This window comes from Streptomyces tateyamensis, from assembly GCF_003205575.1.
In the GTDB taxonomy this organism is placed as follows: Bacteria; Actinomycetota; Actinomycetes; order Streptomycetales; family Streptomycetaceae; genus Kitasatospora; species Kitasatospora tateyamensis.
Genome location: NZ_PYBW01000069.1, coordinates 1 through 49899, shown reverse-complemented (window position 1 = coordinate 49899; position 49899 = coordinate 1). Strand labels below are relative to the sequence as shown.

Here is a 49899-nt window from a genome sequence, read left to right as displayed (position 1 = left end):
CCTCCAGGTCCGGCTGCGAGTCCAGCACCAGGGTGAACGCCACCCGCAGCAGCGGCTGGTCGTCCACCAGCAGGACGCGGACGGTCATCGGAGCGCCTCCAGGCGGTCGGGGTCGAGGTCCAGGGTGGCCGCCACCCGCCAGCCACCGCCCGGCAGCGGTCCGGCGGACAGCTCACCACCGTACGCGGCGACCCGCTCGCGCATCCCGGCCAGCCCGTGGCCGCCGCCGGGGCCGGCCGCGGCGGCCGCCGCCCGCCCGTCGTCGCGCACCTCCACCCGCACCGTGCCGGGCCCGCAGGCCACCGCCACGGTGGCCCGGGCGCCGGGCGCGCTGTGCTTGAGGGTGTTGGTGAGCGACTCCTGGACCAGCCGGTAGACGGTCAGCTGGGCACCGGGCGAGATGCCGGCGGGGCTGCCGGTCAGGGTCAGCTCGCAGGGCAGGCCGGCCGCGCGCACCTGGGCGACCAGGCCGTCCAGCGCGCCCAGGCCCGGCTGAGGGTGGCGCAGCGCGTCCGGCTCGTCGGCCCGCAGCACGCCCAGGAAGCGGCGCATGTCCGTGAGTGCCTGCCGGCCGGTCTCGGCGGACTGGCGCATCGCGGCCGTGGCCTTGTCGGGGGCGTGCTCGCTGGCGTAGACCGCGCCGTCGGCCAGCGCCACCATCACCGACAGGTTGTGGGTGACGATGTCGTGCATCTCGCGGGCGATCCGGCTGCGCTCCTGGGCCACGGCGAGTGCGGCCTGCTGGTCGCGCTGGCCCTCCAGCTCCCGGGCCCGCTCGTGCAGCGCGGCCAGCTTGGCCTGCCGGGCTCGGGAGTTGAGCCCGAGCAGGGCGGCCGCCGTGGTGGCGCCGGAGAGGAAGAAGACGACCCGCAGGAAGACCGAGAGCGGGTCCGGTGACAGCAGCGGGGGCGCGTTGGGGGGCGGGGCGTTGACGATCGCGATCAGCAGCACGCCCAGTTCGGCGGCCAGGTAGGCGGCCAGCGTCCAGCGCATCGAGCAGCGGGCGGCCACCGTGTAGAGCGCGATCAGCACGGCGAAGTCGGCCGGGATCGCTTCGAGGTGGCCGAGGGCGATGGCCAGCCACTGGCCGAAGGCGGTCAGCGAGATCACCGCGAAGACGGCCAGCGGGGCCCGTCGGCGCCAGGCCAGCGGGAGCGTCAGGGCCGCCTGAAGCGGCAGCTCCCACCAGTCGGGGCGCACCCGGCTGTGCACCCAGGCGGTCACCGCGAGCAGCAGCACGGCGCCGACCGCGTCCACCGTGGTGGGGTGCCGCTCCCAGAGCCGGACCGCCCGCGGGACGGCCGGGCCGCGCGCCGGGCCGGGCTCCGCCGCGGCGGAGCCCGGCCCGGGCAGCGGGTGGGCGGCGGGCACGGAGGTCATTGCGCCATTGTGCAACGCCGCCTCGGCTGCCGCGCCCACCCGCCGGACCTCAGGCGTCCCGGCGGCGCAGCACCACGGCCGCGCCCGCCAGCGCCAGTGCCACGTAGCCGCAGAGCAGCCCGAAGCCGGCCCAGGGTGCCAGCTCGTGCGCGGCCCGGGTGGTGTGCATCAGTGCGGCGCCGGCGTTGCTGGGCAGGTACGGGATCACGTGGACCTGCCAGTCCGAGGGCAGCGCCTCGCTGAGCAGCGGCAGCACCAGCAGCAGCCCGAAGACCGAGGCGATGCCGCCGGCGGTGTTGCGGATCAGGGTGCCCAGCGCGACCGCCAGCAGCCCGATCGCGGTCAGGTAGAGGCCGGTGCCGAGCACCACCCGGGCCACTCCGGGCGCGCCGAAGGTGGTCTCGATGTGCCTTCCGGACAGGATCGCCTGGCCGAGCAGGAAGGCCACCACGGCCGACAGGGTGGTCACCACCCAGGCGATCGCCCCGAAGACCAGGGCCTTGGACCAGAGCACCGGCAGCCGCTTGGGCACGGCGCTCAGCGAGGCGCGGATCATGCCGGTGGAGTACTCCCCGGTGACCGAGAGCACACCGAGCACGCCGATCGCCATCTGGGCCAGGAAGTAGCCGCGCAGGCTGTGCTCGGCCGGAGTGAAGGCCGCCCGCTCGTCGGCGGGCAGCCGGTCCCAGTGGCTGACCATGGCCCAGCAGAACAGCGCGCCGAAACCGACGGCGAGCGCCGCGGCCACCGCCAGGGTGATCCAGCTGGAGCGCAGCGAGCGGAACTTGATCCACTCGGCGTGCACCACTCGGGGCAGCGTGAGCCGGCCGGTGCCGGACTCCTGGGAGACGAAGACCGCGCTCATGCCACCCGCTCCTTGACCTGCTCGGCCGGGGCCGCCACGGCCCCGTACTCCACCGCGTCCTTGGTCAGTTCCATGAACGCCTCCTCCAGCGAGGCCTGACGGGGTGTCAGCTCGTAGAGGACCACGCCGTGCTCGGCCGCCAGGCGGCCGATCGACGCGCTGTCGGTGCCGGTGACGGTGAGCACCTCGGGCTCCTCCTCGGCAGTCACCTCGCCCCGCCCGGCCACCAGTTCGGCCAGCAGTCCGGTCAGCAGCTCGGCCTGCGGAGTGCGCACCCGCACCCCGCCCTGCGAGGCGCCGGCGGTGAACTCGGCCACCGAGGTGTCCGCGATCAGCCGACCGCGCCCGATCACGATCAGGTGCTCGGCGGTCAGTGCCATCTCGCTCATCAGGTGCGAGGAGACGAGCACCGTGCGCCCCTCGGCAGCCAGGGACTTGAGCAGGTTGCGGATCCACAGGATGCCCTCGGGGTCCAGCCCGTTGACCGGTTCGTCGAGGATCAGCGTGGCCGGGTCGCCGAGCAGCGCGGAGGCGATGCCCAGTCGCTGGCCCATGCCGAGCGAGAACCCGCCGGCCCGCTTGCGGGCCACCTCGCGCAGGCCGACCAGGTCGATCACCCGGTCCACCCGGGAGGTCGGGATGGCGTGCGTGGCGGCCAGCGCCAGCAGGTGGTTGCGGGCGGAGCGGCCGGTGTGCACGGCCCGCGCCTCCAGCATCGCGCCGACCTCGTGCAGCGGGGCGGGGTGCTCGGCGTAGCGGCGGCCGTTCACGGTGGCGCGGCCGGCGCTGGGGGCGTCCAGGCCGAGCAGCATCCGCATGGTGGTGGACTTGCCGGCCCCGTTGGGGCCGAGGAAGCCGGTCACCACCCCGGGGCGGACGGTGAAGCTCAGGTCCGAGACGGCGGTTCTGGTGCCGTAGCGCTTGGTGAGGCCGACGGCTTCGATCATCTGGGGTCCTCGGGCGAGGGAGTGGGCGGGCGGGACGCCCGCCACGCTAGGGGATCGCGGGGGCCGGCTTCGAGCGGCTGAGGTCGCACGCTCGGTGCCCGGTGATGCGACGTGGGATGCAGCCGGGGTACGCCTCAAGGCTGACCCTGATTCGTGGACGGAGGTTTAGCCCCAGCTCAACGCGGGAGTCCCGGTAGTACCAACCTTAACGCTGACTCAAGTGTGGGGAACGGCACTTGACGCCCCCTCTGGTCTAGTCCATTTTAATCCGCAGGTGCAGGGAGCCCCTGAGCCGGCGCCGGCGGCCACAATCGCCGGCGCCGGTCCAGGGGAGCTCTGTCCGCACGCTGCACGACGCCTCCCTGTCATGCCCTGGTCCGTCCGGGTCCCACCCCGGACGGACCGCCGACCCCCGGGCATGCCGGCCCCCACGACCAGGAGTCACGCAACCATGCTCACTCGCTCGTTCGCCGCCGAGCCCAAGGAGACGGGTGGCAAGCGCCGCCGCTCCAAGGGTGCCGCGGTCATCGCCCTGGGCGCCGCCGCCTCGCTGCTGCTCGGTGCCTCGCTGGCACTGACCTCCGGCGGCACCGCCAGCGCGGCCGCCACCAACACCACCGGCGCCCCGGCCACCAGCGGCGGCCTCAAGGTCGCCTACTTCGACCAGTGGGGCGTGTACGCCAACGGGTACTACCCCAAGACCGTCCAGGACACCGGTGTCGCCGGGAAGCTGGACTACCTGATCTACGACTTCGCCAACATCAATCCGACCTCGCTGAAGTGCTTCGAGGCGACCAAGGCGGCCGACACCAACGACGCCAACCCCAACGCGGGTGACGGCGCGGGCGACGCCTTCGCCGACTACGAGAAGTCCTACGGCTCGGACATCAGCGTGGACGGCACCGCGGACGTCTGGAACCAGCCGATCGCCGGCAACTTCAACCAGCTGAAGAAGCTGAAGGCGAAGAACCCCAACCTCAAGGTCCTGCTGTCGATCGGTGGTTGGACGTACTCCAAGTACTTCTCCGACGCGGCCGCCGGTGACGCCTCGCGCAAGGCGCTGGTGTCCTCCTGCATCGACATGTTCATCAAGGGCAACCTCCCCTCGGACGCCGGCTTCGGCGGCCCGGGCTCGGGCGCCGGCGTCTTCGACGGCTTCGACCTGGACTGGGAGTACCCGGGCGGCGGCGGTCACGCCGGCAACCACTCCTCGCCGGCCGACAAGCAGAACTTCACCGCGCTGCTCTCCGAGTTCCGCACCGAGCTGGACGCCCAGGGCAAGGCGGACAACAAGACCTACGCGCTGAGCGCGGCGGTCGGCGCCGGCCAGGACAAGATCCAGAACTACGAGACCGACAAGATCGGCCAGTACCTCACGTTCATGGACGTGATGACGTACGACATGCACGGCGCCTGGGACGCGACCGGCCCGACCAACCACCAGGCCGCGCTGTACTCGGACCCGAACGACCCGATGACCCCGGTCGCGCCGGGCACCTCCAAGTACTCGATCGACGAGGCGGTCAAGGCCTGGACGGTCGGTGACCCGCAGTACGGCATCCCCGGCGGCTTCCCCGCCAAGAAGATCAACATGGGTGTGCCGTTCTACTACCGCGGTTGGACCGGCGTGCCGGCCGGCGGCAACCACGGCCTGTTCCAGAGCGCGACCGGTCCCGCCACCGGTGCGGCCATGTCGGGCAACGTGAACGGCATCCGGATGTTCAAGGAGCTCAACGGCTTCGTGGACAACCCGGCCGACACCTACTGGGACGACACCGCCAAGGCCGCCTGGTTCTACGACGGCACCACCTTCTGGAGCGGTGAGAACACCAAGTCCATCCAGGCCAAGGCCGACTACCTGCACTGCAACGGCCTGGGCGGCTCGTTCGCCTTCTCGCTCTACGACCTGGGCACCCAGACCAGCCTGTTCGACACCATGGTGAACGCCACCAACGGCTCGGCCGCCAGCTGCCCGGCCGCGCCGACCTCCAGCTCCCCGGTGACCACGCCGCCGGTGTCCACCCCGCCGGCCACCACGCCGCCGGTGACGACTCCGCCGGCCACCACCCCGCCGGTGACCACCCCGCCGGTCTCGACCCCGCCGGCCGGCAGCTGCACCGCGCCGAGCTGGAGCGCCTCGGCCGTGTACGCCACCGCCGGCACCAAGGTCTCCTGGAAGGGCCACAACTACACCAACAAGTGGTGGACCACCAACGAGGACCCGTCGCTGAGCGGCCAGTGGGGCGTCTGGACCGACAACGGTCCCTGCTGACGCACTGCCAGAAATGCCACCGTGCCCCCGGAGTGGCCACACTCCGGGGGCACGGCCCATGCCGGCGCAGCGTCAGGACTGCTCGGACATCTCCGGCTTGATCACCCAGAAGACACCGCCCTGCGGGTCGGCCAGCGCGGCCATCCGCCCCGCCGGGGTGTCCATGGCCGGCACCACCAGCGCGCCGCCGGCCCGCACCGCCGCGTCCACCGTGCTGTCCACGCCGTCGACGGCGAAGTAGACCGCCCAGTGCGGCGGGGTGCCCTCGGGGTGGTTCTCCAGGCTCTGCGCGCCGCCGACCGGCTTGCCCGCCACGTTCGCGGTCAGGTAGCCGTCCGCGCCCTCCATCGGGGTCAGCTCGATGTCCAGCGCCGCCCGGTAGAACTCGGTGGCGGTCTTGAGGTCGTTGGTGTTGAGCTCGTTCCAGATCAGCGCGCCCGCCTCGTTGACCACCTGGGCGCCGAAGAAGTCCAGTGGCTGCCAGACGCCGAAGACCGCGCCGGCCGGGTCCTTGGCCACCAGCATCCGGCCGGTGGTGCCCACGTCCATCACCGGGAAGAGCAGCTCGCCGCCGGCCTGGGTGATCCGTACCGCGGTCGCGTCCGCGTCGTTGGTGGCCAGGTAGCTGGTCCAGACGGTGGGCGGGGGCGGGTTGTCGCCCATCGCCATCGCCGGGCCGATGCCGGCCACCGGCTTGTCGTTCAGGGTGAGCACCGCGTAGCCGCCGAACTCCTCGGGGCCCTTCTCGCCCTGCCAGCCGAACAGGTCGCGGTAGAAGTCGATGGCGGCCTGCTGGTCGGGTGCCATCAGGTCGACCCAGCAGGGGGTGCCGGGGGTGTACGGGTTGCTGACCACGGGCATGGGTGTTGCCTCCAGGAGCGGGAGTGGTCCGGACCGACGCGTGTGTCGTGGTCCCTCAGCACTCACCCTGCCGCCGCCCGACCCCGGCCGCCACTCAACGACACGCCAACTCCGCGAGGCGGTCCGATGGCCGACGCACGGCGGCCCGGCACCCGCCCGGGCAGGTCAGGAGTGCTCCTCCTCGAGCCGGGTGAGCATCCGGCCCAGCAGCCCGGTGAGCACGGTGCGCTCGGCGGGGACGATGTCGTGCAGCAGCTCCTCCTCGAAGACCGCGGCCATCCGCATCGACTCCAGCCACTTGTCCCGGCCCACCTCGGTGAGCTCGATGATCACCCGGACCCGGTTGGCCTCGTCCCGGTCCCGGGTGACCAGGCCCTCGGCCACCATCCGGTCGATCCGGTGGGTCATCGCGGCCGGGGTGAGCCCCAGCCGCTTGGCAAGCTCGCCCGGGCCCAGCTGGTACGGGCTGCCGGCCACCACCAGCGCCTTGAGCACCTCCCACTCGGCGCTGGTGATCCCGAGCACAGTCAGCTGGCGCGAGTAGGCCACCCCCATCCGCCTGGCGACCCGCGAGAGCGAGGAGACGATGGTCTCCACCTGCGGGTCCACGGTGGGGAACTCCCGCTGGTAGATGGCCACTTGCTCGGCGATGGCCAGTTCGCCGGCGTCCTGCGCGGCCGGCTTGGGTGCACTCATGGGCCCAGTGTCCCACGATCTACCCCCTCACTTAAGGCTTTGACGGAATATTGTTTCGAGCCTTAGAGTTTAGGCCTTAAGTCTTACGGTCTGAACCTTGAAGGGGTGTCTCCCGATGAAGCAGCAGAAGTACGAAGCGGGCGGCGCCCTGCGCCGGGTCCAGCTCGGCAACGTGCTCAGCGCCTTCGGCAGCGGCTTCACGCTGCCGTACATGTTCGTGTACGTGGACCAGGTGCGCGGGCTCGGCTCGCTCGCCGCCGGGATGGTCTTCACCGTGTTCGCGCTGGCCGCGCTGGTGGTGCTGCCGTTCGCCGGGCGCGGGATCGACCGGTTCGGGCCGCGTCCGGTGCTGCTGGCCGGCTGTGCGCTGGCCGCCACCGGCGCCTTCGCCTTCGGTCAGGCGAGCGGGACGGCCGGGCTGCTGGTCGCCTCCTTCCTGTTCGGCGGCGGGGTGACCACCTGCCAGCCGGCGCTGGCCACCATGATCGTGCGCTGCTCCACCGCCAGGACCCGCTCGCACGCCTTCGCGCTCCAGTTCACCCTGATCAACCTGGGCATGGGCATCGGCGCCCTGGTCGGCGGCCAGATCGTCAACGTGGACGACCCGGCCAGCCTGACCCGGCTGTTCACCATCGAGGCGCTCACCTTCCTGGGGCTGGCGGCCGTCACCGGGACCGCGAGGATCCCCGCTCCGGCGCCGGTCCTGGTGGGCGACGGCCCGGCGCCCACCGCGCTGCGCGCGCTGCGGGCGGACAAGGCGATGCTGCGGTTGTGCCTGCTGGCCGGGCTGATCTTCTTCACCTGCTACGGCCAGTTCGAGTCCGGCGTCGCGGCCTTCGCCACCGACACGGTCAGGACCGCGCCGTCCACCCTGGGCCTGGCGATCGGCGCCAACGCGGTGACCATCGTGGTGCTCCAGATGATCATGGTGCGGGTCACCGCCAGGCGCCGCCGCAGCACCGCGATGGCGGCCACCGGCGTGCTCTGGCTGGGCGCCTGGGCGATGGCGCTGCTGGCCGGGCTGATCCGGGAGGAGACGGCCGCCGCCACGGTGGCGATCGTCGCGATCTACGTGCTGTTCGGCGCGGGCGAGTCGATGCTGGCCCCGACCCTGGGCCCGATCGTCGCCGACCTGGCGCCCAGCCGGCTGCTGGGCACCTACAACTCGGCCTTCGCGCTGGTCAAGCAGACCGCGATCGCGGTCGGCCCGGCGGTGGGCGTGCTGCTGGTCGGCTCCGGCACCTGGCCGCTGTACCTGGCCGTGATGACCGGCTGCACGCTGCTGATCATCGTGCTGGCGCTGCGGCTGCGCGGGCACCTCACCCCGGCCCAGGACAACGCGGCCGAGCGGGTGAGCCCGCGCCCCGCGCCGCTCCGCGAGCTGCAGACGGCGGCGTGAGAGGGTGACCGGGGAGATCGCCGGGACCACGGCTCGGCGGTGATCGACGAGTCGACGGTGGGGCGATGGCAGACACGGCAGTCATCGAGCGGCCGGTCGGCGGGGCACACGCGGCCCCACCGACCGGCCGCTCGCCGTTCGTTGCGCGGCTGGCCGACCGGGTGCCCTGGCTGCTCCGGTCGGCGGGCTGGGTCGGACCGATCGCGGTGGCGCTGTTCGCCGGAGTGCTGCGGTTGTGGAACCTCGGCCACCCCAACGCCTTCGTCTTCGACGAGACCTACTACCCCAAGGACGCCTGGTCGCTGCTCCAACAGGGCTACGAGGGCAGCTGGCCGAACAACGCCAACGAGCAGCTCCTGGCCGTCCCGCAGACGATCCCGCTGGGCAGCTCGCCGGCCTTCGTGGCGCACCCGCCGCTGGGCAAGTGGGTGATCGCGCTCGGCGAGGCGGTCTACGGGCTGCACCCGTTCGGCTGGCGGGTCGTGGTCGCGCTGCTCGGCACCCTCACGGTGCTGATGCTGGCCCGGATCGGGCGGCGGCTGTTCGGCTCCACCCTGCTCGGCTGCACCGCCGCGCTGCTGATGTCGGTGGACGGCCTGCAGCTGGTGATGAGCCGCACCGGGCTGCTGGACGGCGTGCTGATGTTCTTCGTGCTGGCCGCCTTCGGCTGCCTGCTGCTGGACCGCGACCGCACCCGGGCCCGGCTGCTCGCCGACGGCGTGGACGGCGGCTCGGTGCGGCTGGGGCTGCGCCCGTGGCGGCTGGCGGCCGGGCTGATGCTGGGCGCGGCCTGCTCGGTGAAGTGGAACGGTGCGCAGATCCTGGCCGCCTTCGGCCTGCTCACCGTGCTCTGGGACCAGGCCGGCCGCCGCCGGGCCGGCGCCCGGCACCCGTGGCGGGCGATGCTGCGCCACGACGCGGTGCCCGCCTTCGCCTCGATGGTGGTGGTCGGCGCCGCCACCTACGTGGCCTCCTGGTCCGGCTGGTTCGCCACCTCGGGCGGCTACGACCGGCAGTGGGGCGAGGGGCGCTCCGGCTTCGGGCCGGCCGCCTGGCGTGGCTGGTGGCACTACCAGTCGGAGATGTGGCACTTCAACACCACGCTGACCAGCCCGCACACCTACCAGTCCAACCCGTGGAGCTGGCTGGTCCAGGGCCGTCCGGTGTCGATGTACTGGCAGCCCGTCAGCACCGGGCAGCAGGGCTGCACCGCGCCCGGCGGCTGCACCACCCAGATCCTGGCGCTGGGCACCCCGCTGCTCTGGTGGACCGCCTGCTTCGCGCTGGCCTACCTGCTGTGGGCCTGGTTCTTCCGCCGGGACTGGCGCTCGGGCGCGGTGCTCTGTGCGGTGGCGGCGGTCTACCTGCCCTGGTTCGGGTTCCAGCAGCGCACCATCTTCTCGTTCTACATGGTGGTGCTGGTGCCCTTCCTCTGTCTGGCGGTGGCCCAGATGCTCGGCGCGGTGCTCGGTCCGCCCGGCTGCTCGGTGCGGCGGCGGGCCTGGGGCGGGGTCGCGGCCGGGTCCGTCGTGCTGGCGGTCATGGGCTGCTTCCTGTACTTCCTGCCGCTCTACACCGCGCAGGTGATCCCGATGACGGACTGGCAGGACCACATGTGGTTCACCAGTTGGATCTGACCGCGGGCCCGCCGGCCGCTGCCGTCGGGGGCAACCAGCTGCTGCCGGTCACCCCCGCGCTCGGGGTGGCCATGGCCGTGCTGCTGGCCGCCGGGGTGGCGGTGGCCGGCTGGGGGCGGCTCGGGCACGGGCGGGACGTGCTGCGCGCGGGGATCCGGGCGGTGGTGCAGCTGGCCGCGGTCTCCTTCGTGATCACCTGGGTGGTGCACTCGCTCTGGTTCACCGCGCTCTTCGTGCTGGTGATGTTCTCGGTCGCGGTGCGCACCGCCGGACGGCGGATGACGGACGCCCCCGGCTGGTCCTGGACCTGGGCGGCGGCACCGATCGGCGCCGGAGTCGCACCGGTGCTCGCGCTGCTGCTGGTCAGTCGGCTGCTGCCCTGGCAGGGCCTGTCCATCGTGCCGGTGGCCGGGATCCTGATCGGCGGTGCGCTGACCGCCACCTCGCTGGCCGGGCGCCGGGCACTGGACGAGCTGGCGCAGCGGCACGGCGAGGTGGAGGCGGCGCTGGCGCTGGGCTTCGAGGACCGCGACGCGCGGCTGGAGATCTGCCGGACCGCCGCGGCCACCTCGCTGGTCCCGGCGCTGGACCAGACCCGCACGGTGGGCCTGGTCACGCTGCCGGGCGCGTTCGTCGGGATGCTGCTGGGCGGGGCCTCGCCGGTGGCGGCGGGGGCGGTGCAGCTGTTCGTGCTGGTCGCGCTGCTGGCGGTGGAGGCGGTGGCGATCGTGGTGGTGCTCGAACTGGTGGCGCGGGGCCTGGTACGACGTCCGGTACAGTGGAGGAGTTGAAGGGGAGTAGCCCTCCACCGGACCGTCGACATACTGGCCGCTCAGCGATGAGGGGCCCGGCGCCCGGGACACGGACCACCGTGTTGGCGAGACCTTCGGCCGCAGTGCTGTGACCAGACCAGTGCTGCCGGGCCGAGGTCTCTTTCGCTCCTCGGGACTGGCCGGGCAGCCGCAACCGAGGGATCCTCAGTTCCAATGAGCCTGACCGTCTTCGCCGTGACCTTCGGCATCATCTTCCTGGCCGAGTTGCCCGACAAGACCGCGCTCGCCGCCCTGATGCTGGGCACCAAGTACCGGGCCTCCTACGTGTTCGCCGGCGTCGCGGCCGCGATGGCCGTGCAGGTCGGCCTCGCACTGGTGGCCGGCAGCCTGCTGGCGCTGCTGCCGCACCGCTGGGTGGAGGGGGTGACCGGGCTGCTCTTCCTGGCCGGCGCGGTGATGCTGCTGCTGCACAAGCACGAGGAGGAGCCGCACGAGTCGAAGAAGCCGGCCTCCACCGGGTTCTGGAAGGTGGCCGGGGCCAGCTTCCTGGTGGTGGCGGTGGCCGAGTTCGGCGACCTGACCCAGATCATGACCGCCAACCTGGCCGCCCAGTACGCCGATCCGCTCGCCGTGGGGCTGGGCGCCTGGCTGGCCCTGTGCGCGGTCGGCGGGCTGGCGATCCTGGGGGGTCAGAAGCTGCTCAAGCACGTCCCGATGAAGGTGATCATCCGGATCGCCGCGGCGGCGATGCTGGTGCTGGCGGGCGTGAGCATCGTGGGGGCGATCACGGGGTGATGCGGGGTCAGCAGGTCTTGCCGCCCTCCAGGGCGGTGCGGGTCTGCGCGTCGTAGATCCCGTACCCCTGCGTCGGCCAGATGCCGTTCCAGTTCTGGAACAGGCTGACCTCGGACCTGGTCTTCCCGTCGTAGGTGCCGCTGCGGGCGTTGCCGCAGCCGGCTGCGGCCAACCGCTGCTGGAGGTCGGAGACGGCGGGGCCGCTCATGCCGGGCTGCAGGACCTGGGCGGCCGTCGGGCTGGGTGACTGACTCGGAGTCGGGCTGCTGCTCGGGGAGGGCTTGGGCGCCTGGGTGGTCGGCGGGGCAGCCGTGGTGGGGGCCGCGGTCGGCGACGCGGCCTTGCTCCTGGGGGCTACGGTCGGCCTGGCCGGGCTGGGGGCGGCGGTGCTGGCCGGGGCGGTGGCCGAGGGGGCGGCGGTGCTGCTCGGCTGGGCGCTCGGGCTCGGCTCCTGGACGCCGGTGGGCAGCACCGGCAGCGCCTGGTGGTTGTCGCCGGAACCGGGGGCCAGGGCGAAGGCCAGGCCCACGCCGAGGACCACCGCGCCCGCACCGGCCGTGGCGATCAGGCCGGTGCGGCGCCCTCTGGCCCGGCGGTCCGCGCCTCTGGAGCCGGCCGGCTCAGCGGTGGCGAGCGGGAACAGGCCCAGCTCGCGCGGGGCGGCCGAGGGCGGGGCCGGCGGGAGCAGGGCGGTGGTCTCGGCCGGGGGCGCCACGGGCACCGACGGTGCGTGGGGCGGCATCGAGGGCCTCGGCGGCACGGGCGGCAGCTGACCGGCCGTCGGCTGCTGCGGCACCACCGGGGGCTGCTGCGGCGGCAGGACGGTGGTGGCGAACGGGTCGCCGAGCGGCGCCGAGGGCGCGTACGGGCGCACCAGCGGCGGGCCCTCGAAGTGCGGCAGGACGGCGGTCTCGGTCAGGTCGGGATCCGGACCGGGGCCTGGCTGGTCGAATCCCGGCATGGGACCGGTCCTCCTGGAACGTCGGTGCGTCGAACGCGCCCGATTATGCAGCAGTCCCCTGGGGATCGACAGGCCCGCCCGGCTTACTAATGGCCCAACTGTCCATCACATAGTGGGACAAATCTGACACGATGAGGACCAGACACCGGACGGCGCATCACCTGGAGGCCCGCGATGGCGGAACCGGCGACCGAGACCGAACCGCTCCGCCCGCAGCAGCCGCCGGTCCACAATCTCTGGGTGCCGATCAGCGCGCTGCTGCTGGCGCTGCTGCTGGCCGCCCTCGACCAGACCATCGTCTCCACCGCGCTGCCCACCATCGTCAGTGACCTGGGCGGACTGGAGCACCTGTCCTGGGTGGTGACGGCCTATCTGCTGGCCTCCACGGCCGCCACCCCGCTGTGGGGCAAGCTCGGCGACATGTACGGCCGCAAGCGGTTCTTCCAGGCCTCCATCGTGATCTTCCTGGTCGGCTCCGCGCTCTGCGGGCTGTCGCAGAACATGGGCGAGCTGATCGGGTTCCGCGCGCTGCAGGGCCTGGGCGGCGGCGGCCTGATCGTGCTGACCCAGGCGATCGTCGGCGACCTGGTGCCGCCGCGCGACCGGGGCAAGTACCAGGGCCTGTTCGGTGCGGTCTTCGGCGCCACCAGCGTGCTCGGCCCGCTGCTCGGCGGCTTCTTCGTCGACCAGCTCTCCTGGCGCTGGGTGTTCTACATCAACCTGCCGATCGGCGCGGTGGCGCTGGTGGCGATCGCCGTGGTGCTGCACAGCGTCGAGGTCAAGCGCGATCACCGGATCGACTACCCCGGCATCGTGCTGATCGCCTCGGTGGCCACCTGCTTCGTGCTGATGACCTCGCTGGGCGGGGTGACCTACGGCTGGGGCTCCTGGCAGATCATCGGCCTGGGCGTGCTCGGGGTGGTGCTGCTGGCAGCCTTCGTCCTGGTCGAGCGGCGGGCCGAGGAGGCGGTGCTGCCGCCGCGGCTGTTCCGGTCCCGGACCTTCAGCCTGGTCGCCGTGATCTCCTTCGTGGTCGGCTTCGCGATGTTCGGCGCGCTCACCTACCTGCCGACCTTCCTGCAGGTGGTGCAGGGCGTCTCGCCCACCATGTCCGGGGTGCACATGCTGCCGATGGTGCTGGGCATGCTGGTCACCTCGATCGGCTCGGGCCAGGTGGTCGCCCGCACCGGCCGCTACCGGGTCTTCCCGATCGCCGGCACCGCGGTGGTGACGGTTGGCCTGGTGCTGCTCTCCCGGCTCACCGAGTCCACCTCCACCACCGTGATGAGCCTGTACTTCCTGGTCTTCGGCCTCGGGCTGGGCCTGGTGCTGCAGGTGCTGGTGCTGATCGTGCAGAACTCGGTCGGCTACCAGGACCTCGGGGTGGCCACCGCCTCCGCCACCTTCTTCCGCTCGATCGGCGCCTCCTTCGGGGTGTCGATCTTCGGGACCGTCTTCACCACCGGACTGAAGCACAGGCTGGCGGACGCGCTGCACGGGGTGCAGCTGCCGAGCGGGTTCAGCGCGGGCACCATCCTCGCCGACCCGCGGGTGGTGCAGCAGCTGCCGCCGTCCGTGGCCCACGGGGTGCTGCACGCGTACGCGAGCTCCATCGCGCAGGTCTTCCTGTACGCGGCGCCGGTGGCGGCGGTGGCCTTCGTGCTGGCGCTGTTCGTCCAGGAGCAGCCGCTGCGGGCCTCGGTGACCGCGCCCGACCTGTCCGAGTCGATCGGGATGAACCCGGTGGAGCGCAGTTCGGTGGACGAGATCGCCCGGGCGCTGACCGTGCTCAGCAGCCGGGAGGCACGGCGCGACCTGTACCGGCGGATCACCGCCGAGGCCGGCCTGGACCTGCAACCGGCCGCCAGTTGGCTGCTGCTGCAGATGCACCGGCAGGGCTCGGTGGAGCCGGCCGAACTGGCGGAGCGCGGGATCGTGCCGCCCGCTGTGGTGGAGGCCGCCGCGCGTGAGGTGGAGGGCCGCGGGCTGGCGCTGCGCAACGGGCTGCCGCTGCGGCTCACCGAGCCGGGCGAGCAGGTGGCGCTGCGGCTGGTGGCGGCCCGGCGCAGCCAGCTGGCGTCGCTGCTGGGGGACTGGGACGAGAAGCAGTTCGCGGACCTGGCCGCCCTGCTCACCCGGCTCACCGACAGCCTCTGCGGCGACCCGCACGAGCGCCCGGACCCCACCCCGGCGGCCCATGTGCCGCACGGCGAGGGGCGGTCCTTCTAGGGCGTGTCCTCCGGATCGCGCCGGGCCATCGCCGCCGGGGCGTGAAGCGGGTCAGACGGTGAACGGCACGGGGTGGATCTCGTCGGCGAGGTGCCCGGCGCGCTCGTGCACCCGCTGCACCGCCTCCATCGAGGGCCCCTCGGACAGGCAGTAGACGGTGCCCGAGTCCGGGTCCGCCCAGGCCTGCTTGAAGTGGACGTTCTCCTCCTTCTCGATCGCCAGGTCGGCCTGGTGCGCTGCGGTCAGCTGGTCGGCCGTGATCCCGGTCATCCCGCGGTGGACGTCCATGAAGGTGGCCATGGCAGTGGCACCTCCGCTCGCTCGCCGGTCCGGCCCCGTTCGCCGGACCGTGGTCCTTCCAGACTGCGCCCGCCCCGCCCCGGACGCGAGCTCCTCGAGTGAAGGAGATATGTCCACCGAGTTCGAACAGTATTGTGTGCCGCATGACGGAGATGCCGGCGGCAGAGCACCTGTGCACTCGGATCCGGCGCGCGGAAAAGGCGCTGATGGCCCATCACGAGGCGGTGTTGCGGGGATTCGGGCTCACCATGACGCAGTACACGGTCCTGCTGAGGCTCTCCCGGGAGGACGGGCTGTCCGGGGCCGAGCTGGCGCGGGGGTGCGGAGTGAGCCAGCAGAGCATGGCCACGGTGCTGAGCACCCTGCACGGCAAGGGCCTGATCACCCGCACGGTGTCGCCCGCGCACGCCAAGGTGCTGGTGACCGAGCTGACCGAGGCCGGGCAGGTGCTGGTCAAACGGGCCCACCAGGAGGTCGCGGAGCTGGAGACGGGGCTCAGCCGGGCGTTCCGCCCGGCCGAGTACGCGGTGCTGTGCGAGCTGCTGGAGCGGGCGACCTCGACCCTGGTCAGGCAGACCCGGCACCCGGCGGCGCGCTGACTGCGCCCGGGCGAGGCTCCCGAGCGGGAGCCGGGTCGCCTGGGTCGGCCGCGGGGCGGAAGGCGACCGGGGCGGCGAAGGCGGCCCGCCGCACGGCCCGGCGCAGCGCGCGCAGCACCGGTCCGCCCGCCAGCACGCAGAGCACGGCGGTCAGCGCCGCCCGGGGCAGGTCCCAGCCGAGCGAGGTGGTCAGGCAGTAGAGCGCGAACCGGGGCAGGTTGGCGCTCACCGGGTCGCCCGGCACGAAGCTGACCGAGCTGCCCAGGCCGGCCAGGTAGGGCCAGCCCTGCAGGTTCATCACGGTGCCGTAGCCGATCGCGGCCAGCGCCCCGTAGCCGGCCAGCAGCAGCCGCTCGGCCCGGCCGCCGACCGGGCCCGGGACCAGGCCGGCACCCACGCAGACCCAGCCCATCGCCAGCATCTGGAACGGCAGCCAGGGGCCGACCCCGCCGGTGAGCAGCGCGGAGGCCGGCAGGGTGATGGCGCCCAGCACGAAGCCGTTGGCCGGGCCGAGCACCCGCCCGGCCAGCACCATCAGGAAGAACATCGGCTCCAGGCCCGCCGTGCCGGCCCCCAGCGGGCGCAGCGCGGCGCCGGCCGCGGCCAGCACGCCGAGCACCGCGACCGCCTTCGGGTCCAGGCCGGCCTCGGAGATCTGCGCCACCAGCACCGCCAGCAGCAGTGGCAGCAACAGGGCGAACAGCCAAGGGGCGTCGGCGGCGTGGCCGACCACCGCCGAGTGCGGGCCGGCCAGCAGCGGCCAGCCGAAGGCCGCCAGGCCCACCAGTGAGACCAGCAGCAGGGCGAGCGCGGCACGCGGGCCCAGGCGGGTCATCGGGCCAGCCCCTCGGCAACCTGACGTACCGTCAGCCAGGGCTGTGGGGCGAGGACTTTGGCCACCTGCGGGGCGTAGACCGGGGAGGCGGTGACCACTTCGGCGCACGGGCCGTCGGCGACCAGTTCGCCGTCGGCCATGACCAGGGCGCGGTGAGTCAGTTCGGCGGCGAGTTCGACGTCGTGGGTGGCCAGCAGGATCGCGGTGCCGGCGGCGGCCAGTTCGGTCAGGATCGCCACCAGGCGGGCCTTGGCGGCGTAGTCCAGGCCGCGGGTCGGCTCGTCGAGCAGCAGCAGCGCGGGACCGCCGGTGAGCACCACCGCCAGCGCGAGCGTCAGCCGTCCGCCCTCGGACAGGTCGCGCGGGTGGGCCTGGTCGGCCAGGCCGGGGGCCAGCCGCGCCAGCAGTGCGCGGCAACTGCCGGGCCGGGCACCGGCGTCCTGGTCGGCGGCGGCACACTCGGCGGCGACGGTCTCGGCGGCGAGCAGGTCGCGCGGGTCCTGCGGGACCAGGGCGACCTGGCGGACCAGGTCGCGCGGGCGGGCGCGGTGCGGGGTGAGACCGGCCACCACGGCGGTGCCGGCGGTGGGTGCGTGCAGGCCGGCCAGGGTGCCGAGCAGGGTGGACTTGCCGGCGCCGTTGCGGCCCATCAGCGCGGTGATCTCGCCCGCGTGCAGGGTCAGGGTCAGGGCGCGCACCGCGGGGATCGGGCCGCGGCGCACCGTCAGCCGGGTGGCCCGGGCCACCGGGACGGCCGGGGTGGCGGGCGCGACCGGCGGGACGGCGGCGCCGGCGAGCCGCTCGCGCAGCGGGGCGGCCCGGCGGCGGGCGTCGCGCACTGAGAGCGGCAGCGGCGACCAGCCGGCCAGCTCGCCCAGGGCCACCACCGGCGGCCGCACCGGGGACTGGGCCAGCACCTCGGCGGGATCGCCCAGTTGGGCCGGGCGGCCGTCGCCGGGCAGCAGCAGGATCCGGTCCGCGTACTGCACCACCCGCTCCAGCCGGTGCTCGGCCAGCAGCACCGTGGTGCCCAGGTCGTGCACCAGGCGCTGCACCACGGCCAGCACCTCCTCGGCCGCACCCGGGTCCAGCGCGGAGGTCGGTTCGTCCAGCACCAGTACCCGGGGGTGCACGGTCAGCACCGAGCCGATCGCCACCCGCTGCCGCTGGCCGCCGGAGAGCGCGGCGAGCGGGCGGTTGCGCAGCTCGGCCAGGCCCAGCAGGTCCAGCGTCTCCTCGACCCGGCGGCGCATCACCGCCGGGGCCAGGCCCAGCGACTCCATGCCGTAGGCGAGTTCCTCCTCCACCGTGTCCGTGACGAACTGGGCGCCCGGGTCCTGGCCGACCGTGCCGACCAGGTCGGCCAGGTCGCGCGGGCGGTGCCGGCGGGTGTCGCGGCCGGCCACCGTGACCCGGCCGTGCAGGGTGCCGCCGGTGAAGTGCGGGACCAGGCCGCTGACCGTGCCCAGCAGGGTCGACTTGCCGGCCCCGGAGGGGCCGACCAGCAGGCAGAGTTCGCCCTCGGGGATGGTCAGGTCCACCCCGGCCAGGGCGGGGGCGGCGGCGTCCGGGTACTGCACCGAGACCTGTTCGAAGGTGATCACGGTCGGGCGGTCTTCCTGAGCGGGGGCGGGGGTGGGGCCGCCACGGCGGGCAGCAGCGCGAGGAGCACGGCCAGGGCCGCGTAGAGCGGGAGCGCGGGCAGCACGAGCGGGACCACGCCGGGGGTGAAGGCGTCCGGGTAGCGGCCGCTGAGCAGCACCACGGCGGCACCGGCCGCGAGCCCGGAGCCGGCCACCAGCCACTCGGGGGCGGCCCACGGGTCCGGGCGGTAGCGGGTGCGCACGGTGCGCCGCCCGCCCAGGGCGAGGGCGCCGGCCACCGCGGCCGCTCCGGCGGCGAGCAGTGGCGCGGCCCACCCGGCGCGGTCGGCGCCGAGCAGGCCGAAGAGGCCTGCGCAGCAGGCCAGCAGGCCGCCCATGGTCAGGGAGCGGGTGGCCAGGGCCAACCGCGGGGAGACGGGGGCGGTGCGGCCGAAGCCGCGGGTCTCCATCGCGGCGGCAAGCGCGAGCGAGCGCTCCAGGGCGCTTTCCAGCACCGGCAGGCCGACGCCCAGCACCGAGCGCAGCCCCCGGTCCGGGCGGCCGCGCAGTCGGCGCGCTGCCCGCAGCCGGCGCACGTCGGCCACCAGGTTGGGCGCGAAGGAGACGGCCACCACCACGGCCACCGCGACCTCGTGCAGCGCGCCGGGCAGCAGCTTGAGCAGCCGGGTGGGGGAGGCGAGGGCGTTGGCGGCGCCCAGGCAGATCAGCAGGGTGGCCAGCCGCAGCGCGTCGTAGAACGTGAAGAGCAGGCCCTCCGGGCTCAGCGGCCCGCCTATTCGCACCCCCTGGAACCAGTGCGGCAGCGGAAGTTGAGGCAGCGTCAGGAGCGTGTGCGAGCCGCCGACCGGGGAGCCGAGCAGCAGGGTGAAGAGCAGGCGCAGCGCGAGCACCGCCAGGCCGAGGCGCAGGAAGGCGCCGTAGGAGCGGGACCAGGGCGCGCTGCTACGGCGGGCGGCCACCACGAAGCCGGCCGTGGTGGCGATCAGGGCCAGCAGGAACGGGTTGGTGGTGCGGGAGGCGGCGGTGGCCAGGCCCAGCGCCCACAGCCACCAGGCGGCCGGGTGCAGGGTGCGCGGGGTCATCCGGGCCGCCGCCTGGCGAGGTGGCCGGCCGCGGCGGCCAGGGCGGTGAGCAGGGTCAGGGTGGCGGCCAGCGGGACGGTGGGGGTGGTCCGCCGGGCGGCGGGCGCGGCCGGGGTCGCGGCCAGGGCCTCGCCGCAGCCCGCGGCCGGATAGCCGGCGATCGCGCAGAGCAGGCCGTTGGCGTCGTAGCGCAGCGGCGGCGCGACGGCGGCCAGCGCCTCGGCCGAGGTGGCCCCCGGGCGCAGCTGGGCGCAGGCGGTACGGGCCGCAGGCGGCTGGATAGTTGACAGTGCGTCAGCAGTGGTGCCGAAGTCCAGCAGCACCGCGACCCGCTTGTAGCCGTCCCGGGGTGCGGTGCCGGCGCAGATTGCCGCGAACTCCGCGGAGGCGCCGGGCCGCGCGGCCTGCTGCCCGCCGTCCGGGCTGAGTGCGAACCGCCACCCGTCCACCGCCCCGTCCCCGGGCACGAACACCGCCGGCCCCTGCTGCTGGTAGGCCCAGCCGGAACCGGTCCACCGCCAGAACGACCAGTACCGGTACGCCGCCGCGCTCGCGGGCGCAGCGGCGACCAGCACGAGCGCGCCGGCCAGCAGGATGCCCAGGACCGGTCCGGCCGGGCGCAGGGTCACTTGGCGCGCTTGCGGTTCAGGCTGATCAGCAGCCCGCCGCCGGCACCGATCAGCAGACCGACACCGATGGTCCAGAGTGAGGAGGAGGAACCGGACTTCTTGGCGGCGCCCGTGGCCGCCGGGGCGCTCGCCTTGGGCGCCGGGCCGGCCTCGGTGAGCTGCTTGACCAGGTCGGTGCCGCCGAAGGAGTGCGGGTCGGCGCCGGTGGCCTGGGCGGTCAGCAGCAGGACCGCGGTGGCCGCGGCGTCCGGGCCGTTCGTCCCCTTGGCCCAGGACCCGGCGTTCGCCGCCAGCCAGTCGGCCGCCGCCTTGGCCTGCAACGGGTGTCCGGCCCGCACCAGGCTCAGCGCCGCCCACGAGGTGGCCGCGTAGTCCGGCGTCGGGGTGGCCCCCGGCATCGCCAGCATCAGGTGCTGGCCGTTGGCCGCGAGCGTGGCGGCCAGGTAGCCGGCGGCGTTCTCGGCCGGGGCGGCCGAGGCCTCGCAGCCCTTCGGAGCGGTGCCGTCCGCACTGCCGACCGGCACCGGCAGCCCGCCGCCGGCCAGCGCCAGCGCGGCCTGCGCGGTGGCCAGCGGGTTCGCGGTGAGCGGGGAGCCGGCGGTGGCCTGGTAGGCGAGCGCGCCACGCTGGTCGGCGGCGGTGTCGCAGCCCAACTGCAGGGCGGCCAGCGCCTGCAGGCCGGTGTGACCGGACTTGGCCACCGTGCCGGGGTCGGTCTTAGCGGCGCGCAGCGCGCTGACCGCCAGGCCGGTGGAGTCGGCGTCGCCGGGATTGCCCGGGTTGTACGCCCAGCTGCCGTCGGCGTTCTGGTTGGCCTTGAGCCAGGCCACGCCCTCGTCCACCTGCTGCTGGTGTCCGCCGAGCGCGACCAGCGCCTGCACGGCCACGGCGGTCGCGTTGCTGTCCTCGGTGGCCGGGGTGCAGGCGGCGGTCCGGTCGGCGCGGAACGAGGGCCAGCCGCCGTCCGCGCACTGCTGCCCGGTCAGCCAGTCCACCGCCGCGTCGGCCGGCGTCACCTTGGCCGCGCTCAGCGCGGTCAGCGCGAGCGACTGCCGCCAGACGCCGTCGTAGGCCGGGTCGCCCTTGCCGTAGAGCGCGGCCGGCGCGGTCACCGGGGCGGCCGAGGGGGAGGCGGTGGCGTCGGCCGACGCGGGGCCGGCGGCCAGGCCGGTCAGCAGGGTGGCGGTCAGCAGGGCGGCGCCGGTGCGGACGGGGGTGAGCATCGGGGTGACGGACCTTTCGGTGGACAGCGGGCGGCCGCACGGGCCCCGCTGCCGGTCCGGCCGGGCCGGGCACGGCCGGACTACGACTCTAACCGCACCGGGCCCGGCGCCCCGACCGGCCACCGGGCCCTGCGAGGCCTGCCGGCGCTGGTCGAACGGGTGCACCAGGCGTGGCGTGAATCACCTTCCCCCGGTCGGTCCGCAAAGCTACGGGCCGGTATCTTCGAGGTCTCTCAGTGTTCACACGCTCGGCCCGGCGGGCGTGGGCAGAAGGGGCCGACCATGACAGGGCAGCCACCCGCCACCGCCGAGCGGCCACTGCGGATCGCGCTGCTGTCCTACCGCGGCGACCCGTTCTGCGGCGGCCAGGGCGTCTACGTGCGCCACCTCTCGCGGGAGCTGGCCCGGCTCGGGCACCAGGTCGACGTGATCAGTGCCCAGCCCTACCCGGTGCTGGACGAAGTGGCGGGGCCCGGCTCGGTGCGCCTGGTGGAGCTGCCCAGCCTGGACCTGTACCGGCCTGAGGACCCGTTCCGCACCCCGGCGCTCGCCGAGTACCGCTCGCTGGTGGACCTGCTGGAGGTCGCCACCATGTGGACCGGCGGCTTCCCCGAGCCGCTGACCTTCTCGCTGCGGGCCCGCCAGTACCTGGCCCGCCACCGCGGCCGCTACGACGTGGTGCACGACAACCAGACCCTGGGCTACGGCCTGCTCGGCCTGGAGCGGCACGGCTTCCCGCTGGTCACCACGGTGCACCACCCGGTCACCGAGGACCTGCGGCTGGAGCTGGCCGCGGCCCGCACCCCGCTGCGCCGGCTCTCGCTGCGCCGCTGGTACTCCTTCACCCGGATGCAGCGCCGGGTGGCCGCCCGCCTCGAGCACATCATCACCGTCTCGGGCAGCTCCAGGGACGGCATCGTGGCGCAGCTGGGCGCGGCCCCCGGGAACGTCGCGGTGGTCCCGATCGGCGCCGACACCCGGCTCTGGGCGCCCGACGCGCGGGTGCCGGTGGTGCCCGGACGGATCGTCACCACCTCCAGCGCGGACGTCCCGCTGAAGGGCCTGGTCCACCTGGTGGAGGCGCTGGCCAAGATCCGCACCGAGCGCGAGGCCCACCTGGTGGTGGTCTGCAAGAAGCAGGGCGAGGGCCCGGTGGCCGACGCGGTGAAGCGGTTCGGGCTGGAGCCGTACATCGAGTTCCGCACCGGTCTGACGGACCAGCAGATGGTGGACCTGTTCCGGTCCGCCGAGGTGGCCTGCGTGCCCTCGCTCTACGAGGGCTTCTCGCTGCCGGCCGCCGAGGCGATGGCGAGCGGCACCGCGCTGGTGGCCAGCACCGGCGGGGCGATCCCCGAGGTGGCCGGGCCGGACGGCGAGAGCTGCCTGGCGGTGCCGCCCGGTGACGCCGGGGCGCTGGCCCAGGCGATCGGCCGGCTGCTGGACGACCCCGAGCTGCGCTCCCGGCTCGCCGCGGCCGGCCGGGAGCGGGTGCTGGCGCGGTTCAGCTGGGAGCGGGCCGCCGCGCAGACCGTCGAGCGGTACCGGGCGGCCATCGCCACCGGCGCCGGGCAGCGGGCCCGCAGCGGCCCCGGCTGGCGCTACCTCTGAGCTTGTTCCCCACTCTCCGTCAGAAACCTCGTATGGGAGCCCCGCAGTGCTGACCGTCGACTTCTCCCGCTTCCCGCTCGCCCCCGGCGATCGGGTGCTCGACCTGGGCTGCGGCGGGGGCCGGCACGCGTTCGAGTGCTACCGCCGCGGCGCCGACGTGGTCGCGCTGGACCAGAACGGCGAGGAGATCGCCGAGGTCAAGAAGTGGTTCGACGCCATGGCCGAGGCCGGCGAGGCGCCCGAGGGCGCCTCGGCGGTGGCGATGGAGGGCGACGCGCTCAACCTGCCGTTCGAGGACGACTCCTTCGACAAGATCATCATCTCCGAGGTGATGGAGCACATCCCCGACGACAAGGGCGTGCTCGCCGAGATGTTCCGGGTGCTCAAGCCGGGCGGGCTGCTGGCCGTCACGGTGCCGCGCTGGCTCCCGGAGAAGATCTGCTGGGCGCTGAGCGACGAGTACCACGAGGTGGAGGGCGGCCACATCCGGATCTACCGGGGCGACGAGCTGCTGGACAAGCTGCGCGGCGCCGGGCTGAAGCCGTACGGCACCCACCACGCGCACGCGCTGCACTCGCCGTACTGGTGGATCAAGTGCGCGGTGGGCGTCAACAACGACAAGTCGCCGGCGGTGAAGGCGTACCACCAGCTGCTGGTCTGGGACATCGTCGGCACCCCGGTGATCAGCAAGCTCACCAAGGCCGCCGAGGCGGCGCTCAACCCGGTGATCGGCAAGAGCTTCGTGGCCTACGCCAGCAAGCCGCAGCGGGCCCGCGCGTGACCATCCCCGACGGGGTGGCCGCGCCCCAGAGCCTGCTGCTGCCGGGCCTGCTGGACGCCGAGCAGGTCAGGGCCACGGTGCGCAGCATCCTGGCCGAGCAGCGCCCCGACGGTGCGATCCCGTGGTTCACCGGCGGCCACCTGGACCCGTGGGACCACACCGAGGCCGCGATGGCGCTGGACGCGGCCGGCGAGCACCGGGCCGCCGAGCGCGCCTACCGCTGGCTGGCCGAGCGGCAGAACCCGGACGGCTCCTGGTACGCGGGCTACTTCGGCGACGGCGCCGACCCGGTCGACGAGGTGAGCAACCGCTCGATCGAGACCAACTTCTGCGCCTACCTGGCCGTCGGCCTCTGGCACCACCAACTGGCCACCGGGGACGAGCAGTTCCTGCGCCAGCTGTGGCCCACCGTGCGGCGGGCGCTGGACTTCACGGTCGGCCTGCAGCTGCCCGGCGGCCCGATCGCCTGGCGGCTGGACGAGGACGGCACCCCGGTGCAGGAGGCGCTGCTGACCGGCTCGGCCAGCATCCTGCACGCGCTGCGGTGCGGGCTGGCCATCGCCGACCACCTCGACGAGCCGCAGCCCGACTGGGAGTTGGCCACCGGACGGCTGCGCCACGCGGTGGCCCGCCACCCCGAGCGGTTCCTCGACAAGGACCGCTACTCGATGGACTGGTACTACCCGGTGCTGGGCAGCGCGCTGCGCGGCCCCGAGGCGCTGGCCCGGATCGAGGCCGACTGGTCCCGCTTCGTGGTGCCGGGCCTGGGCGTGCGGTGCGTCAGCGACCGGCCCTGGGTGACCGGCGGCGAGAGCGCCGAACTGGCCCTGGCCCTGTGGGCGGTGGGGGAGTCGGAGCGGGCGCTGACGATCGTGCGCTGGATCCACCGGCAGCTGCGCCACCAGGACGGCTCCTACTGGACCGGCTACGTCTTCGAGGACCAGGCGATCTGGCCCGAGGAGCGCACCACCTGGACCGCCGGCGCGCTGCTGCTCGCGGTCGCGGCGCTGGGCGGCGACCCGGCCACCGTGGCGGTCTTCGGCGCCGCGGAGCTGCCGGGCGGACTGTCCGGCGACTGCTGCTGAGTGCGCGTCAGCACTGACGCAAGGGCCCGAGGGGAGCAACTCCCCTCGGGCCCTTGCGATGTGAGTGGGCGTCAGCCGCGCTGGATGCCGGAGACGTCGTGCAGCACGCCCTGGCTGCCGTCCTGCAGCTGGGCGACCAGCGCGGTGCCGCGCTGCTCGACCGCCAGGTACCAGGTGCCGGGCAGCAGGTCGCCCGCCGGCGGCCCGGCCGGGCCGTCCTTGGGCGCCAGGCGGCGCGGCTCGGGCACCGCGAACCAGAACGGCGCGAAGGCCGGGGTCGGCGCCGGGCCGTTGGCCACGGGCGGCAGCACCGCGGTCTGCTCGGCGGCCGAGACCGGCGGCACCCCGCCCTGCGCCTCGGCGGCGGGGGCCGGGGCGGCGAAGGCGTCCTGCGGCTGGGACTGGGACTGGGCGAACGGCGACTCCTGGGCCGCGGCCGGGGCGAACGGGGAGCCCTGCGCGGGCTGCGCCGCGGCGGCCGGCCGCGGCTGGCCGCCGAAGACCTGCCCCTGGGCCGGCTGCGGCTGGCCGCCGAAGGTCTGACCCGGACCGGGCTGGCCCAGCGGGCCCTGGCCCATCGCCGGGCCGGGGAAGCCGTAGCCGCCCGGCTGCGGCTGACCGGGCTGCTGCGGCTGGCCGCCGAAGCTCTGGCCCGGCACCTGCTGCTGGCCCGGGTAGCCGTAGCCGCCCGCCTGCGGGAAGGCCTGGCCCGCCGGGTAGCCGCCCTGCTGCGGGTAGCCGAGCGGGGCGGCCGGGGCCTCGGGCAGCAGCGGGGCCTGCAGGGCCGGCACCAGCGGCGCCGCCACGGCCGCGCCGGCCAGCGCCAGCACCGCGAGCAGGCCCAGGTAGGCGCCCCACGAGTGGTTGGAGCCGGCGCCCAGCGCCCACAGCGCGGTCCACAGCGCCACCACGGCGAACGAGGTGCCCCACTGGTCCAGCCGCAGGCCCAGGATCTGCCGGGTCTTCGCCGCCTCGCCCTGCAGGCGCTGCAGCAGAATGAGCACCGCGGCGAAGATCCCCAGCAGGTACTCCGACGGCAGGACCGGGAACAGGTCGCTGTTCCAGGCGCTCGACGAGCACGCGTCCGCGGCGCAGTCGGCCGACACGTACGGCAGGAATGACGAGATGAGCAGGACGAAGGCCGCCACTGCGACGGCGGCATCTCCCCTGCTGAGCGCGCGCAGATTCACTGATCGGTCCCCTCGTTGCTTTGTCGTGTCCGTGTGACGGGCAGTGAGTCTACTGACCGCCGCCCGCCCCGGTCAGTGGGTGGGGTCCTGGTCAGGAACCGGTCAGAAATGCGCGGAAGGCGTCGGCGATGCCTTGGGCGGCCTGCTGGCGCCACTGCGGGTCGGTCATCTTCTGGGCGTCCCCGGCATTGCGCATGTTGCCGCACTCGATGAACACCTTGGGCACCGTGGACAGGTTGAGCCCGCCCAGGTCGTCGCGGGTGTCCAGGCCCTGGTCGGCGACGTAGCTGGCGTACCCCTCGCCGGTGGCCTTCTGGAAGTCGTCCCGGACCAGCAGGCCCAGCCGGTGCGAGGGGTCGGTGATCGGGCGGGTGTCGGCCTTACCGGCCACCACCTTGGCGGGCATGATCACGTGGAAGCCGCTGCCCGAGGCCGGGCCGCCGTCGCCGTGCACCGAGATCGCGGCGTCCGCGTGCGCGGCGTTGCCGATCGCGGCCCGTTCGGTGACGCACGGACCCCACGGGCGGTCGCCGTCCTGGGTGAGCAGCACGGTGGCGCCCAGGCCCTGCAGCAGATCGCGCAGCCGGTGGGAGACGTCCAGGGTGAACTCGGCCTCGGTGTAGCCGGCGTTGGTCTCGGTGCCGGTGGTGTCGCACTCCTTGCGGCCGTTGCCCACGTCCACCTGCTGGTTGATCTCGGTGGCGTGGTCCGCGTTGCCGGGGTTGTGGCCCGGGTCGAGCACCACCGTCCGGCCGGCCAGCGGCTTGCCCGCGCCGGCGGACGGGGCCGCGGACGCGGCCGAGCCGGGGTCCTGGGGGCTCGCGGCGGCGCTGCCCGGGGCCGGGCTGCTGGGCGCCGCGGCCGCCTGGGACGGGACGGTGCCGGGCGGCGGGGCCACCGCGGCGGCCGGGAGGGAGACGGCGGGGCCGCCGCAGGCGGTCAGCGCGAGCAGGCCGAGCGCCGCGCCCAGCAGGGCGGCGCGGCGGGTGGCGCCGGTGGCGCGGGCGGTCGGGCGGGTGGTGCGGTTCACGGTGCGGTCAGATCCTGTCCCAGGTGCGGCTGGCCAGCCCGTAGCTGCCGGCCAGAGCGTTCCACTTCGCCACGAAGTCCTTCTTCGCCTGCGTGGCCTGCGGGTTGAGGTCGTCGGCCTTCTGCTTGTCGGGGGTCGACGGGGCGGACTTGTTGCCGCCGCAGCCCTGTGCGCTCACGGTACGGGCCCAGGCCGCGTAGGAGCGGTCGATGTCGCCCGAGGTCTGCCAGGCGGTCTTCAGGGTGGCCGCCGCGTCCGGCCCGCCCGGCAGGTCGGACAGGTCGAGCTTGGCCAGGTCGGCGAGCAGCTGGTCGCGCTGGGTGGCGCCCGAGTCGAAGGTCTGGGCCGCCGCGTCGATGTCGGACTTGGCCGGGCAGCTGTCCACCTTGGCCACCGCGCTGCCGATCGGCGCCTTGGCGCCCTCGCCGCGGGTCAGCAGGTCGTCCAGCGCCTTGGCCTGGTTCTGCGCGTTCGGACCGGCGGAGGGCCCGGTGCTGCTGCTCGGGCTGCCGGGCGCGCTCGGCGAGCTGCCGTCGCTCGGCGCGGCCGTGCCCGGTGCGCCGGTGGCGGGGGACTGGGCCGGCGGGGCGGCCTTGGCCGGGCCGGGGGAGCCGGAGTTCTGCGAGGCCAGCACGGCGCCGCCGCCGACCGCGAGGACCAGGACCAGGCCGGCGCCGATCAGCAGCGGGGTGCGGCGCGGGCGGGCGGGCTCCTCGTCCTGCTCGCCGTGGAACTGGGCGCCGATCGGGAAGCTGGGGGGCTGCTGCTGGGGGTAGGGCAGCGGCTGCTGGTGGGGCTGCTGGTGGGGCTGCTGCGGGGGGTAGCCGTAGCCGGTCGGTGGGCCGGGCACCGGGCCGGGCTGGGCGCCCGGTGGCGGCGGGTAGGCCCCGGGCGGCGGGCCGAACGGCGGCGCGGCGGGCGCGGCGAAGCGGCCGGTGGGCCGGTCTGCGGCGTGGCCGGGGAAGCCGCCCGGCTGCGGCTGCGGCTGCGGGGCGGTCGGCGGGGCCTGGGGGTAGCCGTAGCCGTTCGGGGGTCCGGCGGGCGGTCCGCCGGGGGCGGTGGGCGGCAGGTAGGGGCGGCCGGCCGGGGGCGGGCCCTGGTCGGCGCCGGAGCCGTCGGGCGGGCCGGCGGGCTGGGCGGGCGGGACGGGGCCGCCCGCAGGCTGGGCGGCCTGGGCGGGCGGGGGGAACGGGCCGGGCGTTACCGGGCCGGGTCGCACGGGGCCGGGTACCACCGGACCGGTGGTACCCGGCGCGGTCGGGCGGGGAGCGGCCGGCGGGTACGGCGCGGCACTGTCCGGAGCCACCGGCTCGGCCTGCCGGCGCACCCAGCCGCCCGCGCCGTCGCGCGCGGTGGGGTCCCAGACCGCCGGAGTCATGTCGCCTTGGTCCGTCATCGGTGGCCCGCCTTCAGGTCTGCCAGGTCTGCCCGGTGCTCGTCGGTGGTGCGACTCGGGCAGCCGGCCGGTCGTGCCGTGGCTGCCCGTCGTCACCGTACCGGCCGATCACTGCACCAGGTGCCCCGGCTCCCGAAAAAGTGCGCGAGAAGGCCAGGTCCGATCAGCGGTCTTCACCGGATCGGACCCAGCGGGGCGGGCACCCTCAACGGGCGGTCCGTCGCAGCACCCGCAGCGAGCCGGTCACCGAGACCTCCTCGAACCCCTCGGCCAGCGCCCGCAGGTACACCCGGTAGGGCGCCTGCCCGCCGTCCGCCGGGTCGGGGAACACGTCGTGCACCACCAGCAGGCCGTCCGCGGCCAGGTGCGGCACCCAGCCCTGGTAGTCGCCGGTGGCGTGCTCGTCGGTGTGGCCGCCGTCCACGAAGACCAGCGCGAGCTCGCCGCCCCAGACCGCGGCCACCTGGGGGGAGCGTCCGACCAGCGCGACCACGTAGGGCTCCAGGCCGGCCGCGTGCAGGGTGCGGCGGAACCGGGGCAGGGTGTCCATCAGGCCGACCTCGGGGTCGACCAGACTCGGGTCGTGGTACTCCCAGCCGGGCTGCTGCTCCTCGGACCCGCGGTGGTGGTCCACGGTGAGCGCCACCGTGCCGGTGCGGCGGGCCGCGTCGGCCAGCAGGATCGCCGAGCGCCCGCAGTAGGTGCCGATCTCCAGCACCGGCAGCCCGGTGCGCCCGGCCGCCTCGACGGCCGCGGCGTACAGCGCCAGGCCCTCGTCCTCGGGCATGAAGCCGTCGGCGGCGCGGAAGGCGGCCAGCACCTCGGGGGCAGGGGTGGTCATGGTGCGGCTCCCGGTCCGGGGCCGGCCGGCCCGGCCCGTGTCGTCCGGGCGACCCTACTCGATGCCCCTTCGTGGGCGGTTACCGACGGGTAGCCGCGCGGGAACGCCGCAGGCCCGGCGCACCAGTGGTGTGCCGGGCCCGACGGGGATGCGGACTCAGTTCGCGGCGCCCAGCCGGTGGCGGCCGTGCGGGTCGGCCTCCGGGCTGTCGTCGGCGGCGACCACGCCGCGGTGGCGGCCGTGCGCGGAGTCCTCCGCAGTGGCCTCGTCGGCGCCGTGTTCGCTGGTGTCGGTGAGGGTCTCGGACATCTCTCGTCTTCTCCGTGCGTGGGTGGGGCCGGGGGTGCCGCACGGCACCGCCACGGCCGCGGGCCGGGCACGGGACGATGGCGCCCGGTCACGGCCACCGGATCGCGGCGTGCCGGAGCGATCAGCCCCGTTGGTCCGTCACCCTACTGGCCGACCCGGACAACAACCCTATCCAGCCGACGGCGTGTCACCTGACCCGCCAGGGGTGCGCCCGGCCCCCGCGGGGACCGGCCGTGGACGGGGTCAGGCGAGGGTGAAGAACGGACAGGTCGTCATAGGTGCACCCTCAGCTCTCTGACGGCGCCTCGGCCGACGTGCCGTCAGGCGGTGGCGCGCAGGAAGCCGGCCAGCAGTTCGTGCAGCACCGCCGAGCCGGGCTCGGCGAGCAGTTCGTGGCCGGCCCCGGCGGGCTCCAGGTAGTGGAAGTCGGTCCCCTCGGTGCGGCCGTGCCGGAGCAGCTCCTGACGGAGCGTGCGGGAGTGGGCGACCGGGACGATCCGGTCCTGGTCGCCGTGGAGCAGCAGCAGCGGCGCGGCGAGCCGCCCGGCCAGCACCGCCAGGTCGCGCGGACCGTACGGGTCGGTGACCGGTACCGCCCCGCCGAGGCGGCCGACCAGCGCCCGCACCGCCGGGGCACCGTCGGCCAGCAGCCGGGCGCCGGAAAGGAAAGGGGCGACGGCCGCGCACCGGCCGAGCAGGCCCGGCGGCGCCAGCGCGGTGGCCAGCAGGGCGAGGAAGGCACCGTAGCTGACCCCGAACAGGGCCGGCGGCGGCAGCCCGAGGGCGCCGCGCCGGTCCGCGATCCGGGCCAGCAGTGCCAGCACGTCGGCCAGGTCAGGCCCGCCCCAGGCGCCGCGGATCGCCAGCGCGTGCCGGGTGCCGTAGCCGACGCTGCCGCGCTGGTTGGGGGCGAGCACCGCCAGGCCCTCGGCCGCGAAGCGCTGCAGCAGCGGGTCGAACTCCAGTCGCCAGGCGTCGGCGGGGCCGCCGTGCAGTGCGAGCACCAGCCGCGGGCTGGTCAGCCAGTCCTCGCCGCCGTAGGCCACGGCCTCGATCGGCCCGGCGGGACCGGCCAGCTGCACGGCCCGGGCGCCGTGCCACGCAGTGCCTGGCGGGGGCGGCGCGCTGCCGTCCAGGCGCCAGGCCAGATCGGTGGCGGACTGGCCCACCGTCAGGGTGGCCAGCCCCGTGGGCCGGTCGGGTGCCGAGTACGGGACGCGCAGGCCCGCCGCCGACCAGTGGCCCACCGCCCCGAACCGCCCGGGCGGGGCGGCCAGCGCGGTCAGCCGGCCGGCGGTGGGCCGCCACAGGGAGAGCGCGCTGCCCGCGCCGTGTTCGCCGAGCAGGACGACCCGGGTGGCGGCGGCCTCGGCGGCGCCCGGCTCCAGGGCGACCGGGCGCAGGAAGCGGCCGCCCTGGTGCAGGCAGTCCGGGAACCGGACCGGCTCGGGCCCGCCCAGCACGCCCCAGCCGAGCCGGTCCTCGCCCGGGGCGTCGCTGCGCAGCAGCAGGAAGCGGGTGTCGGGGTCGAAGAGCACCAGCCGGTCGTTGCTGTCCGGCGCGAGGTCGAACATCCAGGTGGCGCTGCCCAGCCGCAGGTCGAGCACCACGGTGCGGACCTGACCGGCGTGCACCCGCTCCAGGGCGAGCAGGCGGCCGGTGCGGTCCAGCCAGGTGCCGCCGCCGTGCAGGCCGGCCAGCTCGGCGACCTGGGTGGGCGGGCGACCGTCGGCGTGCACCAGCCAGGCGCGGGTGGCGGGGGAGGTGTCGGTGCCCAGGGCCACGGCGACCGGGGCGCCAGGGGCGGGGCGGCCGGGCAGGGCGAGCAGCCGCAGGCCGGGCTGGTGCAGGGTGGCGAGCGGGCGCTCGCCGGACTCGTCGAGCAGCGCGAGGTCGTGCCGCTCGCCCTCGTGGCGCAGCAGCAGCACCCGGCCGTCGGGCAGCGGGACCAGCTGTGAGCGCAGGCCCTCGGCCGGGGCGTCCCCGAGCACCACGGCGGTCGGCTCGCCGGTCAGCCGCCAGCGCTCCACGCCCCAGCCGCCGTCGGGACCCGCCGCCAGGCAGGCGCCGTAGGAGCCGTCCGCGGCGAAGGCGAAACTGACCCGCCGGACGACGGCGGTGCGCAGGGCGGTGTTCACGGGACCTCCGGTGGTAGCAGCGGGTCGAGCCAGAGGCGGGGGCCGCCGTGCTGCAGGCGGTGCAGGAAGGCGAGCCCGCCGGCCGTACCGGTGCCGTAGCCCGCCGCGCAGTCCGTCCCGGTCTCGTCCGGCAGGACCAGCAGCCCCTCGCGCAGCGCGGCGCGGGCGGCGAGCAGGTGGGCCAACTCCTCGGCGCCGCAGCGGAACCGCTCCTCGCCGGTGGCCTCGGCCAGGTCCAGCAGGTACTCCCCGTTGCCCGCCAGCCCGTGGCAGGCGCTGGCCCCGCTGTGCCAGCGGCTGTCCAGCACCGCCGAGCCTGCGGCCACCGCGAGCTCCAGCGCCGCCGGATCGCCGGTGACCTGCCACAGCCGGACCAGGAAGCTGCCCACCCCCGAGGCCCCGCTGCACCAGTGCGCCAGGCGCACCGACTCCGGATCGCCCGCGCTCTGCGGCCACCACGCGGCCGGGCCGCGCCGGCGCACGGTGGCCGCCAGGGTGGCCGCGGCCTGCCGGGCCCCCGCCAGCGCCGCCGCATCGCCGGTGGCCCGGTGAGCGGCGAGCAGGAAGGCACCCACCCCCGCCACCCCGTGCGCGTACCCGAGGTGGGTGATCCCGGCCAGTTGCGAGTCGAAGTCAGCGGGGACCGGCCAGACCGTGCCGTACGGTGCCTGCTCGGCGCCGGCCAGCAGTGCCCGGGCGGCCGCCAGCGCGCCGCGCCGGTCGCCGAGCCGAAGCCGCAGGAAGCCGGCCCCGGTGGCGCCGTGGCAGACGTCCGGGTTCGGCCAGCGCCTCGGCACCGCCTCGGCCAGCCGGCGGGCCCGGGCGGCCAGGCCCGGGTCGCCGAGTGCCTCGGCCGCGTCCAGCAGCGCCCAGACCGTCCCGGAGCGCCCGAAGTGCAGTCCCGGCAGCACCACCGGCTCGGCGGCGCACCGGCGTTCGATCCACTCGGCGGCCTGACGGGCCGTCAACTCACCTTCGGGGAACTGCGGCAGGCAGCGGGCCAGGACCGCCAGCACGCCCGCCGCACCGTGCTGGACGTTGCACGGGTCGGTGCGCTGCCCGCCGGGCACGGCCGGCCAGAGTCGGTCGGGGCGCTGCGGGGTGGCGGTGGCGACCAGGTGCCGCAGCCCGTCGCGCAGGATCCGCGCCAGTGGTTGCGGCAGCACCCGGCCGGCCGGCCGCGGCGCGTCGGCCGGTGCGCCGAGCGCTGCCCGCACCCGGCTCAGCGGCCAGCGCTCACCCGGCGCGGCGGTCCGCAGGCCGAGCACCAGCGGGGCCAGGCGGGCCGCGCTCTCGCCCTCCCGGGCGGCCAGGGCCAGCCAGCGGCCCAGGCGCTCGGGCAGCGGGCGGGCCTGCGGCAGGTCCTCGGGCAGCAGCGGGTCGTGGCCGGTGGCGAGCAGGAAGAACAGCCCGCCGAGGGCGAACAGGTCGAGGGCCGGATCGGCCGCCAGCAGCCGCCCGGACTGCTCCGGCGCGCGGTACCCGGGGGTCCCCGCCGTGCCGGACACCACCCCTGCCGCGCAGGCGAGTTCGAGGTCGACCAGGCGCAGCGAGCCGTCCGGCAGCACCAGCACGTTGCCCGGCGACAGGTCGCGCAGCACCAGCCCCGCCGCGTGCACCCGGGTCAGCAGCTCGACCAGGGCCAGCGCCATCGGCCGCGCCTGGGCCCACGGCACGTCCGGCGCGCCGCCGCGGTCCACCCGGGCGGCCACCCAACTGCCCAGCTGCTGGCCGGGGATGTGCTCCTGGACCAGCAGCAGCGAATCCCCCTGGGTGAGCAGGTCGAGCGGCCGGGCGGCCAGGCCGAGCTCGGCCAACTCGCCCAGCAGCCTGGCCTCGTGGCGCAGCGCGGTGGGCGCGTCGGTGCCCGAGCGGTCCACCTCGATGTGGGCCCGGGCCTGCTTGACCACCACCGGGGTGCCGTCGGTCGCGTCGGTGCCGAGGTACACCCCGCCCTTGGCCGAGTGGCGCACCGCCGCGGTCAGCGCGTACCGCCCGCCGATCAGCACCGCACCGCCGCCCTTGGCCCGCCGGGTCGACCCCCTCCCCTCGACGGGGTCGACCACCCAGGGCGGGCAGCGGTAGCTCGGGCCGCGCTCGTCCTCGATCCGCTGCCCGGCCGGGCCGTGCAGCATCGAGCGGTACCGCCCGTCGTTGCCCAGCTCGCCGCGCCCGGAGAAGACGCCGTAGCGGTAGTGCACCAGGCTGCCGGGCGCGTACGGGCGGTCGGAGAGCACCAGCGGGCCCGGCAAGCCCTCGGTGGCCAGGTGCAATCCGGTCAGCAGGCGCTGGAACTGGGCCTCGTCGCGCGGGTAGACGGTGATGAACTTGCCCGCCGAACCACGCTCGCTGTTGCGGGAGTTGAGCTGTTGCAGGCGCTCGCGGTCGGCGGCGAACTTGAACGTGCAGGGGTCGGCGGCCAGCACCTCGGCCACCGCGGAGAGCACCCGGACGGCCACCGGGCCGGCGGCGCTGACGTGGATCTTCCATCCCTGCTCGGGTGTGCGGCCGGGCGGGGTGACCGTGCACCAGAAGGCGTCGAAGGCGGCCTCCCAGCGGGCGGCGCCGTCCGCCGTCACCGCCGCCCGGGCGGCCGCCACCAGCGTGTCGTCGGCCGGAGCTCCGGCGTGCCAGGTCGCCTCCTGCAGCGATATGCCCGTGCCCATCCGCTCCCCACCCCTTCGTGTCCCCTCGGCCGTGCGCGTCGCCACGGCCGCCGGCGACTCGCGCGACGGCCCGGGGGCCGGCTCCTGCATCCTGTTCCGGCAACCTGTTTCGGTGGAGACAACTCCCCTCCGCGACAGCGAAGTTACTTTTGGTGCGCAGGCCGCTCAACGCCTCCCGGGTCACTTCACTCTTAAGGGTGATCCAGAATCGCTTTCGGCTCCGCGGGCTCACCGTGCTCTGGCATGACCGCGTGAAGCGCCCGCGCCCGCCCGGCGGTGCGTACACCCGTACGGCCCGGCCCTGCTCCGGCGCGCGGTAGTCTCAACGGGTGCCGAAACTGTCCGAGGTCATCAACGCGCTCGAGGAGCTCTACCCACCCAGCTGGGCGGAGTCCTGGGATGCCGTCGGACTGGTCTGCGGCGACCCGGACGACCAGGTGCACCGGGTGCTCTTCGCCGTCGACCCGGTCTCGGCCGTGGTCGAGGAGGCGGTGGAGTGGGGCGCCGACCTGCTGGTCACCCATCACCCGCTCTACCTGCGCGGCACCACCACGGTGGCGGCCGACTCGTTCAAGGGCCGGGCGGTCCACCGCCTGATCCGGGCCGGCATCGCCCTGCACGTCGCGCACACCAACGCCGACCACGCCGACCCCGGTGTCTCGGACGCGCTGGCCGAGGCGATCGGCCTCAAGGTCACCGGCCCGCTGCTGGCGGACCCGACCGACCCGGCCGGGCGCCGCGGCACCGGCCGGATCGGCGAGCTGCCCGAACCGCTGCCCCTGGCCGCCTTCGCCGCCCGGGTGGCCGCCGGGCTGCCGGCCACCGCCACCGGTGTGCGGGTCAGCGGCGACCCGGACCGGCCCGTGCACCGGGTCGCGGTCTGCGGCGGCTCCGGCGACTCCTTCTTCGCCCAGGTCCGCGCGGCCGGCGTGGACGCCTACGTCACCGCCGACCTGCGCCACCACCCCGCCTCCGAGGCCGCCGAGGCCGGCCGCGGGATCGCCCTGGTGGACGCCGCCCACTGGGCCACCGAGTGGCCCTGGCTGGACCTGGCCGCCCGTGACCTGGGCACCGCCGCCGACCGGCACGGCTGGCAGCTGGAGACCAGGGTCTCCACCCTGGTCACCGACCCGTGGACGGCGCACGCCCCGATGCCGTACCCGCCCACCCCCTGACTTCCCGTCCGCTCGACCCCGCCATCACAGGAGCTCCCCGCTTGAACGCCGCGCCCGCCGACCAGATCCGCCTGCTCGACCTGCAGGCCCTCGACTCCAAGCTGGACCAGCTGGCCCACCGCCGCCGCACGCTGCCCGAGCACGCGGAGATCGACAAGGCCGCGGCCGACCGCGCCGCCCTCAAGTCCCTGGTGGTCGCCGCCGAGGCGCAGCAGGGCGACACCGCCCGCGAGCTGACCAAGGCCGAGCAGGACGTCGAGCAGGTGCGCAGCCGGGCTGCCCGCAACCAGCAGCGGATGGACTCCGGCGCGGTCGGCTCCGCCCGGGACCTGGAGAACCTGCAGCACGAGAACGGCTCGCTGGCGAAGCGTCAGGCCGACCTCGAGGACGTGGTGCTGGAGGTGATGGAGCGGCTGGAGTCGGCGCAGACCCGGGTCACCGAACTGACCGGCCGTCTCGAGCACGCCGACGTGGTGCTGAACGAGGCCACCGCCCGCCGCGACGCCTCCTTCGCCGAGCTGGACGCGGAGTCGGCCAAGCTCACCCGGGACCGCGAGACGGTGGCCGCCGTGGTGCCGGCCGACCTGATGAAGCTGTACACCCGGCTGCGCGAGCAGCAGGGCGGGGTCGGCGCGGCCCGGCTGTTCCAGCGGCGGTGCGAGGGCTGCCGGGTGGAGTTCGCGATCACCGACCTGAACGCGATCAAGGCGGAGCCGAAGGACGCCGTGCTGCGCTGCGAGAACTGCGGCCGGATCCTGGTGCGCACCGCCGAGTCGGGCATCTGAGCCGGTGGCGCGCAGGTTCGTCGTCGAGGCGGACGGCGGCTCGCGGGGCAACCCCGGGCCCGCCGGGTACGGCGCGGTGGTCCGTGACGGCGACACCGGACTGATCGTCGCCGAGGCCGCCGAGTACCTCGGGCGCGTCACCAACAACGTGGCCGAGTACAAGGGCCTGATCGCCGGTCTGCGCGCCGCCCACGAGCTCGACCCCGAGGCCACCGTGGACGTCCGGATGGACTCCAAGCTGGTGGTCGAGCAGATGTCCGGGCGCTGGAAGATCAAGCACCCCGACATGCAGCCGCTGGCGGCGGAGGCGCGCTCCGTCTTCCCGCCCGGCCGGGTGAGCTACGCCTGGATCCCGCGCGAGCGGAACACGGACGCGGACCGGCTGGCGAACGAGGCGATGGACGCCGGCCAGGCGGGCCGGGCGTGGGTGCCGAAGGCGGGCGCCGAGGGGTCGGGGTCGGTGGGGTCGGGGTCGGCGGTCTCGGCGGAGCCGGTCGAGGAGCCGCTGCCGGTAGCGGGCGCACCGAAGGCGGGCTGGGGGGCGGAGCTGGGCACCCCGACCACGCTGGTGCTGCTGCGGCACGGTGAGACGGCGCTGACGCCGCTCAAGCGGTTCTCGGGCAGCACCGGCAGCGATCCGGAGCTCTCCGAGAAGGGGCGCTGGCAGGCCGAGCGGGCGGCGCAGGAGCTGGCTGCGCGGGGCACCGTGCAGGCGGTGGTCTGCTCGCCGATGCTGCGCACCCGCCAGACCGCGGAGGCGGCCGCGCTGCGGCTCGGGCTCGACCTGCGGGTGGAGAGCGGGCTGCGCGAGCTGGACTTCGGGGACTGGGAGGGGCTCACCTTCGGCGAGGTGCAGGAGCGGTACCCGGCGGACCTGGACGCCTGGCTGGCCTCCAGCAAGGCGAAGCCGACCGGGAGCACCGAGAGCTTCGCCTCGCTGGCGCAGCGGGTCGCGGTGGCCCGTGACAAGTTGCTGGCCCGGTACGCCGGGAAGACGGTCCTGGTGGTCTCGCACGTCAGCCCGATCAAGACGCTGGTCCGGCTCGCACTGGGGGCCCCGCCGGACTCGCTGTACCGGATGGAGCTGTCGGCTGCTTCGTTCTGCGCGGTGCAGTACTACTCGGACGGGAACGCGTCGGTGCGGTTGATGAACGACACCGGGCATCTGCGCTGAGGCGTTCTCGCGCGGGGCGCTGACGGATGGTGGATGGCGGCTGTGGACCAACGTCTGACGGCTGGCGCTTAGCGCCTACCACTCAACGACTAACAGCTGACAGAATCTGAAATCTGTCAGCTGTTAGTCGTTGAGTGGTAGACACCCCTCACCACTCGCCATCCACCGCCCGTCAGCTGACCCACCCTCAGTGGATCTCCGTCACCACCACGTCCAACTGCCAAGCCTTCCGCGCCGTCCCCTGCGCAGCGACCTCCACCAGGTACCCAAGCCCGCGCAGCACGTCCAGCAGCTCGCCCGGTGTCTCCGGCTCCGCCCCCGAGTTGAGCAGGTCGCGCACCAGCCGCCCCTTGGTGGCCTTGTTGAAGTGGCTCACCACCGAACGCTTGCCGTCCTTCTCCTGCAGCACCCGCACCGTGGCGGTCCGCTCCACCACGGCCCCCGCCGGCTTCCAGCTCGCCGCGTACGCCGAGCTGCGCAGGTCCAGGACCAGGCCGTCCGCCCCCGCCTCCGCCGGCAGCACGTCCGCCGTCGCCCGCCGCCAGTACGCCCCGAGCGCGCCCAGCGGGGGAAGCTTCACCCCGCCCGAGCAGCGGTACGCCGGAATCCGGTCGCCGAGCCGCACCGCACCCCAGAGCCCCGAGAAGACCAGGAGCGAACGCTCGGCCCGCGCGTACCCGGCCTCGTCCAGCTTGGCCAGCCCCAGCGCGTCGTACAGCACCCCGGTGTACAGCTCGCCGGCCGGCAGTGCGGGCGCGCTGCGCAGGCCGGCGTTGCGGGCCACCTCGCCGCGCAGGCCCTTGCTCAGTCCGAGCACTTCGGCCGCCGTCTCCTCGTCGCCGCGGCACAGCTCCACCAGCGCGTCCAGCACCCGCTCGCGGGCGGGTGTCAGCCCGGGCAGCGAGAGCGAGGCCAGTTCCACCGGTGCGCCCTCGGCCACGGCGGCCTTACCCTCGGACGGCGGCAGCAGCACCAGGAACGGCATTCGGGGCACTCCCTCACGATCTCGTTAAACAATCTGTAGTAATCTACCCGGCCCGGGATCCGCCTCTTTACCATGAACTGAGGCGACAGATGGGGGCGAGCCGGTGTTCCACCGCGAACGGGTCGAGATGGCCGCCGCACCTGAGGCGGTCTGGGCAGTGCTGGTCGACGTCCAGGGCTGGCGCAAGTGGACGGCGTCGGTCGAGCTGATCCGGCGCCGCGAGCAGGGCCGTCCGTTCGCCCTCGGCTCCGAGGCGTGGGTCAAGCAGCCGCGGCTGCCCGGGGCCCTGTGGCGGGTCACCGGGTACGAGGCGGGGCGCGCCTTCACCTGGGAGAGCCGCTCGCCGGGCGTGCGCACGGTGGCCGACCACCAGCTGCGTCCCACCGCGACGGGCACCGAGCTGATCCTGGAGCTGCGTCAGGAGGGATTCCTGGCACCGCTGGCCCGGCTGCTGCTCGGCCGGCTGATCCGGCGCTACCTCGCGATGGAGGCCGCCGGCCTGAAGGCCTACTGCGAGGGCCTGGCCAGAACCTAGGCCCGGACAGGCCTTGGGGCCGCGTGGGGCAACCGTCGCCCCTCCCACCCCCCGGGTACCCTGCGGTCATGCCTCGCCGACTGCTGCGCGTCCGAGCCGCCGATCCCACCCGGATCAACACCGAACTGGCCGAGCTGCGCGCCCGGTTGCAGATCCCCGAGGAGTTCCCGCCGGCCGTGCTCGCCGAGGCCGACGAAGCCGCCCGGGCACCCCGGCTGCCCGAGTACGACGCGACCGAGCTGCCCTTCTTCACTGTCGACCCGCCCGGATCGCTCGACCTCGACCAGGCGATCCACCTGGCCCGCCGCCCGGGCGGCGGCTACCGGGTGCACTACGCGATCGCCGACGTGGCCGCCTTCGTCCGCCCCGGGGGCGCGATCGACACCGAGGCCCGCCGCCGGGTGCAGACCCTCTACTTCCCCGACCAGCGGGTCCCGCTGCACCCCGCCGCACTCTCCGAGGGTGCCGCCAGCCTGCTGCCCGGCCAGGAGCGCCCCGCCCTGCTCTGGCAGATCGACCTGGACCCGGACGGCGCGGTGGTGCTGGCCGACGTGCGCCGGGCCAGGGTCCGCTCCCGCCGCCGGCTGGACTACGCCACCGTCCAGCAGGCGGTGGACGGCGGCCGCCCGGACGAGCAGCTGACCCTGCTCGCCGAGGTCGGCCTGGCCCGCGAGCTGCAGGAGCAGGCCCGTGGCGGAGTCAGCCTGCCGGTCCCGGAGCAGGAGATCGAGGCCACCGACCACGGCTACCGGCCCACCTACCGGGCGCCGCGTCCGGCCGACGGCTGGAACGCCCAACTCTCGCTGCTCACCGGCATGGTCGCGGCCGAACTGATGCTGGACGCGGGCACCGGCCTGCTACGTACCCTGCCCGCCGCCCCGCCCTCGGCGTACGAGAAGCTGCGCCGCTGCGCGCACGCGCTCTACGTCCCGTGGCCCGCCGCCCTGCCGTACCCGGCGCTGATCCGCTCGCTCGACCCGCACCTGCCGCACCACGCCGCCTTCCTGCACGAGTGCACCGGCCTGCTGCGCGGCGCCGGCTACCAGGCCTTCGACGCGGCCGCGGGCACCGTCCCGCCCGCCGACCCGGGCCATGCCGCACTCGCCGCGCCGTACGCGCACTGCACCGCGCCGCTGCGCCGGCTGGCCGACCGGTACGCGCAGGAGGTCTGCGTGGCGGTGGCCGGCGGCACGCCGGTCCCGGACTGGGTGCGCGAGGGCCTGACGACCGTCCCCGCCCTGATGGCGGGCGGCGACCGGCGCGCGCACCAGGTCGAGCGGGACTGCGTGGAACTGGTGGAGGCCGAACTGTTGCGCGGGCGGGAGGGCGAGGGGTTCGACGCGGTGGTGGTGGACCTGGACGACAAGCGGCCCGGGCGTGGCACCGTCCAACTCGCCGACCCCGCCGTCCGGGCCCGCTGCGAGGCCCCGACCGGCCACCGCCTCCCGCTCGGCGAGCGGATCCGGGTGGTGCTCACCCTCGCCGACCCCGCCGCCCGGTCGGTCCGCTTCGCACCGGCCTGACCAAGGGCCCCCATCGGACCCGATAGGATGGCCAGCACGGCGGAAGAGCCGACCGGGCGGTCGCGACGGATCCACCAGGATCCGCCGAGGAACGTCCGGGCTCCACAGAGCAGGGTGGTGGGTAACGCCCACCCGGGGTGACCCGCGGGACAGTGCCACAGAAAACAGACCGCCTACCTCGGTAGGTAAGGGTGAAACGGTGGTGTAAGAGACCACCAGCGACCGGGGTGACTCGGCCGGCTAGGTAAACCCCACCCGGAGCAAGGTCAAGATCGGGACCCTCGGGCCCCGTGCGCGGATGACCGAGGGCTGCTCGCCCGAGTCCGCGGGTAGACCGCACGAGGCTGTCGGCAACGGCAGCCCTAGATGGATGGCCGCCTCCCCGGGCCGCGCAAGCAACCTGGGAGACAGAACCCGGCGTACAGGCCGGCTCCATCCGCCGTACCAGGGGCTTTGCCCCCGGAAGGGCCTCTGACCTGCGTCGGAGGCCCTTTCCGATCTTTCGGGGGCTTGCCGCGTTACGCGGCAAAAAGTCCCCGGAACGTCCCCCTGACAGAGCGGAAAGTCCCCGAAAAGTCCCCCAGGATGATCTTGATCGAGAGGTCTTGACCTGGGCTCGGAGCGCGCGGTTGGGCGGGCAGGAAGCGGGTCGGGGTGTCAGGCATTGCTCGGCAAGTTCGCGGACCCGTGCGAAGGCGACGATCTCGGCCTTCGGCTCGAGGGCGCTGGTGGGTTCGTCGGCGATGACGAAGTGGGTGGGGCGTCCGCCCGGGGCACAGCGGGGTTCGGTGTCACGGGTGCTACATCGGGTGCCCGTTGTGCAGGACGAGCTGGCGGCTCTCCGCGCGGGCCTGGGTGAGCGAGGACAGTAGGGCGTAGCGCGTCGGCGGCAGGATCGGCTGCCATTCGGTGAGGCGGCGGAAGGCGTGGCTGTCGTGTTCGTCGGACAGCAGGATCGCTTCGGCCTGGGCGGCGGTGAGCCAGCCTCCGTCGAAGTGGTAGTCCGTCATGGCCGGCCGGTGCTCGGTCGGGTCGCGGAAGTCCGTCCCCAGGGGGCGCAGGATGCCGGTGAGGTCGAGGCCGGTCTCCTCCAGAGTCTCGCGTGCCGCAGCCCTCAGCGGGTTCTCGTCGTGGTCGAGGCGGCCCCCGGGGAACAGCCAGCGTGGGTCGGCGCCGAAGGCGTCCCGCTGCTCGTTCGGGGCTTCGTGGAGCAGCAGGATCCGGTTGCGCTGGTCCGTAAGGAACACGGCGCAGCCGTGGAGCGCCTGCGGCATTGTCTTCAGGTGTTCGGCGGGGGGAATCCACTGCGGCATCGTGAGCGGTCTCCTGTTCGTTGGCGCAGCCGGTTCAGCCCAGGCCCTCGGGTTTGTCGCCCCGATAGAGGACATGCACGTGGAGGTGCTTGGATTCCTGGTAGTCGCCGAGGTTCGTCACGACGCACGCGGCGCCGTGCTCGGCTCGGACCTGGGCGGCCACCGACCGGACGACCCGCATTACCTCCGTCAGCAGCTCCTCGCCGCCGTCGCCCAGCTCTTCGAGCGAGGGGACGTGCTGCTTCGGCACGACCACGATGTGCACCGGGTAGCTGGGCCGGGTGTGGTGGTAGGCCAGGACCAGGTCCGTCTCCTGGACGGTGTCCACCGGCGTGAGGCCCTTAAGCACCTGCTCGCAGTAGAAGTCGGACATGCTCAGGCTCCGATCAGTTCGATGTACGGCGGGTACAGCCGCTTGGACGTCTCGACCAGCGGCACCCGGGCGACGGACGGCTCGGCCAGCAGCTGGTACGAGATCATGGGGCGGTGCTCTCCTTCGGGTCGGTGTGCTCGCGCTGGTTGGGAATCCCGCGGTCGTTCTGCAGCTGCCATAGCTCGTGGAAGAGGCCGCTCGTGTCGGCGACGAGTTCGGTGAAGGTGCCCTGCTGGATGATGCGGCCGTGGTCGAGGACCACGATGCGGTCCGCCATGGCGACGTTGGCGAGGCGGTGGCTGACCAGTACCACGGCGCGGTTGCGGGCGAGAGCACGCAGGCCGGAGAAGATCCGGTGCTCGGCACGGGGATCGAGCGCGGAGGTCGGCTCGTCCAGGACAAGTAGGCCCGAACGCCGGTAGAAGGCCCGAGCGATGGCGATCCTCTGCCACTGGCCGCCGGAGAGTTCTTGTCCGCCCCACATCTCCCGTGCGAGGAGGGTGTCCAGGCCGGCGCGCAGATCGTCCAGGACATCGACGGCCCCGGAGGCGAGGGCGGCGGCGTGGACCGCCTCGTCACCACCGTGCGGTTGGCCGAGGGTGATGTTCTCGCGGGCGGTCAGGGGGAAGCGCGCGTAACTCTGAGGCACGACCGCTGTTTCCTTCCACAGGGCCGCCGAGTCCAGGTCGCAGGTGTCGACGCCGTCCCACGTCACCGCTCCCTCGGTGGGGAGGTAGAGCCCGGCGAGGATCTTGGACAGCGTGGTCTTGCCGCTGCCGTTCTCGCCGACCAGGGCGAGCACCTCACCGCGCCGGACTTCCAGGGTGACCTTCTGAAGGGACGGGGTGTCAGAGGAGGGGTAGGTGTAGGTGAGGTTCTCGGCCCGGACGGACAGCGGGCTGCCGGGGACCTGGTCGCCACGGTCGATCCGGTGGCCGCCGGCCTCGTCCAGGAACGTCGACCAGTCATCCAGGTAGAGCCCGGTGCGGTAGAGGTCGGCGCCATAACCCACGATGCCGCGCAGCCCCGAACTGGCGGCTCCGAGCGCGAAGAACGCGGTGCCCGCCGACGCCAGCGACATGTGGCCGGTGGCGAGCAGCAGGACCACGGCGCCCCACACCAGTGCGGTCGCCACGCCGGTCGCGATGGCTCCGAGCACGTACACCTTGGCGCTTCGCCAGGCGGCGTTGTTGGTGGCGGCGGTGACGCGGTCGCCGACCGCTCGGTACTTCTCCAGCAGGAACGGCGCCATGGTGCCCGAACGGATCTGGTCGGCGGGTTCCTTGTCGACAAGGTACCAGCGCAGCAGGCTCAGCACGCGCCGGTCCTGGTGGGTCTTCACCATCGTGACGTAGCCGATCCGAGCGGAACGGACCGAGGCGATGCCCTGCGGGAGGGCCGCGAGTACCAGGAGCGGCAGCAGCACGGGGTGAAGGACGGCCAGGACCCCGGCGGCAGCGATGAGGGAGGCGCCGGAGGCGATCAGGTTCTGGGTCTCACCGATGAGATCGCGGGAGACTTCCACCCCGCGGTCGGCCGCGCTGAACCGATCGTTGTAGCCGGGGCGGTCGTAGGCGGTCAGCTCGGCGGCAGTGGCCGCGTCGAGCATCATCAGCTCGGCCTCGCGCGCGATCTTCGGGGAGATCCGGGAGGAGAGGGCGGTGACGGTGATCCCGAGCAGGGACCGGAGGCCGGCCGCCCCGGCGATGACCGCGATGGAGGGGATCGCCTGGTGGAGGCGGTCGATGATGTGGCCCGAGGCGATCAGGGCCTTGATCGTTCCGGTGGTGGCCAGCAGCCCGAAGGCGCCCAGCAGTCCGGAGATGGCCTGGCAGATCAGCAGGGCGGTGATGGCGCCGCGGTCGACCCGCCAGGCGAGGCCAAGGGTGCGGCGCATCAGGCTGGGCAGCCGGCGGGCCATGTTCCGGGCGGTCATGGACTCGGCGATTTCGGGGACGTCGCCGCCGGGGTGCTGGAACTTCAGCTCCTCGCTCGGCGTGGTGTCAGTCGGGGTGTCGGGGGTGGTGGTGTCGGTCACGGTCACCGTCCAGTCCGGGGGCGTGAGGGGTGCTATCCGAGATAGCCGGGGGTGTGGAGCAGGACGGTGGCGCCGGTGTTGGGTGGGCCGGGGGAAACCGGTGCTGGCGACCGGTGAAGTCGTTCCGCCCCTTGCCGCACGGCGCTCGGGCGCGACGGCAAGGGGAAGGCACCGGTGCCGCCGTGCCGGTCATGTGCCGACGAGCTCCCGCTGGCCGGAGGCCGGGTCGAATCCATGGGTGGAGAACGCGGGCTCGCCGGCCAGATATGCCTCTACTGCGGCCTTGGAGGTCGGGAACATCGGGCTGGGCAGGACGGCGGCTGCGGGGTGCCAGCGCACGTCCAGGTGCTTGTGCGGCTCGACGTTGGTCAGCTCGCCCGTGAACTCACTGGTGGCGAAGACGAAGAGCACGAACCCGCCGAGCCCGTCCCAGCCTTCCTTGGCCTGGATCGTGTGGACCAGGCGCAGGTCGGACGGCCGGACGATGAGTCCGCTTTCCTCGCGCAGCTCCCGGGCGGCGGCGTCGGGGATCGCCTCGCCGGGGTCGACTTTCCCACCGGGGATCGTCCACGCGGGGCCCGGGGTCCAACTGCGCTGGGCGTAGTGGACGGTGGCGATCTGGTCGGTTTTCAGATCGTGGGCGATGACGCAGACTGACAGCCTGCTCGTCTCGTGCATCAGGTGCTCCTTGTCGTGGGTGGGGTGGCGGTCCTTGGGCGCGATGCGACGGCGGCCTCAGGCGTCGCGCGGGGGCAACTCCGAGAGGGCGGTCTCTCGCATGATGCGGTCGACGGTGTCGTGGAGGGTGCTGTCGCTGCCGATGACGGTCTCGATGCCGCCGGGCAGGACGTCGTGCTCGCGGTACCAGTCGCGCAGCTCGCGCTCGGTGACAGCTGCCTGGTATGCGGGATCGGCCTTCGAGGCGTGCCGGGTGAGCGTCTCGTCGATCGGGATGTCGAGGTAGTAGCAGCAGGAGACGCCGCGGTTGTCGTTCACCAGGTTCGCGAGCATGTCGCCGTAGTGGTCGGCGTACAGGATGCCCTCGATGACGACGTGGTAGCCGGCTTCCAGCGCGTAGCGGGCCACCGTGTCGATCAGGCCGATGTTCGCGCCGCCGGGCCGGTCGCGCTCGCGCAGCACGATCCGACGCAGATTGTCCTGCCCGACCAGGGCCAGTCCCCGGCCGAAGCGGTCCCGGATCCCCGCCGCCACTGACGACTTTCCGGACGCCGAGTTTCCTCGGAGGACAATGAGCCTGGTCTCCTCGCTTCCCACGGGCATCCGGGCAGCCGGAAGCCCCGGAGGGCTCGCGGTGCTCATGCCGGCCAGCCGACGACGGACAGCAGGTGCCCGGCGGTGATCTGCGAGAGCGCGTCGGCGGTGTAGCCGACGATCGGTTCCGGAAGCTCGTCCAGCGGCCACCACTGAAGAGCAGTGCACTTGTCCGGCTCGCGGTTGGTGATCTTCCCGGTGTATGAGCGCGGTGAGAAGAAGAGCTGGAGGCGCCCTGCACCGTCGTCGGCGTCGAGGTGGTGAAGGGTGTGCACCATGCCGAGGTCCTCCTCGCGGATGGTGATGCCGAGTTCCTCCTTGGCCTCGCGGGCCATGCCAGCCAGGACGGACTCTCCCGCTTCGAGGTGACCTGCGGGAACGTGCCAGCTGCCTTCGGCGAAGGGGGTGTTGGCGCGCCGCCCGAGCAGCACCCGGCCGTCCTCGACCAGGACCAGGTGCACTCCTACAACCAGCGTGTGGGCCATCGGACTCCTTCCTTTCGAACAGCGACGCGCAGGGCTGCGACGGCGGCCCGCACATGTCAGGCCATGACAAAGCCGCGATCAGACTGGTGATCGTTCGTCGTACGTGAGTACGTGAGTACGTCGGCAGATGCCCCACCATAGGCAGCCCAGCGAGGCTGCCTCGGCGTGTCGCGGCGAATACCACACGATCCGGTGAATACCACCAACTCGTCATGCTGATAAGGCGGTTGATCGAACGGGCAGTGTGCCACGAGCCACTGACAATCCGGCCGCGCCCAGGGTCACGGTGTGTGCTTCCGACCCTTGTCGGGCCGGTCGCGGCAGAGTTCAACACGATGGCGGTCACGCCGAAGGCGGCGCGGATGCTCCGGCGCGTCGGCAAGTGCGGAGGCCGCCGATTCGGCGGGAGCAGGTCGGGTTGCCTCGCTGCCTCCGTTCCGTTCGGCGAAGGGAGTGAGGGGTGGGTGAGGGTGGTCCGGGCGGAGGGCGGCGCCCCGGGCATCGGCGCAGGTCGTGCCCGGGGCCCGTCCGGTGGGTCAGGTCTGGGCGAAGCCGCGGGCCAGCTCGACATCGGTCACCCGTGCGTCGTGGAACCGCAGTTCGGCCTGGGCCAGGCTCGCGTAGTGGGCGACCACCTCCGCCCCGAGCAGGTCGCCGGCCAGGGTGCTCGCCTCGAACAGGCGCAGAGCCTCGCGCAGGGTGGTCGGCACCGCAGCATCGGCGTGGTCGCGGTAGCCGTCACCGGTGGTCGCCGCAGGAGGCTTGAGGCCGCCCTCGATTCCGCGCCGGGCCGCAGCCAGCACGGCGGCCAGCGCGAGGTAGGGGTTGGCGTCCGCCCCTGGCAGCCGGATCTCCAGGTGAAGCCCGCTGCCATGGCCCACTACCCGCACCGCGCAGGAGCGATTGTCCCAACCCCACGTGAACCAGGTGGGCGCGAAGGAGTGAGGACGGTAGCGCTTGTAGGAGTTGACGTTCGGCGCGTACAACGGCGCCAGGTCCGGCAGGCCCTCCAGCACCCCCGCCACCACCTGCCAGCCCAGGTCGGACAGCTCGCCGGGCCGCTCGCGGTCGGCGAGCACCGCCAGATCGCCCTGCCAGAGGGAGACGTGCAGGTGCAGGCCGGAGGCGACGCGGTCGGCGGGCGCGGCCATGAACGTCGGCAGCAGGCGCATGCGTTCACCGACCGCGCGGGCGGCGTGCTTGAGCAGCACGTGCTGCTCGCACGCGGCCACCGGCTCCCCGTATGGGAACGTCACCTCGACCTGGCCGGGCGCCCCTTCGGTCTTGACCGCCTCCACCGGGTGGCCGGCCCCGGCCATGGCGGCGGTGAGCTTGGCGGTGTAGCGCACCAGCTCGCGCGGGTGGTCGAGTGCGTAGTCGCGGTTGTCTGCCGTCACCGGGTGCAGGCCGCGGAAGCCGGTGGCGGCGGCCTGAGCGAGGGTGCCCTGGTAGAGGAGGACCTGACGGCACCCCTCGCACCTCCGACTGGGTCGAGACGAACCTCCTCACCCCTTATCGGGCGCTGAGGACTGATCGGCCGGGCAAGCCCGTACTCCAGTCGTATCCCGACTTTCGCGACCGCACCCTGGCCTGCACCGAACTGGAGCAGTTCACCAAGCTCAGCGGCTTCCAGCCTTCCCTGCGGGACTACCAGGTCGCCGACCTCGCAGGCATCCTGCCCCGCGACATCCGCACTGCCCTGTGCAGCGCCTTCGAAGACCTCATGGCCTACTTCTCCGGCGGGCCACTTGCAGCCGCCACCGCCTCCCAGGTCGCCGTGATCGGTCTCGAACTGGAGAACCTCTGGGACGAGCTGAAGCTCACCGACAGCTTGGAGACCACCGCCCCCGGCCTCTACGCGGCCGGCGACTGCACGGGGCTGGCCCAGGGCATCCTCCAAGCCGCAGTCGGCGGCCTGGTAGCGGCCGAGGCCATCACCAGCGAACCCGGACGCACCACCAAGAAGGCCGCATGAGCGCCGCCCAGGCCACCGCAGCGGCCAGCAACGCCGTCGTCGAGGTCTTCGGCGACAACTTGCTGTGCTCCTTCATCGGTGGCTCGTACGCTCGCGGCACCCACAAGCCGACCAGCGACATCGACCTGTTCATCATCACCGCCCACAGCGACCACGACCAGGAGCGCCACTTCGCCGAACGCCTCCGCGCTCTACACCTGCTCGCCGGTCTCGACTTCGACCACTGCGGGGAGATCCTCACCGTCGACACCTTGAACGATCTGCTGGCCTTCACCGAATCCTGCATCGCAGCCGCGCCAGCCATCCAGCGATCCGCCTGCTACCTCGCGGACTGCCCGCTGTCGGTGTTCCGCAAGGGCGACGTGGTGTTCAAGTTCCTCAGCGATCCCAAGACCGGGGTCCACGACCCGGGTTGCATGCTGCCCGCGCTCGAAGCTCGCGCCGCAGCCTACTTCTCCACTTGGCCAATGCCCCGGATCCAGGACCACAAAGGCCGACTGCGCCTGCCACCCGGTAGCCCGCAGCACCACCTCTCCAACCTGTGGCAGTCCCGGGCCGCCACCTCCGCATGGACCGATACCCCCGTCGGAATCGGCCTGGAGCGATGGTTCGGAACCGAGTTGCCCATCCGCGCCGGAGCCCTGCACGCGAGCCGCATCGCTGCCCAGCCACCAACTGACGGTGCCACCTGCCCGCTGCCCATCGCCGACGAAACCCTCGCGGCACCCCTGACCGCCCAGTGCCTGGCCTTCCTCCACACCGAACCGGAAGGAAACCGATGACCACCGTCTCCCTTGGCATGCCCACCAGCCGGCCGCCGATCTACCGCCAGACCCGCGAACGGTTCGTCTTCCTCTATCCCACCACCGCGTGCAGCCTGCGCTGCAAGACCTGCTACGTGGGTAACGACCGTCTCAACGCCGCCAACACCATGAGCGTCGAGACGGCGATCAAGGTCATGGACTACTTCCGGATCACCGGAGGCCACGACAAGCTCTACCTTCTGGGCGGCGAGCCCACCATGCACCCCGAACTGCCCACCATCGTCGCCGAAGGCCGCAAGCGCGGCTACCAGGTCACCATCAGCAGCAATGGCGACTTCGACGACGACCTCTTCGACAAGATCCCGCCGAGCACCCTCAACAGCTTCAACTTCTCCCTGGAGTCCGCCGACCCGCGCATCCACCGCAAGATCCGTGGCAACCCCACCAACTACGACAAGGTCGTCCGCCACATCGGACAGGCACGCGAACTCGGCTACCAGGTGCGCGTGATGTGCACCGTCTCGCAGACCAACCGCGAGGGAGCCCTCGACCTCATCCCCTTCCTCGCCGAACGCGGCGCCCACACCCTCAGTTTCCACAACCTCGGCAAGACCGGGAACGGCGGTCGCTTCCTTCAGCCGCTCAGCCCCACGGAGTGGATGGAATTCTGCGCTGAGATCGAGGCTTACACGCCCGAGCCGCGCCTGGCGGTCTACTACCCGCCGACCTTCGTCAAGGCAGACGACCAGGCGGCGTGGTTCGACCGCGGGTACCCGGGCTGCCCCGCCCGCACTCTCGACCGCCCGCACGTCTACCCGGACGGAACTGTCTTCGCCTGCCCCGTCTTCATGGACGACGGCCGGCATTACGCCACCTTCGACGGCGACCGGCTCGTCCTGAACCCCGACCCGAATAACGAGCTCAACGCCTACCTCACCGCAGACCCGGTGTGCACCGGCTGCCCGAATACCGACACCTGCGGCGGAGGCTGCCCCGCGTACTCCCAGATCCCCGCCTACGCGGATAAGGGGTTCTACTCCTGCGACCGCGACACCACCCCGCTGTGCATCCTGTGGACCGTCTCCGCCTGGGGCGCCCGCGAAGCCGACTCGCTGCACACCCTGCGCTGAAAAGGAGACGACCACCGTGACAACCGGGTCCACCACACCTCACGCCCTGGTGCACGCAGCCGAGCACGCCACCGCCGCCAAGGAACCGTTCCTGTTCCTCTACATCACCGAGAAGTGCCAATTACGCTGCAAGCACTGCTACATGGGAGACCGCCTCGACGCAGAGCGGCGCATGACCCCCGCCATGGTCGAGGACATCCTCTCCAGCCTCCGCGTCGCCTACCTGCGTTCCGCAGTTGAT

At 73.7% G+C, this 49899-nt stretch carries 46 protein-coding genes and 1 other RNA gene; 20 read left to right on the top strand and 27 right to left on the bottom strand.

The genetic code is table 11. The features are described from left to right. Window positions 1-84: 84 nt before the first annotated feature. The 3 genes from C7C46_RS19410 to C7C46_RS19400 are packed head-to-tail and all read right to left on the bottom strand — an operon-like array spanning window position 85 to window position 3192. Window positions 85-1380, bottom strand: a complete 1296-nt coding sequence (locus tag C7C46_RS19410; RefSeq protein WP_110671129.1) for a sensor histidine kinase — start codon at window positions 1378-1380, stop codon at window positions 85-87. Window positions 1381-1429: 49 nt separating this feature from the next. Further along, window positions 1430-2245 carry an ABC transporter permease gene (locus C7C46_RS19405; protein WP_110671128.1) on the bottom strand — a complete coding sequence of 272 codons (816 nt, stop codon included), beginning with the start codon at window positions 2243-2245 and terminating at the stop codon, window positions 1430-1432. Continuing rightward, window positions 2242-3192 carry an ATP-binding cassette domain-containing protein gene (locus tag C7C46_RS19400; protein WP_110671127.1) on the bottom strand — a complete coding sequence of 317 codons (951 nt, stop codon included), beginning with the start codon at window positions 3190-3192 and terminating at the stop codon, window positions 2242-2244. Before C7C46_RS19400 ends, C7C46_RS19405 begins: the two co-directional genes overlap by 4 nt. Before the next feature lie 451 nt (window positions 3193-3643). Between C7C46_RS19400 and C7C46_RS19395 the strand changes: the two genes are divergently transcribed. Next, on the top strand, window positions 3644-5464 hold the full coding sequence (locus C7C46_RS19395) for a glycosyl hydrolase family 18 protein (protein WP_110671126.1): 1821 nt from the start codon (window positions 3644-3646) through the stop codon (window positions 5462-5464). A gap of 72 nt (window positions 5465-5536) precedes the next feature. Here the strand turns inward: C7C46_RS19395 and C7C46_RS19390 are convergent, their stop codons facing one another. Both C7C46_RS19390 and C7C46_RS19385 read right to left on the bottom strand, forming a co-directional pair. After that, the gene (locus C7C46_RS19390) at window positions 5537-6325 is read right to left on the bottom strand and encodes a VOC family protein (RefSeq protein WP_110671125.1); all 789 of its coding nucleotides are present in this window, start codon (window positions 6323-6325) and stop codon (window positions 5537-5539) included. A gap of 165 nt (window positions 6326-6490) precedes the next feature. Beyond that, entirely contained in the window at window positions 6491-7021 is a 531-nt protein-coding gene (locus C7C46_RS19385; protein WP_110671124.1) for a MarR family winged helix-turn-helix transcriptional regulator, read from the bottom strand. A 115-nt stretch (window positions 7022-7136) separates the two neighbouring features. Between C7C46_RS19385 and C7C46_RS19380 the strand changes: the two genes are divergently transcribed. The 4 genes from C7C46_RS19380 to C7C46_RS19365 all read left to right on the top strand — a co-directional run bounded on the left by C7C46_RS19380 (window position 7137) and on the right by C7C46_RS19365 (window position 11625). Continuing rightward, complete coding sequence (locus C7C46_RS19380; RefSeq protein ID WP_110671123.1) at window positions 7137-8420, top strand: MFS transporter; 1284 nt, start codon at window positions 7137-7139, stop codon at window positions 8418-8420. Window positions 8421-8485: 65 nt separating this feature from the next. Further along, window positions 8486-10057 (top strand): dolichyl-phosphate-mannose--protein mannosyltransferase, encoded by a 1572-nt coding sequence (locus C7C46_RS19375; RefSeq protein WP_110671122.1) that lies wholly within the window; start codon window positions 8486-8488, stop codon window positions 10055-10057. A 71-nt stretch (window positions 10058-10128) separates the two neighbouring features. Then, window positions 10129-10848 (top strand): ABC transporter permease, encoded by a 720-nt coding sequence (locus C7C46_RS19370; RefSeq protein WP_110671137.1) that lies wholly within the window; start codon window positions 10129-10131, stop codon window positions 10846-10848. A gap of 195 nt (window positions 10849-11043) precedes the next feature. Beyond that, window positions 11044-11625, top strand: coding sequence for a TMEM165/GDT1 family protein (locus tag C7C46_RS19365; RefSeq protein ID WP_110671121.1), 582 nt, complete (start codon window positions 11044-11046; stop codon window positions 11623-11625). 7 nt (window positions 11626-11632) lie between these two features. Here the strand turns inward: C7C46_RS19365 and C7C46_RS19360 are convergent, their stop codons facing one another. Beyond that, window positions 11633-12586, bottom strand: coding sequence for a peptidoglycan-binding domain-containing protein (locus C7C46_RS19360; RefSeq protein ID WP_110671120.1), 954 nt, complete (start codon window positions 12584-12586; stop codon window positions 11633-11635). 174 nt (window positions 12587-12760) lie between these two features. Between C7C46_RS19360 and C7C46_RS19355 the strand changes: the two genes are divergently transcribed. Then, the gene (locus C7C46_RS19355) at window positions 12761-14815 is read left to right on the top strand and encodes an MFS transporter (RefSeq protein WP_110671119.1); all 2055 of its coding nucleotides are present in this window, start codon (window positions 12761-12763) and stop codon (window positions 14813-14815) included. 51 nt (window positions 14816-14866) lie between these two features. Here C7C46_RS19355 and C7C46_RS19350 read toward each other — a convergent pair whose 3' ends face one another. After that, window positions 14867-15115, bottom strand: a complete 249-nt coding sequence (locus C7C46_RS19350) for an SCO4226 family nickel-binding protein (protein WP_110671118.1) — start codon at window positions 15113-15115, stop codon at window positions 14867-14869. A 143-nt stretch (window positions 15116-15258) separates the two neighbouring features. Between C7C46_RS19350 and C7C46_RS19345 the strand changes: the two genes are divergently transcribed. Next, window positions 15259-15714 carry a MarR family winged helix-turn-helix transcriptional regulator gene (locus C7C46_RS19345; RefSeq protein ID WP_110671135.1) on the top strand — a complete coding sequence of 152 codons (456 nt, stop codon included), beginning with the start codon at window positions 15259-15261 and terminating at the stop codon, window positions 15712-15714. On the opposite strand, the gene C7C46_RS19340 is transcribed toward C7C46_RS19345, so the two are convergent. From C7C46_RS19340 to C7C46_RS19320, 5 genes are read right to left on the bottom strand one after another with little or no spacing between them, the layout of a single operon-like run. Next, complete coding sequence (locus C7C46_RS19340) at window positions 15683-16549, bottom strand: ECF transporter S component (protein ID WP_110671117.1); 867 nt, start codon at window positions 16547-16549, stop codon at window positions 15683-15685. The two genes, C7C46_RS19345 and C7C46_RS19340, sit on opposite strands and share 32 nt — an antisense overlap. Next, window positions 16546-18153, bottom strand: coding sequence for an ABC transporter ATP-binding protein (locus C7C46_RS19335; protein WP_110671116.1), 1608 nt, complete (start codon window positions 18151-18153; stop codon window positions 16546-16548). Before C7C46_RS19335 ends, C7C46_RS19340 begins: the two co-directional genes overlap by 4 nt. Then, window positions 18150-19235 carry a CbiQ family ECF transporter T component gene (locus C7C46_RS19330; protein ID WP_110671115.1) on the bottom strand — a complete coding sequence of 362 codons (1086 nt, stop codon included), beginning with the start codon at window positions 19233-19235 and terminating at the stop codon, window positions 18150-18152. The genes C7C46_RS19335 and C7C46_RS19330 overlap by 4 nt, the downstream gene beginning before the upstream one ends. Next, window positions 19232-19864 (bottom strand): SCO2322 family protein, encoded by a 633-nt coding sequence (locus tag C7C46_RS19325; protein ID WP_245984544.1) that lies wholly within the window; start codon window positions 19862-19864, stop codon window positions 19232-19234. The genes C7C46_RS19330 and C7C46_RS19325 overlap by 4 nt, the downstream gene beginning before the upstream one ends. Then, complete coding sequence (locus C7C46_RS19320; protein ID WP_110671114.1) at window positions 19861-21087, bottom strand: SCO2321 family membrane protein; 1227 nt, start codon at window positions 21085-21087, stop codon at window positions 19861-19863. The genes C7C46_RS19325 and C7C46_RS19320 overlap by 4 nt, the downstream gene beginning before the upstream one ends. A 282-nt stretch (window positions 21088-21369) precedes the next feature. Here C7C46_RS19320 and C7C46_RS19315 point away from each other — a divergent pair, with 282 nt between their 5' ends. The 3 genes from C7C46_RS19315 to C7C46_RS19305 are packed head-to-tail and all read left to right on the top strand — an operon-like array spanning window position 21370 to window position 24561. Continuing rightward, window positions 21370-22695, top strand: a complete 1326-nt coding sequence (locus C7C46_RS19315) for a glycosyltransferase family 4 protein (protein ID WP_110671113.1) — start codon at window positions 21370-21372, stop codon at window positions 22693-22695. A 46-nt stretch (window positions 22696-22741) separates the two neighbouring features. Further along, the gene (locus C7C46_RS19310) at window positions 22742-23476 is read left to right on the top strand and encodes a class I SAM-dependent methyltransferase (RefSeq protein WP_110671112.1); all 735 of its coding nucleotides are present in this window, start codon (window positions 22742-22744) and stop codon (window positions 23474-23476) included. Next, window positions 23473-24561 carry a prenyltransferase/squalene oxidase repeat-containing protein gene (locus tag C7C46_RS19305; protein WP_425470098.1) on the top strand — a complete coding sequence of 363 codons (1089 nt, stop codon included), beginning with the start codon at window positions 23473-23475 and terminating at the stop codon, window positions 24559-24561. The genes C7C46_RS19310 and C7C46_RS19305 overlap by 4 nt, the downstream gene beginning before the upstream one ends. Window positions 24562-24632: 71 nt before the next feature. Here the strand turns inward: C7C46_RS19305 and C7C46_RS19300 are convergent, their stop codons facing one another. The 7 genes from C7C46_RS19300 to lanL form a co-directional block, all read right to left on the bottom strand. Beyond that, window positions 24633-25751 (bottom strand): hypothetical protein, encoded by a 1119-nt coding sequence (locus C7C46_RS19300; RefSeq protein WP_146259142.1) that lies wholly within the window; start codon window positions 25749-25751, stop codon window positions 24633-24635. 91 nt (window positions 25752-25842) lie between these two features. Next, window positions 25843-26781 (bottom strand): N-acetylmuramoyl-L-alanine amidase, encoded by a 939-nt coding sequence (locus tag C7C46_RS19295; protein ID WP_245984542.1) that lies wholly within the window; start codon window positions 26779-26781, stop codon window positions 25843-25845. A gap of 7 nt (window positions 26782-26788) precedes the next feature. Beyond that, window positions 26789-28177 (bottom strand): hypothetical protein, encoded by a 1389-nt coding sequence (locus tag C7C46_RS37365; RefSeq protein ID WP_146259141.1) that lies wholly within the window; start codon window positions 28175-28177, stop codon window positions 26789-26791. A 205-nt stretch (window positions 28178-28382) separates the two neighbouring features. After that, on the bottom strand, window positions 28383-29018 hold the full coding sequence (locus C7C46_RS19285; RefSeq protein ID WP_110671110.1) for a class I SAM-dependent methyltransferase: 636 nt from the start codon (window positions 29016-29018) through the stop codon (window positions 28383-28385). 156 nt (window positions 29019-29174) lie between these two features. Further along, complete coding sequence (locus tag C7C46_RS35130; protein ID WP_181442422.1) at window positions 29175-29327, bottom strand: hypothetical protein; 153 nt, start codon at window positions 29325-29327, stop codon at window positions 29175-29177. A 320-nt stretch (window positions 29328-29647) separates the two neighbouring features. Next, on the bottom strand, window positions 29648-31465 hold the full coding sequence (locus C7C46_RS19280; RefSeq protein WP_110671109.1) for an alpha/beta fold hydrolase: 1818 nt from the start codon (window positions 31463-31465) through the stop codon (window positions 29648-29650). Then, window positions 31462-34131 (bottom strand): class IV lanthionine synthetase LanL, encoded by a 2670-nt coding sequence (lanL, locus tag C7C46_RS19275; protein ID WP_110671108.1) that lies wholly within the window; start codon window positions 34129-34131, stop codon window positions 31462-31464. The genes C7C46_RS19280 and lanL overlap by 4 nt, the downstream gene beginning before the upstream one ends. A 329-nt stretch (window positions 34132-34460) precedes the next feature. On the opposite strand from lanL, the gene C7C46_RS19270 reads away from it, so the two are divergent. From C7C46_RS19270 to C7C46_RS19260, 3 genes are read left to right on the top strand one after another with little or no spacing between them, the layout of a single operon-like run. Then, window positions 34461-35306: a Nif3-like dinuclear metal center hexameric protein gene (locus C7C46_RS19270; protein ID WP_110671107.1), complete on the top strand. Its 846-nt coding sequence runs from the start codon at window positions 34461-34463 to the stop codon at window positions 35304-35306. A 41-nt stretch (window positions 35307-35347) separates the two neighbouring features. Continuing rightward, a complete protein-coding gene (locus tag C7C46_RS19265; RefSeq protein WP_181442421.1) occupies window positions 35348-36091 on the top strand; it encodes a zinc ribbon domain-containing protein in 744 nt (247 codons plus the stop codon). Between the two features lie 4 nt (window positions 36092-36095). Next, window positions 36096-37265 (top strand): bifunctional RNase H/acid phosphatase, encoded by a 1170-nt coding sequence (locus C7C46_RS19260; protein ID WP_110671105.1) that lies wholly within the window; start codon window positions 36096-36098, stop codon window positions 37263-37265. A 187-nt stretch (window positions 37266-37452) separates the two neighbouring features. On the opposite strand, the gene yaaA is transcribed toward C7C46_RS19260, so the two are convergent. Then, the gene (gene yaaA / locus C7C46_RS19255) at window positions 37453-38250 is read right to left on the bottom strand and encodes a peroxide stress protein YaaA (protein ID WP_110671104.1); all 798 of its coding nucleotides are present in this window, start codon (window positions 38248-38250) and stop codon (window positions 37453-37455) included. A gap of 103 nt (window positions 38251-38353) precedes the next feature. Here yaaA and C7C46_RS19250 point away from each other — a divergent pair, with 103 nt between their 5' ends. From C7C46_RS19250 to rnpB, 3 genes are all read left to right on the top strand, one after another. Further along, window positions 38354-38785 carry an SRPBCC family protein gene (locus C7C46_RS19250; RefSeq protein WP_220040649.1) on the top strand — a complete coding sequence of 144 codons (432 nt, stop codon included), beginning with the start codon at window positions 38354-38356 and terminating at the stop codon, window positions 38783-38785. Window positions 38786-38853: 68 nt separating this feature from the next. Beyond that, window positions 38854-40308 (top strand): RNB domain-containing ribonuclease, encoded by a 1455-nt coding sequence (locus C7C46_RS19245; RefSeq protein ID WP_110671103.1) that lies wholly within the window; start codon window positions 38854-38856, stop codon window positions 40306-40308. Between the two features lie 44 nt (window positions 40309-40352). Beyond that, an RNA gene (rnpB, locus tag C7C46_RS19240) (RNase P RNA component class A) lies at window positions 40353-40746 on the top strand. A 362-nt stretch (window positions 40747-41108) separates the two neighbouring features. Here rnpB and C7C46_RS19235 read toward each other — a convergent pair. The 7 genes from C7C46_RS19235 to C7C46_RS19205 form a co-directional block, all read right to left on the bottom strand. Next, window positions 41109-41621 (bottom strand): NUDIX domain-containing protein, encoded by a 513-nt coding sequence (locus tag C7C46_RS19235; protein ID WP_181442420.1) that lies wholly within the window; start codon window positions 41619-41621, stop codon window positions 41109-41111. Between the two features lie 34 nt (window positions 41622-41655). Next, window positions 41656-41994, bottom strand: coding sequence for an HIT domain-containing protein (locus C7C46_RS19230; protein WP_110671101.1), 339 nt, complete (start codon window positions 41992-41994; stop codon window positions 41656-41658). Window positions 41995-42097: 103 nt separating this feature from the next. Then, window positions 42098-44032 carry an ABC transporter ATP-binding protein gene (locus C7C46_RS19225; protein ID WP_245984539.1) on the bottom strand — a complete coding sequence of 645 codons (1935 nt, stop codon included), beginning with the start codon at window positions 44030-44032 and terminating at the stop codon, window positions 42098-42100. A 189-nt stretch (window positions 44033-44221) separates the two neighbouring features. Then, window positions 44222-44710, bottom strand: a complete 489-nt coding sequence (locus C7C46_RS19220) for an NUDIX domain-containing protein (RefSeq protein WP_110671100.1) — start codon at window positions 44708-44710, stop codon at window positions 44222-44224. 57 nt (window positions 44711-44767) lie between these two features. Next, the gene (locus tag C7C46_RS19215) at window positions 44768-45352 is read right to left on the bottom strand and encodes a P-loop NTPase family protein (RefSeq protein WP_425470097.1); all 585 of its coding nucleotides are present in this window, start codon (window positions 45350-45352) and stop codon (window positions 44768-44770) included. Beyond that, window positions 45349-45789, bottom strand: coding sequence for an NUDIX hydrolase (locus C7C46_RS19210; protein ID WP_110671098.1), 441 nt, complete (start codon window positions 45787-45789; stop codon window positions 45349-45351). The genes C7C46_RS19215 and C7C46_RS19210 overlap by 4 nt, the downstream gene beginning before the upstream one ends. Before the next feature lie 536 nt (window positions 45790-46325). Continuing rightward, entirely contained in the window at window positions 46326-47186 is an 861-nt protein-coding gene (locus C7C46_RS19205) for a glutamine synthetase (protein WP_245984537.1), read from the bottom strand. A 326-nt stretch (window positions 47187-47512) separates the two neighbouring features. Here C7C46_RS19205 and C7C46_RS19200 point away from each other — a divergent pair, with 326 nt between their 5' ends. From C7C46_RS19200 to C7C46_RS35125, 4 genes are all read left to right on the top strand, one after another. After that, on the top strand, window positions 47513-47764 hold the full coding sequence (locus C7C46_RS19200) for a hypothetical protein (RefSeq protein ID WP_110671096.1): 252 nt from the start codon (window positions 47513-47515) through the stop codon (window positions 47762-47764). Continuing rightward, the gene (locus C7C46_RS19195; RefSeq protein ID WP_110671095.1) at window positions 47761-48546 is read left to right on the top strand and encodes a nucleotidyltransferase domain-containing protein; all 786 of its coding nucleotides are present in this window, start codon (window positions 47761-47763) and stop codon (window positions 48544-48546) included. The genes C7C46_RS19200 and C7C46_RS19195 overlap by 4 nt, the downstream gene beginning before the upstream one ends. Then, window positions 48543-49658 (top strand): radical SAM/SPASM domain-containing protein, encoded by a 1116-nt coding sequence (locus C7C46_RS19190; protein ID WP_110671094.1) that lies wholly within the window; start codon window positions 48543-48545, stop codon window positions 49656-49658. Before C7C46_RS19195 ends, C7C46_RS19190 begins: the two co-directional genes overlap by 4 nt. Before the next feature lie 16 nt (window positions 49659-49674). After that, window positions 49675-49899, top strand: a 225-nt coding sequence (locus C7C46_RS35125; RefSeq protein WP_220040648.1) for a hypothetical protein, incomplete at its 3' end; no start/stop codon positions are given.

What these genes read in the sequence shown, in the direction of transcription:
- C7C46_RS19410 (WP_110671129.1), bottom strand. Translation starts at nt 1,380, where the DNA reads ATGACCTCCGTGCCCGCCGCCCACCCGCTGCCCGGGCCGGGCTCCGCC.
- C7C46_RS19405 (WP_110671128.1), bottom strand. Translation starts at nt 2,245, where the DNA reads ATGAGCGCGGTCTTCGTCTCCCAGGAGTCCGGCACCGGCCGGCTCACG.
- C7C46_RS19400 (WP_110671127.1), bottom strand. Translation starts at nt 3,192, where the DNA reads ATGATCGAAGCCGTCGGCCTCACCAAGCGCTACGGCACCAGAACCGCC.
- C7C46_RS19395 (WP_110671126.1), top strand. Translation starts at nt 3,644, where the DNA reads ATGCTCACTCGCTCGTTCGCCGCCGAGCCCAAGGAGACGGGTGGCAAG.
- C7C46_RS19390 (WP_110671125.1), bottom strand. Translation starts at nt 6,325, where the DNA reads ATGCCCGTGGTCAGCAACCCGTACACCCCCGGCACCCCCTGCTGGGTC.
- C7C46_RS19385 (WP_110671124.1), bottom strand. Translation starts at nt 7,021, where the DNA reads ATGAGTGCACCCAAGCCGGCCGCGCAGGACGCCGGCGAACTGGCCATC.
- C7C46_RS19380 (WP_110671123.1), top strand. Translation starts at nt 7,137, where the DNA reads ATGAAGCAGCAGAAGTACGAAGCGGGCGGCGCCCTGCGCCGGGTCCAG.
- C7C46_RS19375 (WP_110671122.1), top strand. Translation starts at nt 8,486, where the DNA reads ATGGCAGACACGGCAGTCATCGAGCGGCCGGTCGGCGGGGCACACGCG.
- C7C46_RS19370 (WP_110671137.1), top strand. Translation starts at nt 10,129, where the DNA reads ATGGCCGTGCTGCTGGCCGCCGGGGTGGCGGTGGCCGGCTGGGGGCGG.
- C7C46_RS19365 (WP_110671121.1), top strand. Translation starts at nt 11,044, where the DNA reads ATGAGCCTGACCGTCTTCGCCGTGACCTTCGGCATCATCTTCCTGGCC.
- C7C46_RS19360 (WP_110671120.1), bottom strand. Translation starts at nt 12,586, where the DNA reads ATGCCGGGATTCGACCAGCCAGGCCCCGGTCCGGATCCCGACCTGACC.
- C7C46_RS19355 (WP_110671119.1), top strand. Translation starts at nt 12,761, where the DNA reads ATGGCGGAACCGGCGACCGAGACCGAACCGCTCCGCCCGCAGCAGCCG.
- C7C46_RS19350 (WP_110671118.1), bottom strand. Translation starts at nt 15,115, where the DNA reads ATGGCCACCTTCATGGACGTCCACCGCGGGATGACCGGGATCACGGCC.
- C7C46_RS19345 (WP_110671135.1), top strand. Translation starts at nt 15,259, where the DNA reads ATGACGGAGATGCCGGCGGCAGAGCACCTGTGCACTCGGATCCGGCGC.
- C7C46_RS19340 (WP_110671117.1), bottom strand. Translation starts at nt 16,549, where the DNA reads ATGACCCGCCTGGGCCCGCGTGCCGCGCTCGCCCTGCTGCTGGTCTCA.
- C7C46_RS19330 (WP_110671115.1), bottom strand. Translation starts at nt 19,235, where the DNA reads ATGACCCCGCGCACCCTGCACCCGGCCGCCTGGTGGCTGTGGGCGCTG.
- C7C46_RS19320 (WP_110671114.1), bottom strand. Translation starts at nt 21,087, where the DNA reads ATGCTCACCCCCGTCCGCACCGGCGCCGCCCTGCTGACCGCCACCCTG.
- C7C46_RS19315 (WP_110671113.1), top strand. Translation starts at nt 21,370, where the DNA reads ATGACAGGGCAGCCACCCGCCACCGCCGAGCGGCCACTGCGGATCGCG.
- C7C46_RS37365 (WP_146259141.1), bottom strand. Translation starts at nt 28,177, where the DNA reads ATGACGGACCAAGGCGACATGACTCCGGCGGTCTGGGACCCCACCGCG.
- C7C46_RS19285 (WP_110671110.1), bottom strand. Translation starts at nt 29,018, where the DNA reads ATGACCACCCCTGCCCCCGAGGTGCTGGCCGCCTTCCGCGCCGCCGAC.
- C7C46_RS35130 (WP_181442422.1), bottom strand. Translation starts at nt 29,327, where the DNA reads ATGTCCGAGACCCTCACCGACACCAGCGAACACGGCGCCGACGAGGCC.
- lanL (WP_110671108.1), bottom strand. Translation starts at nt 34,131, where the DNA reads ATGGGCACGGGCATATCGCTGCAGGAGGCGACCTGGCACGCCGGAGCT.
- yaaA (WP_110671104.1), bottom strand. Translation starts at nt 38,250, where the DNA reads ATGCCGTTCCTGGTGCTGCTGCCGCCGTCCGAGGGTAAGGCCGCCGTG.
- C7C46_RS19245 (WP_110671103.1), top strand. Translation starts at nt 38,854, where the DNA reads ATGCCTCGCCGACTGCTGCGCGTCCGAGCCGCCGATCCCACCCGGATC.
- C7C46_RS19235 (WP_181442420.1), bottom strand. Translation starts at nt 41,621, where the DNA reads ATGCCGCAGTGGATTCCCCCCGCCGAACACCTGAAGACAATGCCGCAG.
- C7C46_RS19230 (WP_110671101.1), bottom strand. Translation starts at nt 41,994, where the DNA reads ATGTCCGACTTCTACTGCGAGCAGGTGCTTAAGGGCCTCACGCCGGTG.
- C7C46_RS19220 (WP_110671100.1), bottom strand. Translation starts at nt 44,710, where the DNA reads ATGCACGAGACGAGCAGGCTGTCAGTCTGCGTCATCGCCCACGATCTG.
- C7C46_RS19215 (WP_425470097.1), bottom strand. Translation starts at nt 45,352, where the DNA reads ATGAGCACCGCGAGCCCTCCGGGGCTTCCGGCTGCCCGGATGCCCGTG.
- C7C46_RS19210 (WP_110671098.1), bottom strand. Translation starts at nt 45,789, where the DNA reads ATGGCCCACACGCTGGTTGTAGGAGTGCACCTGGTCCTGGTCGAGGAC.
- C7C46_RS19200 (WP_110671096.1), top strand. Translation starts at nt 47,513, where the DNA reads ATGGCCTACTTCTCCGGCGGGCCACTTGCAGCCGCCACCGCCTCCCAG.
- C7C46_RS19195 (WP_110671095.1), top strand. Translation starts at nt 47,761, where the DNA reads ATGAGCGCCGCCCAGGCCACCGCAGCGGCCAGCAACGCCGTCGTCGAG.
- C7C46_RS19190 (WP_110671094.1), top strand. Translation starts at nt 48,543, where the DNA reads ATGACCACCGTCTCCCTTGGCATGCCCACCAGCCGGCCGCCGATCTAC.